This is a genomic window from Dyella monticola (assembly GCF_003363155.1).
Taxonomy (GTDB): domain Bacteria; phylum Pseudomonadota; class Gammaproteobacteria; order Xanthomonadales; family Rhodanobacteraceae; genus Dyella_B; species Dyella_B monticola.
Window position 1 is genome coordinate 111,946 of the sequence record NZ_QRBE01000010.1, and the last position, 57,671, is coordinate 169,616.

Sequence of the window (57,671 nt, forward strand, 5' to 3'; positions counted from 1 at the left end):
GAAGGGTTTGTTCAAGCTGATGCCGGATCGGCTTGCGTTGAAGGTGTCGGCGAAGCAGTCGAAGCGGTATCGGGCACATGAGTGAGTGGCGGTGGCTTCGAGTTGTTGGTCCATCTTTTATGTGTCGCTGTCCAGGGACTTCTCGAACTTTGCGGAAAAGACAGCCACCTTCAACAGCCCCATTGTCCTTCGCCGGAATGACGGTAAGGCAAGATGAACCGCTTCGCGGAGACCACGTCATCGCATGGTGAGACATTACACGTTCATCAGGTACCCGTGATCAGGCCGCACTGATCCAATGCGCAAGCAAGAATGCAGTCGCCGACGCGAGGCCACCAATCAACACCGTCTGCACCGCATTGCGCCACGCACTCACCCCGGTAAAGCGCCCTTTCGCCGCACCGAACAAGGCCAATGCAAGGCCCGTGCAGACCATCGATACCGACAATGCAGGTTGCAGTCGGTCAATCAACATGTAGGGCGCAAGCGGTACCAAACCTCCGACGATGTACGCACCGCCAATGGTGAGCGCACTGCGCAAGGCACGACCCGGCTGAGGCGTTTCCAGCCCCAGTTCGAAGCGCATCATGAAATCCACCCAGGCTTCGTGATCCTTGCGGAAATGTGCAAGGATCGGCTCGCATGCGGTGCGATCCAGGCCGTACCCTTTGAAGATATCCACGATCTCGCGCTCTTCCTCGCGCTGCAGATCGCGGATCTCGCGAAATTCACGGCTGCGTTCGGAATGATAGTGATCGATCTCGCCCCGCGCGGCGAGGTAGCCACCAAGGCCCATGGCGATGGCGCCGGCGGCGATTTCCGCCACGCCCGCCACTACCACGACCCTGCTGGCCACATTGGCTGCGGAAAGGCCGGCGGCGAGCGCGAACGGTACGGTGAGGCCATCGGCCATGCCCAGCACGAGATCGCGAACGGTGTCGGAGGCGGCGAAGTGCCGCTCTTTGTGCGTGTGGCAGTGGGTGACGGACATGTGATGGTTCCCGAATAAACGCAGAGACTTTAGCGGGTGTGCGTTTTCGGCGGAATAATGAGACTTACACGCATTGGCTTTTGCAGTGAAGCCCTCAAACGCGTCCGCTCCGTTGCCTGCAACAACGCCATAGTGCTGCTCCCTGCATGCGTCTGCCTTCGCGCGAGCGCGGAGCGACCCCACCCCGGCCCTCCCCTGCAGGGGAGGGAGTTGTTCTCGTTTAAATCAGCTTGATCTCACGCAAGCGCTGCATGAGGTACTCATGCGAGTTAATGGAGGTGTCGTAACGCCGAGGGTTATCCGGCGTCACACATTCCGGCAGGGGATCGAGCACCACGTCCGGATTGGGATGCAGGAAGTACGGCACCGAATAACGCGGCTTACGCGCGTTTTCGTTCTGCGGATTCACCACGCGATGCGTGGTTGACGGATACACGTGATTGGTCAAGCGCTGCAGCATGTCGCCGATGTTCACCACGATGGCATCGCCTTCGGTGGTGATGGGCAGCCACGCGCCTTCGCGGGTGAGCACTTCCAGGCCTTCGGCGCTCGCGCCCACCAACAGGGTGATGAAGTTGATGTCTTCATGTGCGCCCGCACGCACATTGGGAATGTTTTCCTCGGTGATGGGCGGGTAATGGATTGGGCGCAGGATGGAATTGCCCTGGTCGATCTTGTCCTCGAAGTAGTTCTCGGGGAGATCGATGTGCAGCGCCAGCGCGCGCAGCACGCGGCCACCGAGCAGATCGAGCGACTGGAACAGCTCGTAGGCATATTCGCGAAAACCCGGTACTTCGGCGGGCCAGATGTTCGGCGGCATCAGCTCGGCAAAGCGCGAGTTGCGGTCGATCTCGCGGCCGATATGCCAGAACTCCTTCAGATCCGGATAGCGGCTGTCCTTGGCGGTTTCGATCTTGAAGGGCGTGTAGCCGCGTGCGCCACCGGTGCCGGGCACGTGGTACTTCATCTTCGTCTCGATGGGGAGCGCAAAGAAACGCTCGAACGCATCGTAGGCGCCGTCGATCAGTTGCGAGGTGATACCGTGGCCGCTGATGCAGCAGAAGCCGAATTCGCGATACGCCGCACCAAGCTCCGCTACGAAGGCGGCGCGATCGGTGTCGTAACGGCGGATGTCGAGGGTGGGAACGTGCTTGGTCGACGAACGTGACGATGTGTCCATAAAGGCATCCAGGTTAGGCGTGCGGTCGATTTGTGTTCCGCCACCGCAGGGGCGGTGCACGTCGGGCCTCGGAGCTGTCTGCGTTTGCGCTAGACAGGCTCCACTCCATGGCGACCTGGGTCTGTTCATGGCGCAAGGAATGCGCCACTGGTTCACGAGCGTTCTGTTACGGATTTTACGACGTCCGCGAGGCGTTCGGCCATCTGCCTCACCTCGGCTTCGTCGGCGGCCTCCACCGTCACCCGCACCAGCGGTTCGGTGCCCGAGGCGCGCAGCACCACGCGGCCACGGCCCAGCAAGGCTTGTTCGGTATCGGCCAATGCCTTGCGCACGGCGTCCGTGTTGAGGGCCTCGCGTGCGCCGGCAGCGCGTACGTTGATCATGACCTGGGGCATTTTCTTCAGGCCCTGGCGCGCGGCGGCCAGATCTTGCCCGGCCAGTTTCAGCGCTTCGAGCACGGCCAGCGCCGCGACGATGCCGTCGCCGGTGGTGGCGCGATCCAGGCATAGCAGATGACCGGAGGTTTCGCCGCCCAGCACGCCGCCGTGCTCCTTCAGCTTCTGCAGCACGAAACGGTCGCCGACGTTAGCGCGAATGAGCTCCACGCCCAGCCCGGCGAGCGCCTGCTGCAAGCCGTAGTTGCTCATCAGCGTGCCGACCACGGGGCCTTTGAGCATGCCGCGCGCTTGCCAGCTTTGCGCAAGTACATAGAGCATGTCGTCGCCATCGCCCAGGGCACCATGGCGATCCACCACTTGCACGCGGTCGCCATCACCGTCGAAAGCAAAGCCGATATCGGCGTGGTGCTCTACCACCGCGCGCTGCAATGCGTCCGGATGCATGGAACCGACATCATGGTTGATGTTGAAGCCATCGGGCTTGTCGCCGAGCACGAACAGCTCAGCGCCCAACTCGGCGAACACTTTCGGTGCAACCTGATACGTGGCGCCGTGCGCGCAGTCGAGCACGATCTTCATGCCGGCAAGGCTGAAATCATCCGGCACGGTGGCTTTGCAGAATTCGGCGTAACGCGTCACCGCATCGGTTACACGCACCACTTTGCCGAGGTGCCTTGAATCGACCGTGGTAAATGGCGCTTCGGTTTCGCGCTCGATGGCCGCTTCGATGTCGTCTGACAGCTTTTCGCCATGCGTGGAGAAAAACTTGATGCCGTTGTCGTAATGCGGATTGTGCGAAGCGCTGATCACAATGCCCGCATCCGCACGCAAACTGCGCGTCAGGTAGGCCACCGCCGGCGTGGGCATCGGACCGAACAAGCGCACATCCGCCCCTGCCGCGGAGAGGCCCGCTTCCAGCGCGGATTCGAACATGTAGCCGGATGCGCGTGTGTCTTTGCCGATCAGCACCAGCGGGCGGCTGCGCGAGGTCTTTTCCCGCCCCAGCACGACGCCGAGCGCGCGGCCCAGGCGCAGCATGAAATCGGCGCTGATGGGCCACTCGCCCACACGGCCACGGATGCCGTCGGTACCGAAGTATTTGCGTTCGTTCATGGCGTCGGGTCTTTGGGAAACGTGTACGAGGAAATAGGCAGCATCGCGTCAGCTGGGCGTGAAGGATACGCCCTCGCGTTCCCTTCACTCATCATCCGGCCAGCGTGGCATCGTGGGCGTATCGCGCCGTTCGGGCACATCGCCGGCTTTTACGGCGTGCCACACATTCAGCGCGTCCACTGTGATGGCCACGTCATGCACGCGCACCATGCGCGCACCGCGCTGCACGGCAATCAGGGCGGCGGCGGCGGAACCGGCGGCGCGGTCGGCCGCCTGCTGGCGACCAGTGAGCGTGCCGATCATCGCTTTGCGCGACAGCCCCACATAGACGCCGCTGCCGAGGTCGGCGAAGCGTTCCAGTTTGCGCAGCAATGCGAGGTTGTGTTCCAGCGTTTTGCCGAAGCCGAAACCGGGGTCGACCATCACCTTGCGACGGTCGATACCGGCCATCTCGCACGCGAACAGGCGGTCGGTGAGAAAGCGATGCACTTCACCGACGACATCGTCGTATTGCGGGTCATCCTGCATGCTGCGCGGTTCGCCTTTCATGTGCATCAGGCAGATCGGCACGCGCAATTGGGCCGCGGCATCCAGCGCGCCTTCGCGGCGCAGCGCATAGACATCGTTGATCATGCCGGCGCCGGCGGCGACGGCCGCACGCATTACGTCCGGCTTGGACGTATCCACGGCGATCGGCAGGGAGGTGCGTGCGACCAACTGCTCGATAACGGGGATGACTCGTTTGAGTTCTTCGCCGGCCGATACATCGGCCGCGCCCGGTCGCGTGGATTCCCCGCCCACATCGAGCATGTCCGCGCCCTCTTCGGCCAGACGCACGCCGTGCGCCACGGCATCGTCAAGGCGCTTGAATTGGCCGCCATCGGAAAACGAATCGGGGGTCACGTTGATGATGCCTACCACGCGCGGACGATCCAGCGTCAGCGGGCGTCCATTGCAATCGAGCACGGTGGCGAACATGTCGGTCATCAGGGCCCAAGCTCCAGACCACCCAGCGCTCCCATGAACTGGCGGTAATAACGCAGCTCATCGATGGAATCGCGAATATCCGAAAGCGCGGTGTGCGCCGATTCCTTATTGAAACCGCGACCGATGGCCGGCGACCAGCGTCGCGCCAACTCTTTCAGCGTGGACACATCGAGATTGCGGTAATGGAAGAAGCGCTCAAGCTGAGGCATCTGCCGATGCATGAAACGACGATCCTGGCAGATCGAATTACCGCACATCGGCGATTTACCTGACTGCAACCATTGCCGGAGGAAATCCAGCGTGGCCTGTTCGGCGTCGGCATGCGTGACGGTGGACATCAGCACCTGATCCCATAGCCCGGAGCGACGGTGCTGATTGCGGTTCCACGTGTCCATGGCCTCAAGTCTCGCCACCTCGTGGTGGATGGCGAACACGGGGCCCTCGGCCAGAACGGTCAGTTCCTTGTCCGTGACGATGGTAGCGATTTCGAGGATCGAATCATTGTCGGTATCCAAACCGGTCATTTCCAGGTCGATCCAGATGAGATTGTCTTCGTTCGCTTGGCTCATGAGCCCTCCTGGCCCGGAAGTCTAGCAAAGCAGGGGCCGAAATTAAGGCATCCCTTAAAGACCCATCCCCTCAAAGGCATTCCCACTTCAGGCCAGTGCTTTTCCCCGCCATCTGCGCATGGACCGCGCCCTGCCCTATGCGATGATTGACGCATGCAGACCCTTCTTTGGCACGATTACGAAACCTTCGGCACGGATACGCGGCGGGACCGGCCGGTGCAATTTGCCGGTATCCGCACCAGCCTGGAGCTGGAAATCGTGGACGAGCCGGTCATGTTCTACGGCAAGCCTCCGCGCGACATGCCACCCAGCCCGGAATCATGCCTGATCACCGGCATCGTGCCCCAACACGCCGACCGCGATGGACTGCGGGAAGCCGATTTCGCCGCACGGGTGCACGAGCAACTGGCCGCCCCAGGCACCTGCGGCGTGGGCTACAACTCGTTGCGCTTCGACGATGAATTTACGCGCCAATTGCTCTATCGCAATTTTTTCGAACCCTATGCGCGCGAGTGGGAAAACGGCAATTCGCGCTGGGACCTGATCGACCTGGTACGCATGTGCGCGGCGCTGCGCCCGGAAGGCATTGCGTGGCCCACGCATGAGGACGGCACACCCAGTTTCAAGCTGGAACATCTGGCTGCATCCAACCATCTCAAGCAGGAGCGCGCGCACGATGCGCTTTCGGACGTGCATGCCTTGATCGATCTGGCGCGCCTGATTCGCGTGCGCCAACCGCGACTGTGGGAATGGCATTTCGCACTGCGACGCAAGCAACGCGTGTTCGAACTGCTGGATATCGCCACGATGACGCCGCTGCTGCATGTGTCCTCGCGCTACCCGGCCAGCCGTCGCTGCCTGGCCATCATCGTACCGTTGGCGGTGCACCCCAGTCGCTCCGGGGAAATCATCGTGTACGACCTCGCGCAGGACCCTGCCGATCTGCTCACGCTCGATGCTGAGGATGTAATCGACCGCATGTTCACCGCGCGCGCGGATCTGCCTGAAGGTGTCGAGCGCATTCCATTACGCACTGTGCATGCCAATCGCTCGCCGGCGTTGGCGCCACTATCGGCCTTGAAAGGCGTAGACCCGACACGGTTGCAACTGGATGTGGATCGCTGCCTTGCGCACGCCGACAAGCTGCGCGCCGCCACCGGTTTGAGCGAGAAATTGCAGCGCATTTTCCAGCAATCGGCCGCACTGCCGCCGCCGGAAGATCCGGAGTTGGCGCTGTATGGGGGTTTTCTGCCCGATTCGGACAAGCGCCTTCTGCGCGATGTGCGTTCGACGCCACCCGAGCAACTGGGACAACGCCATTTCAATTTCCGCGACGCGCGCTATCCCGAACTTCTGTTTCGCTATCGCGCCCGCAATTGGCCCCACACGCTGACGCCCGAAGAGCACCAGCGCTGGGATACCTTCCGCGTCCAGCGTCTTACGCGTCCCACGCCATTGACGACGCTTACACTGCCGGACTATTTCTCCAAACTCGCCATGTTGCGTAACGATCCACAGGCGCAGAACAAGCTCGCCCTGCTCGACCAACTGCAAGCCTGGGGCGAACAACTCGCCACCGAGGCTGGTGTGCCGGCCTGACAAGGAACCCCCCATCGATGCCACGCGCTTATTTTTCATCCGCGACATTCCGCTTTCTCAAGGCCCTGGCGCGCAACAACAAGCGCGAGTGGTTCCTCGCGCATAAAGCCGAATACGAACGTGATGTACGCGATCCGTTCGTTGAGCTGATCACCGATATACAGGCACCTCTCGCCAAGATCAGCCCGCATTTCCGCGCCGATCCGCGCAAGAACGGTGGCTCGATGTTTCGCATTTATCGCGACACGCGGTTTTCCAATGACAAGGAACCGTACAAGCCCTGGGCCAGCGCGCGTTTTTTCCATGAGCGCCGGCATGAAATCGCCGCGCCCTCGTTCTACCTACACATCAAGCCGGGTGACTGCTTTATTGGCGGCGGCATGTGGCATCCGGAACCGGATGCGCTCAAGCAGATTCGCGCGTTTCTCGCGGACAATCCAACCGCGTGGAAACGCGCGACGCAAAGCAAGGCATTCAGCGATCACTTTGCATTCTGGGGTGAATCGCTTTCGCGCCCACCGCGCGGATTTGATCCGGCGCATGAGCTGATCGACGACCTTAAACGCAAAAGTTTTGCAGCGGGTGAGCAGTTCGACGAGGCGCTGGCGTGTTCGTCGGAATTGCTGCCGTTTATGGTGGCAGGCTATAAGCGGTTGGCGCCGATGATTGATTATTTGTGTGCGGCGAGGGAGCTGGAGTTTTAGTGGCCGCCACCTTGGTGCCGCTTACCTCTTTGCTGATAATAGTGTAGAGAGGCACTTTTTTTCGCCAATTTTCCACTTTACCTCAAGGTCATTCCGGCGAAAGTGGAATCCATTGTCAATGCGAAGCATGGATTCCGGCCTTCGCCGGAATGACGTCAGGGCAAGTTGAAGTCTTGCGGGTAAAGCTAAGATGGGAGCGAAAGGCTCCTTACGCCTCAGGCCGCATATACGGGAACAACAACACATCGCGGATCGACGATGAGTTGGTGAGCAGCATCACCAACCGATCGATACCGATGCCCAAACCACCGGTGGGCGGCAAACCGACTTCCAGCGCCCTGATGTAATCGGCGTCGAAATGCATCGCTTCATCATCGCCCGACTCCTTCGCATCCACCTGCGCCTGGAAGCGTGCCGCCTGGTCTTCCGAATCGTTCAACTCAGAGAAGCCGTTGGCCAGTTCCTTACCGTTGATGAAGAGCTCGAAGCGATCGGTGATGCCCTTGTCGACGTCGTTCTCGCGCGCCAGCGGTGATACTTCCACCGGATGATCGATGATGAAGGTCGGCTGCACCAGCGTGTGCTCCACCGTCTTCTCGAAGATTTCCAGCAAGAGCTTGCCCCAGCCGTAACCCGGCTTTACCTGCAGGCCCAGGCGCTTGGCGTGCGCAGCCATGGCGTCACGGTTGCGCAGTTCTTCGCGCTTGATCTCGGGGTTGAGTTCCAGCACGGCATCTTCCATGCGCCAGCGCCGGAAGGCAGGACCGACGTCGATGGAAGCGCCTTCCCAACTGAGCTGCGTGGTACCCAGCACGTCTTTGGCGGTGTCGCGAATCACGGCCTCGGTCAGATCCATGATCTCGTGGTACGTGGCGTACGCCTGATACAGCTCCAGCATGGTGAACTCGGGGTTGTGCCGCGTGGACACGCCCTCGTTACGGAAGTTGCGGTTGATCTCGTAGACGCGGTCGAAACCACCCACCACCAGACGCTTGAGATAGAGCTCCGGCGCCACGCGCAGGAACAGATCGATATCCAGCGCGTTGTGATGCGTAATGAACGGACGCGCAGTGGCTCCGCCAGGGATGATGTGCATCATTGGCGTTTCCACTTCCATGAAGCGGCGTGGATCGGCTTCCAGCCACTTGCGCATGTAGCCGATGATCTTCGAGCGCAGCATGAAGGTGCGGCGCGCTTCCTCGGTGACGATCAGGTCGACATAGCGCTGGCGATAACGTTGTTCGACGTCGGCCAGACCGTGCCATTTGTCGGGCAATGGGCGCAGGCTCTTGGTCAACAGGCGCAGCTGATTCACCTTGATCGACAACTCGCCGGTCTTGGTGCGCATGAGCTGGCCCTGCGCGCCGACGATATCGCCCACGTCCCAGCCCTTGAAGGCTTCGTAGGTGCCCTCGCCCACCGTGCCCTGATGCACGAAGAGCTGAATGCGGCCGGTGAAATCCTGCATCTGCACGAAACTGACCTTGCCCTGCACGCGCTTGAGCACGATGCGGCCGGCCACGCTAACGCGACGTGCGGCGGCCTCGATCACTTCGGCGGTGTGCGCATCCTTATCGGCGAATTCCGTCTGCAGATCGCCGGCGAAGGCATCGACCGTGAAGTCGTTCGGAAACGCGATGCCCTGTTCACGCAGCGCCTTCAGTTTTTCGCGGCGCTCGGCGATCAGCTTGTTTTCGTCAATGGGCAGGTTGTCGGTGGATTCAGTCATGAAGATTCCAATGCAGCCGACGCTCGCGCTGGCTGCCAAACGCCTCGTTATGTATCGCTTGATTGTGAAAACAATGCCGGTGGCAATTCTTTAAGAACAGCACCCGTCAATCGCCCTTGTGGAACACCTGTTTGACCGCATGCGTGGTGGCGTGCCAGCCCTCTTTCGCGCCATGCCCGATATCGCGGCCGACATGCGCGGCGCCGTGCCCCACCGTCCTGGCAGCATTGGCCGTGCCATGCCCGACCGTGCGAGCGACATGCGCAGTGCCGTGACCCACGTCGCGAGCGCCGTTGCCAATCGCATGCCCGGCATCCTTGGCATCCTGCTTGACGGTCTGCCCCACGGCCGGAACGCATGCGAACACGCAGCACATTAGCAGGATTACGCAGATCTGCTTTGGGTTCATGGCATGACTCCGTGCTCGCAGGTTAGATCAGCCTCAGATTAGGCATCGACGCGCTTGGCGCCGGCGTCCAGGCCGGCTTTAAGGCTGGCTTCAACGAATTCGTCCAGGTCGCCATCCAGCACTTTCTGCGTGTCGGTGCGCTCGATACTGGTGCGCAGGTCCTTGATGCGGCTCTGGTCCAGCACGTAGTTGCGGATCTGGCTGCCCCAGCCGATGTCGGACTTGGTCGCCTCCAGCGCATCCTTCTCGGCATTGCGCTTCTGTATCTCCAGTTCGTACAGCTTAGCGGCCAGCATCTTCATGGCGCGGTCGCGGTTGGCGTGCTGGCTGCGCTCGGTCTGGCAGGCCACCACCACCCCGGTGGGAACGTGCGTGATACGCACGGCCGATTCGGTTTTATTGACGTGCTGACCGCCAGCACCGGACGAACGGTACACGTCGGTCTTGAGGTCGGCCGGGTTGATCTCGATGTCGATGTCGTCGTCGACTTCCGGCGATACGAACACGGACGTGAAGCTGGTGTGGCGGCGGTTGTCCGAATCGAACGGGCTTTTACGCACCAGGCGATGCACGCCGATTTCGGTTTTCAGCCAGCCGTACGCGTAATCGCCTTCGACGCGGAAGGTGGCCGATTTGATGCCGGCCACGTCGCCCGCGCTCACTTCCATCAGCTCGGTTTTCCAGCCGCGCGATTCGCACCAGCGCAGGTACATGCGCAGCAGCATTTCAGCCCAGTCCTGCGCCTCGGTGCCACCGGCGCCGGCCTGGATGTCCACGAAGGCGTTGGCCGAGTCCATCTTGCCGGAAAACATGCGCTGGAATTCCAGCTTGCTGACATTGGCATCAAGGGCCGCTACGTCGACCTGCACGGATTGCACGGTGGCCTCGTCGCCGTCGGCGGCGGCCATTTCCAGCAGTTCGCCGGCATCGGCCAGGCCTGCGGTAATGCGGTCGATGCCGCTGACGATGGTCTCGAGGCGGGCGCGTTCACGGCCCAGTTCCTGCGCGCGGGGGGGATTGTCCCAGACGTTGGGGCTTTCCAGTTCGCGGCTTACTTCTTCCAGACGCTCACGCTTGGTGGCGTAGTCAAAGATACCCCCTAAGCGATTCGATGCGGCCCTTGAGGTCCGCGATCTGCGCGAGGATCGGATTGGTTTCGATCATGTGATGAAGAACCTGAGTGGGTGCGCCCAATGGACGCGAATCAAACGATTATGGTAGCAAATCCGCTGTATAGGGCCTAGCGGATGGCCGCGCTGGCGTCCCTATCCACAGCGGGGTGCCGCCGGCGGACAGAGCGCCCCGCCACTCGCGATTCGATAGTGATCGGCAGTGATATCAACGCCCCCATGCGTCTGGTGGCATCGCTATCGATCAACGGCGAAAACGATTGCCTTTGATCAGTACCGCTAGCCCTTCACCACACCGGTAGCACGACGCCTGGCTTTTATTCCGCGCAGCGATATTCGCTAGTCATAGCGAGCCAGACGACCGCCCCTCGTCCTACCGCCTCCCCTTTTGGGCGAGGCGGCAAGAAGGGCGGCACGATTACGCCGTCGTTTCCAACGCATGCGCATGCACATCTCGAACGGCACGCCCCGAGGGATCGGCCATCGCCGCGAACGCCGGATCCCACGCCAACGCGGCCGGTGACGAGCAGGCGATGGATTTGCCGCCCGGCACCGTCGCCGCGCAGGCTTCGCCCGGAAAGAATTTCTCGAAGATGCGGCGATACAGATACGCCTCTTTCGTCGCCGGCGTGTTGAACGGATAACGCGAGGCGGCCGCGGCAAATTCGCGATCGCTGACCGCCTGCTCGGCATGCGCCTTCAGACCATCGATCCAGCCATAGCCCACGCCATCGCTGAACTGCTCCTTCTGCCGCCACAAAATGGATTCAGGCAACGCGCCGGCAAAGGCTTCACGCAACACCGCCTTTTCGATGCGGCCCTTGCCGGCCATCTTGTGTGCCGCATCCATGCTCATGGCGGTCTCCATGAATTGAAGATCGAGGAACGGTACGCGTGCTTCCACACCCCAGGCCATCATCGACTTGTTCGCGCGCAGGCAGTCGTAGCTGTGCAGTGCATCGAGCTTGCGCACGGTCTCCTCGTGGAAGGCATCGGCCGAAGGCGCTTTGTGGAAGTACAGATAACCGCCGAAAATTTCATCCGAGCCTTCACCGGACAGCACCATCTTTACACCCATGGCCTTGATGCGGCGCGCCAGCAGATACATCGGTGTCGAAGCGCGGATGGTGGTGACGTCGTAGGTCTCGACATGGCGGATCACTTCAGGCACTGCATCCAACCCTTCGGCAAAGGTGTAGACGAAACCGTGATGCACGGTCCCCAGTGCATCGGCTACCACTTTGGCGGCTGCCAGATCAGGTGAGCCTTCCAGGCCGATGGCGAAGGAATGCAGGCGCGGCCACCAGGCTTCGCTGTGATCGTCATCTTCCACGCGCTCACGCGCAAAACGGGCGGCGCAGGCGGCGACCAGGGACGAATCCAAACCACCTGAGAGCAACACACCGTAAGGCACGTCCGTCATCAACTGGCGATGCACGGCCTGCTCGAACGCCTTGCGCAATTCGCCCGGCGAACGGCCTTGGGTGGCTGCGTAGTCTCGCCATGGGCGCTCGTAGTAACGCTGCAGTGTGCCGGTCTCGCTGTCATACACGTGCCCCGGGGGAAACGGTGCAACATCCGCACACACGCCCGTCAGCGCCTTCATTTCCGAGGCCACGCACAATCGTCCATGGGCGTCATGCCCCCAATACAGCGGGCATACGCCGAAAGGATCACGCGCGATCACATAACGCTTGGCGTCGCCATCCCACAGCGCGAACGCAAAAATGCCGTTGAGCTTGTTGAGGAAATCCGTGCCATGTTCCCGGTAGAGCGCGTTAATCACTTCGCAATCCGAACCGGTCGTGAAATCGTAATGGCTGTGCGCACGCAGCTCGCGATGGTTATAGATCTCGCCGTTCACGGCCAGCGCCAGGTGACCGTCGCGGGAGCGCAGCGGCTGCGCGCCGCTGGCCGGGTCGACAATCGCCAGGCGCTCATGCACCAGGATCGCGCCGGCATCCACGAACACGCCGCTCCAATCCGGTCCTCGATGACGCTGTCGCTGGGACAGTTCCAGGGCCAGCAGTCGCAAGGCGGCGAAATCGTCGCCAGGTTGAAGGTCGAACATTCCCAGGATGGCGCACATGGTGGATTTCCTTTTGCGGTTCGTTATTTGAAGCGTAGAAAAACAAAAGGGCCCGCACGTTGGCGGGCCCTTTTGCGTGTGTTCGCTTTGCTGCTTACATCTACACGCCGGCCCGCCCGCGGTTGCGGTTATTGGTATTGGCGTTGTTATTCAGCGCAGCCACGACAGCGCCGGCCATGAAGGCGGCGACGATGTCCATGTGGTTGGCGACGTGACTATGCATGAACTCGACTAAACCATAACGCGCAACAGGGCGCAACTGTCACAACTGTAACGTTTTCGATTCACCTGTCTTCTAGCGCTTCATTGAGGAATGCGCCTATATCGAACCCGCCCAGCGCACGGCTTCGGCTAGCTCGAGGTTGGAAAACAGCTTGAAGTGTGTCGGCATGGCAAAACCGAATACGCCGGACATGGCGCGGATCCAGCCCACATCGGTCACCAGCGCGGTCCGCTCCCAGCCGCTGATATGGCGGAACCCGAGCTTGACGTCATCCCACATCGCACCGGGCGCGAACCCCAGGAAATCCTCACCGACGTGCACGACCAGGCGCAGTTTAGGGTTCAACGCAAACGCGGCCTCGATGTCGGGCACCATGACGTTCTCGTAATCCTGTGCGGTCACCAGGCCGCTCATGCGAAAGCCCAGGACACCATTCGGAAGACTGGCCAGTTGCTCGATCACGACACGCACCTCCTGCCTGCAGGGACCGTTATATCCAACCTCCATCATCCGTCTATTGCAAGCTATTTATCGCGCTTGAGCCTCCCGCTGGAGGAGCGACTCCATGAAGCGTTTATCGTCGTGTCGCTCCTGCGGTTTCGCTGCTGCTTGGCCGGTCGCCGTTCTTCAGTAGATGCCACCGGAGGCATACTCGACGACGAGGCCGATTGAGCACGTCTGCGCGCGCTGATCGGCAGCTCTCGTTCGCGCTTGCTGCCTGCTGTCGTCGCGGATGGCGACGACGTCAAGTGTGAAGCCGCCGACAACGCGGAGAAGGACACTGCTGCGCTCTTGCGCGCCTCGCCCGCCCCACCGGGTCCACCCGCTTCACGCTCGCGTTTAACGCCCTTCTTCCCTGCAGATCGCGAAAGCTGTGCGGCAGATGTCGGCAACGCCGCAGACGACGACGAACTGGAGGATGAGGAGGAGAGCGGCGAACTGGATGAGGGCGACGATAATTCCGGAAATGCTCCGGTTGTGCGCAGTACCCGCATGTCCGCCGCGCGTTTGAGATGATCCGCGCGCTCATCCTTGCTCAGGAGACTCTCCGGTGTCTTTCTCAGCCACAATGCTCCCGCGCGTGGCGGCGGATACATTTTCCAGACGCGTGAATTTCGTAGAAGGGGGCTTTTTGCCGCTTTCCATGGAACACCTCGCTTATCTATTCGCTTGACGCTCTTCACGATGAAATGAGCGTCCCTCCCCCATACCGTCCACCAACCGCTGCCTACAACCGTTCAAGAGCGCTCTTAAACCACGGAACGCCGCTTATGCGCCGTTGCCTTTGAGGTTCCTTTTTGCCACGTATTCCCGTCGCAATGCCTTGTGCTGCGATGCGTCCAGCTTGGTGAGATCGGTAGTTGTCGCTTTCTTCTCCCACCATGAGCCCAATTTACTCAACGCTTGTTGGCGTTGATCGAGGGGCAAATGCTCATTCCTCGCGATGTCGTGTATCGCACCTAACTTTTGCGCAAATTTGTCTTTGTGCGCCCATTTTCTTTGCGCCTTGTCCGCCTGGGCTGCCAGCCCTGCATCTCTTAATGTCTTATCGACAAACGTGCGTTTTGCCGCCCTGTATGCATCAGGGTCAGACTTGTCCACTCCCTGCGCCTTGAACATGTGCTTGGCGATACCGCGTGGGCCGGGATAATTGACGATGGCGTGCCTATCCATTTTCCTTTGCAGGTATTCGTCGCGAAGATTCAGGCGAACGGAAAGGTTGTCCGGATTCTTCGCCGCTTCCAGTTCACCGGTCTTGCCTTTCCACCATTCGCCCAGTGCACTGGCATCCTTGCCTTCCAACTCTTTGAATTTTGCTTCGAAGCGTGCTTTGGCCTGTTTACGCGCCTGGACATGCGCCGTGGGAATACTTCCGGCCAGACCTACGTGACTGTTGAAAATATTAACGGCCTCCTGCTTTCCTGGCGTATTGTCGACGTCGGACAGACGATCCAATTTTTCCCGCAGTTTGCTTGCGCCATACTTTTCATTATTGGACCACTCGGCTTTACCGAGCTGAGGAAACGATTCGAGCAAGTCTTTGCCGAAATTCGGCTGCGGGTCCACACCTCCGCTTTTCATTTTCCATTTGGCCGCCATGACACTGGCGCGCAGCGCGGAGCCGACGTGATGAATGTTGAGCGCGCGACTGCCGGTGACGTCTTCCAGAAACGAACCGAGGGCCAGGCCGCCCCAATGCTCCGTGTTCTCGCTGGGACTGCCCGCCTTTACCCGCTTTCCTTCCTTGACTGCGTAGGTATCGTCGGCAAGGTACTTGATGGCCTGACTTTCCACCGTGGCACGCCTGAGCGATATAGCGCTGGGAACCAATTTATTGATGTGGGTCTTGGAGTCGCCGTAATACGCCGTGGTATAGGTGGCGCCTGGATTGCCGCTGAAAAGCCCCTGAGTCCATGGAAGACGGCCCTCGGATATCCATTCCCGAGTGGAAAACGTGCCGTATCTTTTTATGCTTGCCGGATCGTCGTTGGATTTCTTGTAAGGAATATCCAGCTTGGTAAACACCGAGGTATTGCTGCCGCCTCTTGCCAGCGCCTCGATACCTCCCGTAAACGCCCTTCCCCGTGTGACCAGAGGCGCCACCGGCAGAGATGGCTGCACTTGCGGCTGAAGCTTTTTGGGTCGCTCGTACTTGCTCGGCGATCCGCTATGGGCGCGTTTCTTATCTTCCATCGCTGCGATCTCCCAGTGCCAAGGTAATCCATACGCGTCGCTGCCTCATGCAAACCGAAGCGCCACCCTGGCGGGTCTTTGGACAATCGTGCCCGACCCCGATTATTCGTTTACCGTCGTTCGTGATTAGCCGAATGGTCATGCGTCAAATCCCCGAGATTGCAAACGTTCAGGCGTTACATTGATCTTCATCATTCACATGCGGGGAGAACGCAATCAGCGCTTGTGATGATCATAAATAGATCCGACTTGGTCTTGATTGGCCTTGTTACCCTGAAGCGTTATGAAGGGGGTCGCACGAATGACAGTCGTGTCTTTTTTCCGGTCATGCACCGCGCCTTCATGCTGACCACCGAAGGGCACACCCGGAGCTCCGCTGACAACGGAATGTTCGCCGATTTTTTCCCCAAACATATCGCCACAATGGAAGCACACCTGGTTGGGAATACTTGCAAATATCCCGACCGTGCCGGTGTCATGCTCCAGCTTGGTACTCCGGTCAAGATTGTGAAATGTCATGGCCATCGGCTCGGAGTGGAAGGCCTGCGCCGGACTGCCACTTTTGCCACGCGCCTTTGCCACCTCGATGCTCGGCCCATATAAGGCCTGCGATGCGCTGCTATGCGTTTTGTCCAACCCCGCGCCGGAGACACCCATGGCGTGGGTTGCTCCAGTAGCTTCGAATTCGCCTTTGGTAGAGTCATAGCGTACTTTCATGAAATCGGAGAGCACGGTATTGACCGATTGCGGCGTACCCCTGGTGTTGACGGCGGGCTGGATAAGCCGCCCTCCACTCTCCTCGTATTTCTCGATAAAGGCTTTTTTGTCGCCTTTGCCCGCCGGCGTAACCGCAAGGGCTTCTGACGTCGGCAGAGAATGCAGGCGCCAGCCGCTTATCGCGCCCTTCATCTCCGAAAGTCCAGCTACCGAGCCACGCCTCGATCGATACATGCGCGTCGCTGCACCTGTTCCCCAGTCCTGAATAGTCTCGATCGGTTCAAGCCCGGTGCTCTTGATGTACTGCACTACTTCAGAGGTCGTTTTGGGCGATATGTTGGAGAATGCGTGGTACTGGAGAGTCGATCCGGAGTCGATCTTCCGCGGCTGGAAACTCTCATGCGAAAACGTCAAGGAGGGCTTCGTTAGCGCCGTCAACCCGGATGCAGGCAAGGGCAACTGAGGCGCTTGCGGGGGAGGTACCGGCAAGGGAGGCGAGTGCAATTGCGGCGCCTGGGCATGGCTCAAACCCGGGGCGGAAACAGCCTGTGGATCGACCTTGGCTTTCTTCTGCGCCGGTTGCTGCTTCTTGATGAAACTTGAATCGGTACTTGGAGCAGGTGTTTTTATACCTTGAGCCGGCGCCGCGGATGTGGTCGCTTGGCCGCGCGGCACGAACAGGGGAACGGCTGCGCCGGTCCTCTTGCCAGTTCTCTTTCCTGCGCCGTTGGCCATATTCCTTCCCGCTTGAAAAGTTGGGATAACACGCGCAACGGTAACGTTACCGCCTGCTCAGAACTGCCGTAGCCATCATGAGGAGCAACCCATCAACGCGATTGAAGAATCGAGCTCAGTCAGTAACGCAGCCAGACGTGATGAAAACGCGGGAATGCTTTTCCCGCGCTGTTCCTCAGGTATGCGCGCGAAGAACACCAGATCCTCGTCAGGTGGCTGCGCATGAACATGCAGGCGCCAAAAGCCGACCGCGGACAACGCATCGATGGAGCGCGCGTTGTCGGCGTAGACGGAAGTAAACAACGACTCGACACCTTGCGCCTGCGCTTGGCGAAACACTAATCGGGCCACACGCTGCCCATAGCCGTGACCCTGATGCTCGTTGCCGATCCAAAAGTAGAAATAGCCGCCGTTACGACCCGCATGCAGGCTTACCACGCCCACGAATCCGTGACTGGCGGACATCACCGCAAAAGTGGATCGACGTGGATCGCCGCTTTGCTCGGCCATCCAGTCGCACACTTCTTCCACCGAGCCCAGTTCCGGCAGGCGCGTGAGCATGGCGATCTGCGGATCGTGGTATTGCCGTAGAAAACTCTCGGCATGCTCATAGCCGAGCGGCTCGATGGAAAGATCGCCATCGCGCGCAAGGTCCGGTCGATACCATGCAAGCGTGCGCCAACGGTTCAGGCGCGTATCCAGTTCTTCACGTAACGCAATAGCCCCCGCATCATCCGGATCAAGCTCATCCAGTTGCTGGCGCGCCAACGTTGCGTAACCACTGCATGCGTTGCAATAGGCGACACAGGCGTTATTCGCATCCGCCTCAAAAATGCGCCTGGCGAGGTCGAAGAATCCCCAGTGCGTGGCGAGCAAACCAAGCGCATGCCGCAATACCCCCTGCGACGAAGTGCGCGGACAATGCACCCATGCACGCTGCAAGGCTTCTCGCCAATTTCCGCGTTCCAACACACCTAGCGATGGCGGCGATTCGCACCATCGGCCCAACACCGCCTCCAGCACCGCCATGTCGTAAGCGCTGGTGTGCAGCAATGCGAGGTATGGCGATGGCTCCGTATCTGCCGGTAACGCGTGCGCGAGTTGCGCACATGTCTGAGCCAACTCCGGATGGGCTGCGTTCAAGACGTCGCGCAGCACGCGCGTCGTTGAGTCGCAAAGGTGCCTATCGCCGTGGCGCCAAATAGCTTGTGTGACGACGCCTCGCTCATTTAGTTGGTGGTGATGCACCCATGCGCCGTGAACGGATGGCTCCCAGGACAAGGCATGAAAGTTCACAGGCTGCGGTTGACCGCCCTCACTCCCCTGATGCGAGGGCGCCAATGCACCCAACCGGATGCGACTTTCGTCCACTACGCCGTGGTCGGCGGCAAGCCACAGGAATCGGTTGCGGCTAAGCGTTGCCACACTCCCAAGCAAGCGCAGCGCCGCCGATGGTACTTGCACGCATGCGCTCTGGATGACCCGCAGGTAACGCCGCCTGAGCGTCTGGGACAAGGATCGATCCTTATCCAGTATCGTCCACCGATATTCGACCGCTTGCGTTTCGTCCTCGGGGCAAACACGCACGCGGCCTTCCATCCACTGTCCGTAGTGGACGCCACGCAAACTGCATGAAAGGCGATGCAGATAATCGTGCGCAAGCACCACAACAGGGTTGGTGGTATCCAGTCCGGCCTGCACCCGCCACGCCTCCCCATCGATTGGATCGAGCGTGACCACGGTCAGATTCTGGGTGACACTCAACCCCGCATCCCCACGCCATGCGTCGACATCGGTGCCGGGCGAAACGCAGGCAACATAGCGCAGGCGATAATCGCGCGCGGATGATGCGTTCCAGATGCGCTCAAGCGCCTGCCACATCAAATGAGAAAAATGGCCATCGTCGCCCACCAAGTCCACGATCACTACGGGGTGATCGGAATCGATGGCGCCCATAGACCGCCATGCGTCGCAACAGCGTGCAATGACGTGCGCCCACCCCGCAGCCAGCAAGGGCGATGCCGACATCGTCGATACGTCACTGAGCCCTTGTTGCGCAAGGAACGTTTCATAGGCGACGCCGCTATCATCATCGGCAGGCAAAGGTACCTTACGCTGCTCCACAACTTGGATATCTGCTACAGCCATGATGCCTACCTCGCAGAGGTTGAATGGGATGACGCGCATGGCTGCGCTCATACCGCTGTCTCGCGCAAAACAGTTACGACGGTGACTTCACGATTACGCTTTTTCCTGCGTCTGCATGCCGAGTAGCTCCAGCACGTCGATTCGCCCTGCGCACTTGTGAAACACCTCGTAATACAGCTCTGCTGCATTGAGCCCGCCCCATTCCACGGCGCGGCGGATCAGATACGGCACGGGGCTATGCGGCTCGATTCGCAGCAGGAATTCGGCGATGTCTGCCAACGCTTGATAGGCCCGATCGCGGTCAGTGAAGGCCGCTTCGTCCTGATGTCCATGCGCATCCTCGGCTGGGCTGACGACATCGGCCTGGTCAATGACCGGCGACGATTCCACAACGGGCTCCATTCCTACGCCGCGTCGCGCCATCTCGCCGCGCAGCAAGGTCTGCATGCATGCAAGCAGTTCCTCAAGCCGACCCAACGATGGGGCCTCGGACGCCAGGCGTGCGCGCAAGCTATGCTCCATCGCTTCGATGGCCTTGCGCGCACAGACGAGCTGTGCGTGGCGTTCGCGCAACCCATCCAGCGAAACCACCTCCAGCAGGCGGTGCAAGTCGTCGAGCGTAGCGGCTTCCTTTGCTTCTTCCGGCAATTTGCCGTGCGCTGAACGCAGGCGTTCGTAATGATGCGCCACTTCCCAGTGCGACCAGCAGGCGGCTTCCTCGTCGTTGGCAATCAGCGGGATCAATGACAACGATCTTGGTAACTTCTCGTTAATCCATCGCACGATATTGATGCGCGCCTCAAAGTCGCCCCCGTCGCCTTGCGGGTGCAGATCGTCCCACCAGCATTCGCATAGCCCCCGCAACAATTCGATGCATGGCGCCAGCGCGGCAAACTCGCGCTGATGGATTTCCGACTCCAGCAACCAGGCCGCCAGCTGCAGATCCTTGGCGCTGCCACTGAGTATGTTGGCGATCAGCGAGGACACCTTGGCCCAGTTCGCCCGTTTGGGTTCGACGGCCCACGAGCCCATGGGCAGCGTGGTGTCATCGCTGCGCCGCGCTTGCTCGACCATGCGATACATCATGGTGCCGCGCACCGCCAGCCCCGCCGGGCATGCGCCTTCCAGCGGCGCCAGCATCTGGTGCAGCGAGACGCCAAGGTGGCGCTCGAAGTAGCCATGATCGGTCAATGGCTTGGATGGCGTTTCGCACGACGGCATCCCTTCGTGCTCGATCGCGGACGCAGGCAGGCTCATCGTAGGAACTCCTTGCGGAAGGGAATCATTTCCACAGCACCGGCGCCTCCTGCGGGAAGGTCGGCATGGTCAGCGGCACGATCGCCTTGGTGGTGGGATCGGGCGCGCTGAACTTCATCGTCAGATAGAACTCGGCGTTTTGCGTGCTGCGTTTATTCGCGCTCGCATCGGCCGCCGCCAACACCGGCAACTGGAAGCGCAGCATCTGCAGGCTTGGGTCGAGTGCATCGCCTGGAGATGGGGACTTGTGTGTGTCGAGCAAATGCAGCAAGGCCCACGATCCGCCTGACTGGAACACGGCGTCGTAGCCGCTCACGTTGAGATCCGACTGCGAGGGATCGGGCACGGGCGTAAAGCGCGAACGATCCGCCCATTGCAGATCCAGTGAAACAGGATCGCCGATGTTCCACGCCACGCCGGCTACGTTGCCGGGCCACTTGGCGGTGTTGCCACCCACATGCAACGTCCAGGCGATCAGCTGATTGCTAAGCGGTGAATTGGCCGGCAACGCGCGGAAGCCGGCATTGACCGTGATGGGCTGGCTCTGCGGCTGAGCCAGCAGATTGCCCGCGAAAAATGCTTGCACGGCGTCCAATTGACCGATGAAGGTCTTCATGCGCTCAGCCTTCGCGCCGGTCGCCGTGGCGAGCCAGGTTTCGAGCTCCGGCTTTTCCTTGGCGTAGTACACGAAGAACGCCTTGACGATGGCAGGCGTCACTTCCTGCGCATCCGGCGGACCAAACGGATAGCGCCCTGCGAGCTGGTTGTTGAACAACATGCCAATGCGCATGAAATGCAGATCGGAGTTATCACCACCGCGACCAGTGCATTTGGCTTGCGCGATTTGGAAAATCGCCTTGCGTTGCTCGGAGAACAGGTCGTTACCCACAGCCGGCGACGCGTAGCCATTGAGCACGCTCGTGCAGTTGGCGTAGGTCAACGTGGCCAATTGCTTGAGGAAGAAATCGTTGAGCTGCGCGACCTGCCCTGCCGGATCGGCAAATTGCACGGCGCGATTGAGCTCGCTGATCGTGTTCCCCCAGTATGTATCGGTATGCGTATTGACGCGTTGACTGTTATTGACGCCAGTAACGCCCTTCAACAACGTGACGAACGGTGCCGCATAGCCCGCAAGCACCTGCACACGCGCGAGCTGTCTGTCCAGATAATCCTGCAGCACCGGCGTGCTGCCGAGGTCAAACAGCGGCGTGCTGTCGTCCGTACCGTCCTGTGCGGGCGGGTTGTACAGTTGACTGGACGAGACCAGCAACGACGCATCGTTCAACATCGTGGAAGCGTAGTTCTGCTCGCACTGACCCACGTCATCGGCCAATGTCTTGAATTTCAGGTTCTGCATTTGGTTGAGCCACTGCGTCATCGGCTGCAGCGTGGCGGACATATCCGTGCTTTGGGATGACAACTGACGATCCAGTTGCGAGGTCGCATCCAGGCCGGTATCTGGCGATTGGCCGGGCTGCCCACGTTGATTGCGCGCCAGGGAGTCCTTGATCACCATGTCCAATTGCTCGCGCGCGAGGACCTCGTAGAGAGGCTCGTCATCCGCCCTCGCATCGGCGTCTGTAGGGGCTTGCACAGGCGCACCCGCGGCGGCGGATGCTTGATCGGCGATCTTTTGTTCGCTCAGGAAAACTTGATATTGGCGCATGTAGGACATGAGTTCGCCGAACACCTCGCCGTCCCAGCCGCCCGTATAGGGGTTGCAACTGTATTGCTGCGAGGATTCCAACTGCATGAAACCAACACTTGCCAAGGCCTTGAGCCCTGCCGCTTCATTGGACATCTCCGGACTCAGACCATTGAGCTGCTGAGCCGCCGCATCGAACTGGAACAACAATCCATGGGATGGCAGCGTTTCCGAACTCAAGCTGTCGATGGCCGGCTGATAGCACTGCGCGGTGCTGAAATCCTGCAACGTACCCTGCAAGCTTGAGCTATAGCGATGATGGTCGATCAGGTTTTTGATACCTGGAGCAATGGCATCGCTGAGCTTGGTGCAGGGATTGTCGCTCGGCGTGGTGAGTAGCCAGTCGCTGCGGATCCAGCCCAACCAAGTGTTGAAAGCGCGCAGCTTCTGCAGAAAAGGAGGTTTTGCATCGTTGAGTACGGCAAGTCTCTGCGTGCCCAGCCGCACCCGTTGCAGCAGATAAATCCTGGCATCGCTGGCCATTTTCTGGAACTGCTCCGCCAGCCGCGTCCGCACATCGGGTGTAATAGACGGTGGATCAGGATACGTCGACTGCACCAATGCATCGGCCAGGTCGCTGTTCTCCTTCATCGTGCCGGGCGGCAACGGGGTTTGATACACGTATTGCCACAGCACGCCAAATTCGAGCAGGAGCTTATGCTTGTCGGTCTGCACGCCTTGCTGGGCGATATCCGCGAAGCGGTCCAGGTTGTCTTCCAGCGCACTCAGGTCGGCCAGTTGCTGTTGCAGTTGAACCTTGTCTCGTTGAAATGCGACGGCAGGGCCGGCTCCCTGCACCGATTTGGACTTGGGATCGGCCAGCGTGGTGTCCGACAAGGCACTGATCTTCTGCTGGAGCTTGCAGGCGAGTGACGGGAACACGACGGTTTCCAGCGCTTTGCGCGAGACACCGGTGATACGGCTATTGATGCGCGAATCCAGCCAGGACAACGGTATGGCGACATAGCGCGTGCGCTGATCCAGCGAGCCGACCTCCATGAGCAGTTTGGATAGCCGTTCTTCATCCAGGCATTCGCTCTGCGTCAGCGCTTTGCTGCTGACTGAAATGTTTATCACCGTCTGGCGCAAGTCATGCACTTGTTTGCTGACCTGCGCCGAACTCCATGGCAGGCCCACCATCAACGCCACCATGGCGGCGAGCAGGCCTACCTGCAACTGGCGGATGATGCGATTGCGCGCCAGCAAACCTTTCTGCGTGCGCTGCGCGAGATTGCGCTCGGCAAAAAACTTGTCGCGCACCAGGCCTTCGATGAACGCCACATCGTCGCGCGCGCCATCGCGGACATTCTGCGGCTTGTCCCCGCCCACCACACCGGTGAAATACACCCCACGGCAGAAGGCGCGCGCTTCGTACACATTGGGTTTGAACACGATCTCCAGGAACTCCCGCACCGGCGTCTGGAGCACGCTCATAAATTGCGGAAAGAGGAAAAAGTCGTCGACGTCCTGGATTTCGTCGCGCGCGGTCGCTGCCTGCAAGACCAACCCACGCAGGCCGACGATCAGCTTGTCGAACACCTTGGCCACCCATTCGGACGGCAAGCCGTTATCGTCGATGGTCGGGCTGGACCATCCGGCAACCTGGCTGCGCAATGCGCTCTTCTGGGCGGACCAGAATGCCGTGAAGCCCTGCACGGTATCGCATTGGCTGATGACGACGTACACCGGCAACGCAAAGCCGAATGCGGCTTGCAAGTCGTTGATGCGCGCAAACGCGTAACGGCCCAGCGCCGCGCGTCCAGCCGCGTCTGCGCCCAGCAGGCGCGATGCGGAAATCACCCATACCACGCCGTCGAGCGCGCGATCCGGTCGCAGGCTGTCGAAATTGGCGAGCATGTCGCGCCACAGCGAATCGTTCGCCTGCCCATTCGTTTTCGAAGCCGGATCACCGAGCACGCCGACCGGATCGATCAGCATGCCTTTTTCAAGGAACAGCCAATCGGAATGGGGAACGGCCTTGCGCAGAAAGTCTTCATGCGACCGATCGCCCTGTCGCGACAGGCGGCGCAGGTCGGCGGGAACCGACGCGGCGATGCTGCTTTTCCCGTCGCCTTGAAAACCCATCAGCAACAGCCACGAGCTGCGGTAACGCCAATCCTTGCGTGCTGCCACGTAGCGCACGGCGCGGTCGATGCTCTGATAGGCGCGACGCAATCGATCGCGCACATCGATCCAGCGCCATGCGCGCGCGGTGGTCGCGGCCTTGGCCGGCGCTGCGGCTACCTTGGATGTGCGCGCACGCCATAGCAGCCAAACGATCAGCACGAAGGCGACCGCGGCCAGCAGCAGGCATGCGACGAACGCGCTCATGGTCTTCGCCGTGCCCCCCGCAACATGGAAAAAATGCGTGCACCATATGCAGGCGCGTCAGCACGGCGTGGACTGCCGATGGGCGCCGATGCCAGCGCGCTCATGCGGCCTCCTTGATCACGTTCAACAACGACCGGGTGAGCGCCCACCACACGACCGACGATACGAGCAGATAGACCAGCGCCCCATACGCCAGCGCGCGCAGCCACGGCGCCAGCGCGATGCGTGTATTGTCGTGATTGGAGACCACGGTGTATTCATAGGCCTGCGGGAACATGTAGGCGTTGCCGCTGCCCTGCGCCTGGGTGGCGATCGGATAGAGCTTGCCGCGCAATGCATGCAGCGCATCGCGCCCGTCCTCGCCACCGCGATACATGCCCTGGAAGCCAAGCTGCATGGACAACAGCAGCACCGCGGCGAAATCGGCATCCAGCGGGGAGCGATCGCGGCTATCGATCAGGCTCTGCACATATGAAAAAAATTGGCGGCCGGCGATACGCGTGCGGTAAAACGTGTATTCCAGCAGATGCTCAGGCCAATGTTCGGCGACCGGCCATTGCAGGTTGAGAATGAAAATCTCATCGGCCAGCGCAACCATGACGTAGCGCGTGTCCTTGTAGGCCTTTTGTTCCGCCGGCGTGGCCGCGGCGACCAGGCGCGTCTGGCTCTCCAGTACGTCGATCAGGTGCTTGGCCACGCGCTCGGCAAGGTCATGCGCGGCCAGCTGTTCATGCGGCGCCTCCGGCTGCAGCAGACGCACCAGTCCACCGCTATGCGCGGCAAGTTTTATCCTGGCCACTTCCTCGTAGAAACCGGCGAAGCAGCTCAGCAGAAAACTGCGCGAAGGATTGGCCATGGGCGCGCCTACCCTGCACTCGTGGAACCGGATCGCGCTGCGCGACGCGGCAAGTACAGGTAGATCGCGGCCGGAACATTGTCGTCCCGCTCGCCCATGATCATCAGTGTGTGCCCTGGGCTGATCAGCGCGCGCGGCACACCATCATCAGGATGAATGTGGCCATTGGTGATTTCGTACACGAAGGCACCCGGTTTCAGGTTCAGCGCGGCCACCGTGGCGTCGCTGGAGGGGCTTACCGTGGCGCCTGGGAAACGACGACGCACCAGCAGAAGAATCAACTCTTCGCTGGCCACGTGAGCGTTGTCGAGCCAGCGTCCGAGTGTCGCCGCATCCTGGCCTGCGCGCGGGCGCAACTCAATCAAAAGGCTGCTGGTGTCGGTGCTGGCAGGCAATGCGCAGCGGAAACCTGACGCACCGACTTTTTCGAATTCCAGGATCTGATAGTCCGCATTCATGCGCGCCAGTTGCGCCCGCACGTAGTCGATCGCGAGCTGGAATTGCGGCATGCAATCGCTGTGATCGTAGCCCTTCATGGATGGCGGCTGCGGCGCGCCTGGCGTGGCCGCGACGAAGCCGACCAGCTCCGACAGCGCGACATAGAGCTCATACGGATGCGACGCATCGCTTTGCAGCATGACATCGAAGCGCGGCAGCCCCATCACCAGATAGCGCGCGGTCAGTATCTGCAGATTGAATTCGCCGTCGTAACGCGGCTCGCCGCGATCGTCGATGCGCACGCCGAGCAATTCGCGGTATTTACGCCAAAGCTCGCCCGACAGCAGCTTGAGCATCTGCCGGAGCGAGGCATCGCCCTGGAAGACGCAGGCGCTCAAGCGCAACATGGGTGGGTGGTACGCGGTCACGCGCAAGCCGCCCGATCCGCCGCTGACTTCCAGCAACGGTAGCGCGCAATAGCAGGCAGCCACCGACTTGCCTTTGATCAAGCTGATTTTCGGGCACATGCGCTCCACAGGGATTTCGTCCGTACCGGTGTTTTCATCCGTTTCCAGACTGCCCGTGACGGTGACGTAGCGCTGCATGTCGCCAATGTCGCTGGCCGCGCCCTTGCCGCGGATGGGGACGCTCAACTGCACGACGGCCTTGCCCTGCGCATCGAAATCGTCTTCATTGATCTGCACTTTCAGTTCCTGCGAACCGAAGTGGCCTGGATATTCGATCACCAGTCCGTCGTGCATGACGCAACGCAGGCTCTCTATCTCCACCGACTTGCGGCCCAGTGCCTCGCGTTTCACGCTCAGTGAAAGCACTCCCCAGTAATAGGGTTGCAGCACCGACATCTGGTGACGCAACAAGGCGTTCCAGTAGATGTCGTTCTGCTGGAAATGTTGCGGCGAAAGCAGCATGCCCTCCGACCATGAAACGGCTTCGGGCAACATGGGCAGGTTCTCGACGGTCGCGCTCATGACGGCCTCTACTGTTCGGTGACGGAAATTTGGGTGGGCGCCAGCCAGATCACTGGATGACGAAATTGCGTGAGATCAATGCGTGCCTGTCCGTCCGGGCTTTGGTAGTTGGCAAAGCCGTACACAGTGAGCGCTTTGCCAGCGCGCTTGGGCAAGCTCACCGTATCGATCACCGTGGCGGGTGGCACCTGCAGCGAAACCACGTCGATCGCTGGGCCTAGCCCGTTTTGCAGCGATGTCTTCTGCGCAAACCAGTCGGGCCCGGTTTTTGGCAGCATGGCGGCGCTGGTCGTGTCATAGACAAACACCAGATCCAGCATGGTCGCGGAGTTGAGATTGGCGCCCGGTGGGGCGGCCACGCGCACACTCGTTACGCTAGTGGTCTTGGTGTGCCAGGGCAGCAGATTGGAGAGCGTGCTGCATGCTGCCAACACCCAGCAGGCGACGGCCAGCACGGCGATCCTCGAGGTGGCAATCCGCGCGCGCATCAGCCGAACACCATCACAGTCACCTGCGCAGGCGTCAGTGAAATGCCGACCGTATTGGGCAACAAACCGTTCTGGCCCACGATACCGAGCATGTGCGTGCATGGAATGCAGCCCATGAAAACCTTGAAGCTGCCCAGCAGCGAACGAAACTGACCCATGATCAGATGCGAGACGACGCCACCCTCCGCACCGGCCTGATCACCATTGCTGATCGCGCCGATCGTTACAAGATTCTCGGCCAGGCCACCGCCGACGATGACCTGGAACTGCGCGGGAATATCCGTGAACGACAAGGCGATGTTTGGAAACGGTATGGGCACCGGCACGCCCAGTACCGGCACGAAACATACGTCCGGAAAAGCCAGATCGAGTACGCCAAGATTGGTGTTGACGAACATTGCCTTCAACCCAGGCTGATGCGTTCGGCGTCGATCTTGGCATCCTGCCGCGCAGTCACCAGCGTCTGCTCGCCATGCAGGCGCAGAAGCTGGCGTGCGTGCAGCAGGAATTGCTCGACCTGCCCTACGTAAGTGCATGCGGTGTGCACGAGCGACTCGGTGGCGCTGGCGAAAATGTTGCGCGCGTTCAGCGACAACGGACCTTGTACCGCCGTCAGTTCCACACTGTCGACTGCACGCAGGGCGATCGTCTGCGAGGCCACGTCGATGTTCTCCTGACGGATCGACAAACGCTCCGCGCCAGGTACGTTCAAGGTGGCGCCGCGGCGATCCTGGCGCGACAGTATGTGCAGCACATAGCGGCTGTCGTCGGCCATGCTCACCAGCAGCACGCGGTCGCCCGGCTCGGGCATCACCACGCACGAGGTGGCTTGACGCGCGGCGCGACCGTCTTCCAGCCGCCAGACGTGGCCATCGAGTGCTTCGTGAATGACCGCCTCGGACAACTGCGGTGTGTTGCGGGTAAAACTGCGTCGGCTGGTGGCGAACATCATCGTGTCTCCAAAGAAAGGGATCGCGCCTCGGCGGTCAGGCGCGCAGGGGAAGTACCGCGCATGCGGGTACGCTTCGCTCCGCGCATGTCCAGGTCGGAAAACTGGGTGTTATGCCAACTGCTGTGGGCCAGGTTGGCCCGACTGAGGTCGATGGGGCCACCGCTGGCGTGGTCGAAGCGCGCGTAGCTGAGATCGGCACCTGCGAGCCTGACGTCGGTCAATTGAGCGTGATCCCACACACTGCCCGTGGCGCGCGCCCGATCCAGACAAACGCGGCGCAGCGTTGCACTTTGCAGGATCGTGCCCTCGCACACCAATGCGGTGGCATCGACGTCCTCGAACACGGTCTGCAACATCAACGCGCCGGAAACATCTGCACCGTGCAAGTGTGTACGCAACAACGTCGCCTGCCGGCAATTGGCCTGGCGCAAATCGACGCCCTCGAGGTTGGCCTCGACGAAACTTGTTTCTTCGAGCATGCAGCGCGACAGCTTGACCGTGCGCAAGTCCATTCCGTCAAAACACGCCTTGCGCAGCACCGACGCCGATGCCCGTAAACCGTCGAGGGTGATGCCGCGAAAATCTACATCGGTAAGCACGCACTGATCCAGCACGACATGCGTGAGGTTCGCCCCCGCCAGCTGCGATTGCGCCACCACCGTACGCTGCCAATTCGATGTGGCAAGCGTGATCGCCTTCAAGTCGCATTGATTGAACGCACTCAACGCCAGCGCGCTGCCTTGCCAGTCACTATGCGACAGATCGCAACCGGTCAGCGCCACCTGCGAGGCGTTCACGCCAGCCCAGCGAGATTGACTCAGGTTGCAGCGGGTGAAACTGCATGCCTGCATCGTCATGCCGCGCAGATCCGCGCCGCGCAGATCGCAATCGACGAAGGTAGCGCCGCTCATATTGCTGTGGCGCAACGCCGCGCCACGCCAGGTGACGCCGCTGAACACCAGGTTCTCGATGCGTTTTGCACTCGCATCCAGCGACCCGAGGTCCACGTTGTGCACGGGACGGCCCAGTTGCTGCAAATGCAGGATGTCGCTCCACTGCATCATCCGCGCAGCCTCCGTCCGGGTTCGATGCGGATACCTTCCAGCCGTGCGTCGTCGAAGCGCGCCTCAGTGCATTCGGCCTGCACGAAATTCGCGCCTTGCAGATCTGCGGCACGAAAATCGGCACGCCGGCACATGGCCTGGAAGAAATCGGCCGACTCGGCGTGACATGCAGTGAGCACGCCCCCCATGAACAACGAGCGATAGAACAACCCGTGTTCGAGCACGGCACCCTGCAGGCGTGTGCCGCTGAAGTCGCATTCGCGAAACTCGCCGTTCATCAGGTTTGCATCGGCAAGCGTTCCATCGCGCCAGCTACTGTGGTCAGCCGCCACGCGCTGCAGATCGGCACGGCTCCAGTCGGCGCCACCGCCAGCCTGCACGCGCGTGAGCGCCGCGCCGGTCCAGCGGCTATCGGCAAGCTTGCATTCCATCAGCACACAGCGGCTCAGGCTTGCGTCGCTCCACTCGCTGTCGCATAAGCTCGAACCCAGCGCCACAGTGCGTTGCCAGGACGTATGCGACCAGCGGCTCGCATCGGCCTTGGCGTGCAGCAACACGCAATCGTTGAGCGTGGTGTGCTCCAGATTGGCGCCGGTGAGCACGACATTGGGGGCAATCCATTGATCGAATCGCGCGCCGGCCAGGTCGGCGCGTTGCCAGTCCGCATCTGACGCCTGCACGCCAGAAAAGCTGGCGCCATGGAATATCGCATCGTGCGCGCGTGTCTTGGCCAGGTTGGCGCCGTCGAAACGTGCCGCGGAACAGTTGGCCTTGTCCAGGGTGGCGCCGGTCAAGGCCACTTCGCTCAGATCGGCGCCATCGAGCTGCGCACCACTGAGATCGGACGCTTCCAACAACGCGCCGCGCAGATCGGCACCCGATAACACTGCACCACGTAGATTCGCACCGGCCAGATCGCAGCCTTGCAACGATGCGCCTTCGCGCACACGCAACAACACCCATTGGCCAATGGCCGCCGCCGCTTCCGGTGTCAAGGGCAAGCCCGATGCGGTGACGGTGGGTGCAGCTAATCGCGCGCGGCGCTGCAGATCCTGCAATGGAGCGATGGATACCGCTGGCAACGACAAGGACACGCTGAATTGGGCAAGCGTGCCAAGCGAACTGCTGGAGCCATCGGCGCGTGCCAGTGCCGCTTCCACGGTTGCGGTGGGCGCCGCCGGCACCTTTGGCAATTGGGCCATTTGCGCGGCGGCTTGCTCGCGCAATACCTGTGCGTGCTCGCTCGCCTGCTTGGCCAACTGCTCGGCGCTGTCGAGCAATGGGCCGAGATCGAAATCGCCACGCAGCATGGCGGCCTTGGAAGGAACGGCCAACGCCGGCCCTGCCGGCGCGGGCGATGGCGGCGGCGCCATGCCGCTGGCTGCTTCGAATTCGGCGGCCAATGTGGCCTCGCGCAGATCGCGCGATGCCTTGCGCTGATCGTGTTCCTGCTGGTCCTCCAGACTGCGCGCTGCACGAAGCACCGCGTCCGGTTCGGGCGTGAGCTGCGACTCGTTGAATACATGCCGCGCGGCGGTGTCACGATTCAAACGCAAAGCCAGCACCTGACCGTAATGCGACAACGCGCGCGGCACATCGGCCGCGTGCTCGTAGGCAACCATCACCGCTTCGACGTCCAAGGCCAGGCTGTCGTCCACGTCGATCTCGCCGCGATGAATGGCGACACCCAGCTCCGCATCCGGGAAAAACCACACGGTGTCGAAAGCCAGTTGCAGTTCGTCCAGCGCATCAGACGGCGCGCCTTTGCGATGCACGAACGCGCGCGGACGAAATTCCGGCAACCAGCCTTCGATCACCGGTAACTGCGGATGCAGCCCTTCCAGTCGATAGGCCTCGCCGCCCTGAAAATGTCCGGCCATGCGCTGGTCCAGCGGCGCGGTGTTGAAGAACTCCGTGTGTGTGTCATCGGCCAGGCCTGGAAACGCTTCGGCCTGCCAGCGTCGACCGTAGGTGCCGATCCAGCGCCGGCGCGGCAACCAGCCCACGTCGATAGCGCCGAAACCCACCGGCGCATAACGCCGATGGGGATAGCGCACCGGTTGTTGGGGATCTTCCACATTCGGCATGCGCCCTTCGTTGCGGCCAACAAACGCCGCGAAGGGGTTGGTCAGATAACCACAACCTTCCGGATTGGCCGGATGGCGCGCACCCCCGAACGCGCGATTCCACGCCAGCGGCATGCTGGTAAAGGGCACCGGCGGTGTGATTTGCAGCAGCGGCAGCAGCCCGTATTTCCATTCGCGATCGCCCACCACGCGCAGGCGCTTGTCGATCGTGCCTACCTGCAAGCGCACTGTTTGCTCAGTAGTGGCAAGACCACGCGCTGCATAGGCGCTACCGGCCATCAGCACTTCGCCGCGCGCCTTGGGCATCAGTTCGTCCAGCGGCCGGCCGGGCGGCAGCGCAGCCATCACCTTGCGCCATTGCAGGTTGTCGCGCAGCAAGGTGTCGGCACGCCCTCCGAGCGAGAAGAATCCCAACGTCGCCACCAGCAGCCGATGACGTCCCTGCCAGAGGTAAGGGCGATGCATCAGCCCCAGCGTCATGGGTTTGATGATCTTCATGCGCGCCTCATACGTAAATGTAGATGGTTGGAATCGACAAGCTCACACCCACGATTTCCAGCGTCGCCCGCGCACCGGCGATCGTGACCGACGCACCAGAGCCGGTGATGTCCACCGTAGTGGATTGGCCATGCACGCCGACGCGGGTTTCGCTGCCGGTGACGCTGATCTCGGTCGAATCGCCGGTGACGGAAATGCCGGTACTGGTGCCGGTCACGTTCAGCCGCGTGCTGCTGCCGACGATGCCGGTATCCACACTGGCACCGGTGATGTTGGTTTGTATCGAGCTGCCGGTGAGCGATGTGCCGAGGTTGGAACCGGTGAGATTGGTCTGCTCGTTGCTGCCGGTGACCGACATGACCGTGCTGCTGCCGGTGGCGGAGATCGCCTGCGTGATGCCGGTGACCGACGTGCTGGTCGAGGCGCCAGTCACGGAGGTGTCAGCACGCACACCCGTCATGCCGATCTGGGAGGCCAGCCCGATCATCGACACGCCACTGCTCAGGCCGATGAACGATGTTGTATCAGTCGTGCCGATGGTGTCGGTGGACGTGCTCGATGTAATCGTGCTGGTGCTCTGGACAATGTTCTGCGTGGACAGGCGCGTACTGGTGCCGCTTACCGTATCTTCGCTATAGGTATTGCCGGTGACGGTGGAGTAGCTGGTGCTGCTGCCCAGCGTGCTCTTGCTCCACACTTCCTTGCCTTCATGCGTGCTGTACGTACAGCCAAATGAATCCGATGAACTGAGCAACCCCTCGGCGCCGTTCTCCGAGGTGGCATAGCTGTAACTGGCACCTTGCGAAAAGCTGGTGTCGCGGTATTGCCCGGTGGCGTACTTGGACGACACGATCTGGATCGCCTGATCCAGGTTGTAAGCCGATTTGCTGCCGTAGCGGATGCTTTGGCCATCGCCGTAGCTAGTGGAATAACTGCTGCCGACGTGCGTGTTCGCGGTCCAGCCCGAAGGCGTGACCACCAGGCTGCCATTGGCTTGCACGATGCTCTGGATTTCCGGTAGCTCCGATTCATCGTTCGCGCGCGCCACCTGTACGGTCACGCCAATTTCCGGCACGGTTTGCATGTGCGCGGCGAGCTTCACCCACACCGGCGTAGTGGGTGAACCAGGGCTGGAAAACTGCACGTAGACGCCCTTGGCCATCAAATCCTGTGGCGAGGCATCGCTGTCGCGCAGGCGGCTCGACTCCGGGTCGAAATTGTTGGGCTCGTAGTAACGCCAGTCTTTGGGCCCCTGCCCGGATTTGTCGACCACCTTGGCGAGGATCGCGCCTTGCTGCGTGTCCTGCACCGAGAACGGAGTAAGCATGCCGTCCGCACCGGTGGCTTCGAAAGTGTTGGTATAGCCGCCGTCGGCGCTCGCCTTGTGCTGCACTTTATTCAGTACGAACGGCTTGCCTTCCAGCGAAGGCCGCACCGGCGAGGGATGCGTGCCCTGGGCCATGTCGCCGCTGAGCGTGAACTGATAGCCCACGCGAAAATCCGTGCAGGTGCTGCTGCCTGACAATTGTTGTGCCGATGCCGCCATGCATGACGCCGTGCGCTTGACATACTGGCGCACCGAACCGCTGCTCGATCCGTATTGATACGTGCGGTACTGGTTGAACGGCAACCGGCCCGAATCGGTGGGCATCGTGGAAGCAAACGTCTGATAGGTCGCCACCGGATCCTGCTGCGATGCACTTTCCTCGTGCACGAACACGCCGTTGATGCCGGTGCTGGTCAACGATTGCTGATAGCTGTACTGGAACACCACATCGTTCTGCTGCATGCCCAGCTCGTCCAGCATGGTGTGGGTGTAGCGCAGCGCGCGACCACCGAATGCTTTGGGGTACGCAGGCCGGTTGGCGAATACCACCGTGTGGCTGTTCCCGTTGTGCTTGAAGTAGTAGTAAATGTGCGCCTTGGCCATCATGCGGCGCAGGAATTCATAATCGCTCTCGCCAGCCTGCAGCCAGTCCTGCACACGATCGATAGCGATGTTGCCGCCGCCGGAGACCGCGTCCAGCGAATAATCGACATAGTGCTTGCGCATCAGCGTGGCGATCACGTCACGCACGCTCATCTGCGCATGCACGCAGTAGCCGTTGGTCAGCGTGAGCTTCCAAAGCGCAGGCTTCATGCCGAGCCGATAGACGCCCGGCTCATCCATCGCGAAGGATGTAACCAGGCCGTTGTAGAGCGTGAGATCCTTGCCCGTCCCCGAACTCAACGCCTGCGCGAAACGTGCTGTCGCATCGGGACGATCGCTGAGCGTGGGATCGCTGATACCAACCGTCACCGGCCGCCCGATGACAGCGTCGAAACTGAGCGGACGCCCATGCCTGGGCGATGTATTGCCGCGCAATTGCAACTGATAGTCGAACGGCTCGGACACGCTCTCCTGCCCTTCAAAGGAAAGCAGGCGGAAGGTTTCATCCCCCAGCCACTGGCGGCCGGCCAATTCGATGCCGCAATGCAGGAACAGCAGCGGCGAATCGGCACCGCCAAGCGAGCCGATCGGCTTGATCGCGGTACGCCCCGCGGTATCGCTCGGGATGGCGCTCAAGCGGCCTCCTGCACGGCATCGCGTCGAATGGTGAATCGCACGGCGCGCGGTTTATCCGGCTTTCCGTTCAACCAGGCCGTCTGCCCGAGCCGTAGGCCATGGCTGCTGCCGAATCCGGCGATGCGCTGCGGGCGCCACAACAAAGACCGCGGAATGCTGGACGCTTCGACCATGACGGTAATGACGACATCCACGTGGCGGTCGAGCAGAAAATGCACCATGGCGGCGAGGCCGGTGTAGCCCCCGCCGAACGCTTTGTCCTGATCACCGTCCTCTCCCTGCACACAGTCGCGCAACAGCGCGCAAAGCCGCTTGTACGCGATGGGCCCGACGGTCAAACCGACCGCTGCCTGATTGACCCACACGCGCCTTCCCAGCGGCGCCGTATCGGCGATCCGGCGGTGCCCAAGACGCGTTTGGTCGCGCGTCTCGATCGCGCGCCAGGCGCCGAGCAATTCGTCCACATGCACCGGCGCTTGCAGATAGACCCCCATCACGACACCAAACCCCGCCGCGCTTTTGCGTCCATTGCCAACCAATCCGCACAAAGCGAGCAACGCGCGCTTGGGAATAGGCACGCGTCGCTTCAAGATCTCCGCGCCCTCGCCTTCGAATGCAGACAGGCCCATCAAGGCACCGACCATGTCCGCGTAATGGGTGTTCTCCGGTCGGCACGCATCGAACGCGGCCACGCTGGCAGCCTTCAATTCATAGCGGATCGCGCTGATGCGGTGATTGAAAATATCGAGAAATTCCGCCATCACCGGGTCGCGTTCGGCCAGGCGCTGACGGATCCAATCGGCAAAACTATCCGGCAGCGGCCCCAATACGCCGGAAAGAACAAAATTGGTGACGAACAATTCCACCCGTCGCTCGTCGATCTTGTTGCGCACGACACGGCGCTGGCGGCCCGCGGAAATCTCGCTGCCAGGAAACGCCGACGACATTTCGGCGCGAAAGCGCAGATGTGTATTGACCTGCCGCGCACCGCGTTCGATGACCGCAGGCGAAGCATCACGCAACGGCCACGAGTTCAGCCGTATCCACTGAAAAAAATCAAAACTCGCCGGCCGTCCACGCAAGCGGCTGGCTAGAGATTCACCTGTGCGCCAGTCAGCGGCTCCCATGTCTTCAGCTCTCCCACGCGATCGGACGGTTCAAGAATCAGTTCGACGACGGTATTGACCTCTGCATACAAGGACAGAAAACGGTGCAGCACGCTGCCGAACAGCACCGCGCTGCCGCCTTCGAAATGTCCGGTATCGACTTTGACGCGCACCTGCAGGCAATCGACGAAACCCCGCCAAGCCTCACGACGCGGCACACGCTTCTGGATGCGGCGAGTCGTAAGCTCGCGCAAGCCATCGATCTGCCGGGCGCCGGTAAGACTGGCCGGCCCCACATGCAGGCGCAGCATGTTCTTCAGAATCGGTGGCCCCTGTTGCCCATCGACCAGCGACAAATGGTTGAGGCAAAGCTGCGACACCAGCGCCCATGGTTTATCGCCCAGCATCTGCGGCGGTGTGTGCGGCGTGGGCTTGCTGCACACCCTGAGCTTGGTCACCGGCCCCGCGCCCTCCAGATACAGCACACTGCCGACCAGCAACTGCGAAGGCAGGCGGCGATTGGTGCATAACGCCATGCCGCCGATCATTTCTTCCGGCGGCAAGGTGACGTCAAAATCCGGATCGAGGAAAGACACATAGGTTTCGGTGCCGTGCACGGCGCCGGTCTGATTGACTTCGCGCCGCGTCGCGTAGAAATAATCGAGCTTGTCCATCTCCTGGAAATCATCCAGCGAAAAATACGGCGCAATCGGCCGCGGACTGCGGTCCGGCCGGATCGAGACGAGTTCCTGCAGGCGGTAGATTTCGCAGAAGCGGTGAAGTTGTTCGTCACCGATGATGCGGTATTCATAGTGATGCTGGTCGAGCACGAACGGCTCAATGCGCTGCGGATAGAGGTTGATCATCGGCAGGCAGTTGAGCCGCAGCAGTTCGCTATCCGGGGTGTTGTGCTTGGACGGCGGGATGTCCAGCAGAAAAAGCAGTTCGAATTCCTTGTCGATGCCGGTCAGGTCCATGCCCGCCACTTCGAAAAACAGGAATTTCTGCGGGAACGCAAAATACTCCTGCAACAGGCGGTAACCCGGATGCGTAAGTTTGTTGAAGCCCAGCAGCGACTCCTCCGGCTTGAAACCGCACCAGGTGAGCTTGTCCGGATCCAGGTAACGCAGCGGCCCATTGCCCGGCATGCGTACCGCGATACGCACCAGATGCGTGGCCAGTGCGTCGTACAGCGCGTACGCCTGCTTGTGCTCGGCATTGATGCAAAAGCGCAAGAATGGCATGTTCAGCGCGTGGATCGGGTCCTTGCCAAGGCATTGCACGGTCGCGCGCACGATCGAAAGCGTGCGCGTGTCGCCGGCATCCAGCGCATAGGCGTTGGCCGCCACCGTCGCAAGGTCCTTGATCTTCAACGGCCACAATGGCGTCGAGTAGCACGTACGAAAACGGCAGCGCACTTTCTGCCCGACGTCGTCGGTCGCCACGGCATACACATAGCGGCCGCGATCGAGCGTGGAGCCGTGCATGAAATTGGCGCCATCGGGCCGCACTTCCACTTCGCCAATCAGCATCGATGGCAGCGGTGCTTCCAGATGCGGATAAAGCAGCCCAAGCAAGGCATTGGGCAGCACGGCCTGATCGGTTTCCAGCTGATAGCGCAGGCGCCCGGCCATCCAGGCGAACGACTGCATGAGCATTTCCACATGCGGATCGCCGCTGCGCCCGGCGCTGAGCTCCAGCGTCTTGGCAATGGCCGGGAACGAGGCGCCAAATTCCGCGGCCTCGTCGCGCAGGGAGGCGAGCTCCTGCTCGAACCACATTTTCAGGCGTGGCGCGCTGTCATTCATCGCACGTCGTCCGGACAAGGCATTTCGAAGCGAAACACGCTCGGCTCATCGTCCACCTGCAACTGGCCATGCACGATCAGCGCATACGGACGCAATGGGCGCCCCTTGGACAGCCATTCCAATCGAACCGCGCGCAAGCGTGGCTCGTAGCGCGCAATCGCTTCGGCCAGCCGCGCGCCATAGCGTTCGTGATCGTGGATGCCGATACTGAAGTCCACGATGGTCGGCATGCCAAAATCGCACACATGCATGTCGCGGCCACCTGCGAACGGGCGGCATTCCACAATGCGCTGGATCTGCGCGGCGACAGCCCCTGCCAAATCGAATGGCGGCGCCTGCCCCATGCCGGGATCAGTGCGATTGACCAGGCGCTCCATCAGGAATTGCACGCAAAACCTCCTTCCATCCGGAGCTGCCCATCATCACGAAGTGAACTGGCCGATCGGCCGGTTGCGCGCAATACTCCAGCCCGCCGCCATGTTGCCGGCCGTGACCATGTCCGCCTGCTGCACGGTGTACGTCCACAGCACTTCGGTGAAATTGAGCTTGAATTGCTCGGTCGGCATGTCGTCCGGATTGGACTGGAACTGGATCTCGCTGATGATCGCGTCACGCAGTTCGATGGTGAGAATGTTGGCGGTTTTGTCGCCGGAGTTGCGCGCGATATAGATCTTGGTCGGCTTGTCCGTGCCCACACCCAGGGGCTGCGCACGCAGGCAATATTCGTAGAACTTCACCGAGGTCTTGTCGACGTATTTGACGCAGGTGAACTCGGTGATGATCGGGCGACCGGACGTACGCGCGGAATTGCTCACGTCGGTGGTGATCTGTTGCTTCATACCCTGATGCACGGACACCAGTTCCAGACACTGCCCAAGCTTGAGCACCTCATCGCGCCACGTATCGTCGATCAGGCTGCCGCCGCCTTTCCAGCCGTTCGCGCCGCCAAAGACCGCTGGGTCGCCGGGCTGCAAGAGAATGAGATCCATGGTCGCTCCTGATATGAGATGCGGAATCTGCGCGCGTGATGCGCTCAGCCCTTGGGTAGATCCGCCACCAGGCGAATCGAAGTGGTGAGCTCTTCGAGCTGGAAATGCGGCTTGATGAACACCGTGGCCTTATACGAACCGGGCGAACCGGGCACGTCGGTCACGTTGATCAGCGCAGCGCGCAGCGGATAGCTTGCTTTCACTTCCTGCGCCGCGTTGTCGTCCAGCAGCACGTACTGAGCGATCCACGTATTGAGATAAGCCTCGACGTTGCCGCGCGTGAGGAAGGCGCCGATCTTCTTGCGCATGATCACTTTGATGTAATGCGCAAAGCGTGACGCCGCCAGGATGTAGGGCAGCATGCCGGACAGCTTGGCGTTTGCATTGGCCTCGTCGCTGATGTACTGGCGCGGCAGGTTGGCGGTCTGTCCGCCGAAGAAGGCCGCCTGCCCCGTGCCCTTGCAGTTGCACAGCGCGATGAAACCCAGATCATTGAGTTCCTTTTCGCGTCGATCGGTGATCGCCACCTCGGTGGGGCAAATCATGTTCACCAGGTCGGCGTCGTCGCGATAGGTATAGATCGGCAAGCCATCCACGAGCCCACCGCCTTCCACGCCACGGATCGCCGCGGTCCAGCGATAGAGTGCGAAGGCGTTGGTGATGCGCTCGGCCAGCGCGTAGGCGGCATTGCCCCACAGGAAGGCATCGTGATTCGGACCGTTGTCGCCGGCGACCGTTTCCTCGTACTTCACGCCGTCTGCGGGGCGCGAATCCTTGCCGTAAGGAAGACGCAGCAGCACATGCGGCAGTGCCAACGCCACGTAGCGCGAGTCCTCGCTGTTGCGAAATTCCGTCCATTGCGCCGTCTCGGGCGATTCGAACAGTTGGGCGAGGTCCCTGGGCTTGGCCAGCTTGTCGAAACCATCCAGTCCGAACAGACCCGGCGCCGCGGCCGCGATGAAAGGCGCATGCGAGGAAGCGGCCACCTTGGTGATGTTGGTGAGCAGCGACATATCGTTGGGCGAGTGGTCGAATTCGTAACCACCCAGCAGCAAGCTGTAAGGCAGGCCACCATAGGTGCCGAATTCGGCCTCATAGATCATCTTGAAGATGCAGCTCTGATCGAAATCGGCCGCCTTTTCCAGTTCCTTGCGCAAGTCGTCCTTGGTGACGTTGAACACGCGCAACTTGAGCATCGTGCCGGTCTCTGCGCGCGATACCACGTAGAAAAGGCCGCGCCAGGTGGCTTCCAACTCCTGAAAATTCGGCGCATGCATCACCGCATCGAGTTGCACGCCGATCTGCGTATCGATGCCGCCGACCTGCTCGTCGATCAATCCGTTGGCACCCAGCGCAACCTGGGTAAGCGCCTGGTGGTTGAGCGGCACGATGATTTCATTGGCGAAACGGCCAACCAGGCGGCGCGCCTTGGATAGTGGATCGATGTCGAGAAACGCAGTCTGCAGGTCCGCGGCGGTCTTTGTGGCCGACGTTAACTTTTGCTGAGCCGCGCCCGCTTGCGCCTGCGCGAGCAACAAACCGTTGTTGGCGTCATCCAGCTGTTGCTTTGCAGTGATTGACGCCTTGGCCGCAGCGGCTGTCGAGTCGGCATCCTTGGCAGCTTTCACTGCTGTCGCCGCATCGGCGACGGCTTTGGTTGCTGTCGTGACGGCGTCTTGCGCGGTCTTCAGCGCAGCGTTCGCGGTATCGCTGTCGGTCTTGGCATTGGTCGCAGCGGTCTGCGCTGCGGTCGCGGCGTTTTGTGCTGCCGTGGCCGCGTCGGCATTGGCAGCCATCTGCCCAGCAAGCATGGTGACCAGCACCTGCGGAATGGCCGTTCCGTCAGGGGTGGCTGGCATGCTGCTCAAAGGCGCATAAGGGACAAGAGTGGATGTCACCCAGGTGGATGGATCGGTGCCTGAAAAAGCGCCTGTCAACGCCGTCATCGCCTGGCCGCTTTCGAGTGCGCCATCGAGCGTGGCGGCCAGCGCGTCGTTGCACTCGGCCATCGCCTGCAGTGCGCGCAGGTCGCCGCGCGCATCGAAACGACTCTTGAGCGTTGGAATGTTGTTGACCACCGCCAACGGCTCGAAGTCCGCCAGACAGCCAAAGGTCAAGGTGTTCAGCAGCTTCTTGCCGCCACCGGTAATGGTGTCCGGGATGCTGTTTAGCGTGATCGTCGGGGAACACTCGGCGAGAATCTTGTCGAACGATTCGCTGTCGATGTCGCGCATGCGGCGATCTTTCAGCGCCGGGAGCTGGCTGCTATCAAGCTCGCCCGACAGATTGGCAAACATGCCGACGATGAAAGGAAGCTCCACCTTCTCGCTGGAGCCACCCGTTTCGACATCGTAGGTGATGCGCACGCGTGGCGGCCGCACACGCAATAGCTTTTGTTGAATGCTCTCGACGGTCATGTACGGGCCTCGTTGATGTGGGCGGATGCAGACGCGCTGCCGCATGCGTTTCCTCGCATCCACACCAAACAAAAGTCGTGCCAAGCGCGTAACGCGCTGAATTGCCTGCCATTGCGTCGCATCCGGGAAATTTGCGCGAGAAAAATGGGGGATTTTTTACACACCCGTGCACGCCGTTGCAGTGATCAAGCCGGTTGCACATGTCGCCGCAACATGCTGATGCGCATCGGTGTCTGCGTCGGCATTTGAGCGAGAGATTTATTTTTTCCCACCGTGTGGAAATGTTCTCGCTGAGTGAAAACGCACACGGTTACCAAGACAGCCGTGCACGCTCCCATGTGCGCACGGAAGGTTTTGAAAAAAAATTATTGCGCCGCATTGCGAATCGGCGTTGGGAAAATTCAGTCTTTTGCGCGACGCAAACGCCACAATTTGCGCGGTCCGATGAGGCGATGCTCGATCACCCGCTCCACTTCCAACAGCTCCAGCGCGCGCGCGATCACCTCGCGCGGCGGCGTGATGCCACGCGGATTGAGCCACCATAGCTCGACACCCTCGATGGTGTCGGCGCAAGCGGGATGCTCAGCAAGAAAACACGCAATCGCATCGGCAACAGCACGCACAGAGTAGCCGGTCACGACAGCCTCGCAGTCAATGGTCCGCGGAATCTTGCTCCTGCTCGGGCTCCGAAGCGAGCCGGTACTTATGCACCAGTTTGCTGAAGGCGCTGCGATCCTGGCCGGCCAGCCGCGCGGCACGCGAGATATTGCCGCGCGCACGGGTCATCAGCGAAGCGACGTAACTGCGCTCGAAGTCGGCAATCACCCGCGCCTTGGCCTGTTTGAAGACCGTGTTGTAACGCTCTTCCCCGTCCGGCGGGGCCGACCTGTCCTGAGGCAGTTCGGCGTTCAATACCGCGCCTTCGCACATCAGGTATTCGCGCTGGATGAAGTGTTCCAGCTCACGGATATTGCCCGGCCAGCTATAGCGTTTGAGCGCGGCCAGCAAGTCGGGATGAAATTGCTTGACTGGCGTGTGGCCTTGGTAATCGCGGTTGAGGCGTTCGAGAAAAATCTGCGCAAGCTGGATCACGTCGCCGCCACGCTCGCGCAGAGGCGGCATCACCAGCGGCATCACCTTCAGACGATAAAGCAGATCGCGGCGGAAGTGCCTGGTCTTGACCAGCTCTTCCAGATTGGCGTTGCTTGCGGCAATGAGTCGCACATTGGTGTGGCGCGTTTGCGTGCCACCCACGCGCCGATAGGTTCGATCCTGCAGAAAGCGCAGCAGCGCCGCCTGCGCTTTCAATGACAAGGTATCGACCTCGTCCAGGAACAAGGTGCCGCCTTCGGCTTCGCTGATCAGACCGGGCGCGGCATGCCGCGCATCGGTGAACGCGCCACGCTCATGACCGAACAATTCGCTTTCTACCAGCGAATCGGCCAGGGCGCCGCAATTGACGGGAACGAAGGGCTGCGCCGCGCGCGCGCTCAGATAATGCACGGCACGCGCACCGAGCTCCTTGCCTGTACCGGTTTCCCCCCCGATCAGAACGGTGACATCGAACTTCGCAATACGCCGTATCTGTGCAAGGACGTGTGCGAACTGTGGGGAGGAGCCAAGTAAACTCGACTCCAGAACATCGACCATGAGTAACCCCGCTGAGTACGGGGGACGAGTCACGCCGTGAAGTTACATCGCATGACTTTATTGATGGAATTGCCGCATACCTACGACATCATCCACTCCCCCTGTCCCCCGAATGTAGCCCTCTTCACGCAACGCTCGCAATATGCCAAGTGCATGTACGATCTTGCGGGCAGGCAGCCGATGCATAGGCAAGTGAAATCATCCGTTATGTCTACATGGCGTGCACATTTACTGTGCTAAGGGGCGCAAAACATGCTGACCAAATTCGGATTCGTTGTGCTGATCGTGTTGTTCGGCGCGTTCGCGTTTGCAGGCGGCATGATGGCGCCCGCCACATGGCGCCAATCGGCGCAGAACGTCGGCGAACGGCTGTCCCATGCGCTCTCGTCCCTGGTTGCGACGGCACGCAGCGATAGCGCGATCGCCAGCGCAACGAAGGCCAGTGCCACCCTCGCGTTGCCAGCGCCGGCATCGCCGGCGGCGTCAGCATCTTCGAAGGCATCGCCGCCCAGTTTGAGCGACTTGCTGGTGAAAACGACCGTTGAAGCGCCGGCGCCCGCCACGGGACAACCCGCGTATGCCCTGAAATTGGGACAGTTCGTGACAGAAGACGAAGCCATCGCCGCACAACAGCGATGGCAGCCCGCAGCGGACGGGTTGAACCTGCCTTTGACGACATTGTCGGTGGTCGATTCGCAGCAGCAACCGTGGACGCTGGTAGCGATCGGTCAGTTCATCAGCGCCGCCGCCGCGCAGCAGATGGCGGCGCGCGTGCAACTGGCATTCAAAATCCAAAGTACGCCGGTGATCCAGATGCCGCCTTCAGCCAAACCCGCGTCGTGAAGCGAAGCATCCTTTTTTTGCGCGCGACGGATCTCGCCAGCCCGCCTCGCCGTAGCTATCCACGAAACAAACCAGCAACTCGGCCATGCCGATGCTGCAGAAATAAACCCAGCACGTCGCATCGTTACGATCGCGTGTAATGAACCAACGCGCATCGCCTTGGGCAAGCCCCCAACTGCCGACGCGGTGCACCCATAGGTCGGCCTGTCCACGATCACCGACCAGCGCAACCCGTACGTCGGCCTCCCCCATGGTTTGCACTTGATAAATTCGCGCCATGCGGATCACCATCTCCAGGAAGCACGTTACGGTCGCGTTACAGACTAGGGAGCTACGCGCATGAGCGATACGAACAAGCCGTCCGGACGCCGTCCCTACGAGCGCATCAGCGTACTAAAAATGCCCGGCCAGGGGCGCCCCGTGCTCGGCCAGTCCGAACCCATCGAGGATGATCGACGCGCACGCGCCGCGGCGCAATCGGGCGCAGGTCATCCCGCTCCGCGTCAACAACCCCAGGCCACGATCGATACGCCACTGCCGGCGCGGGTGCAGACGGTGCTGTCCTATCGCGTCGATCCTGCACTCAGCACGGAACTGCAAGGCGGCCCCAGCCCACCGCCAGCGTCCAGGCGAGCGGCCGAACAGGTGGTGCAGGCGACGATCGTCATCGATGTAGGGCTGCCCGACTGGCCGCCGCATGATGCGCGGAAAAAATAACACGCCGCGTTACGCGGGTTCGATGTATCTCAGCAATAACCGCGGCGATTCTCTGCCTTGCCAGTCGTTGATGGTGAGTTCGTAAGCGGCCCGCAACATGGGGGGCGGTGGCGTGCCATCGTAGGCGTTGAACATGACGGCGTCGTAGAGCGCATCGTCGCGCGGATCGCGCAGACTCAAACGCAGATGCCGCTCGCCCATCGGTCGCCAACTGAAGCACTCGAAGCGATTGTCGAAGACCGGCTCGGGAAACCCCTGTCCCCACGGACCGGCAAAACGCAGCATGCGCGCCATCTCCAAGGTGAACAGGCCGGCAGGCATTTCGCCATCCGTGTAGAGCACGGATTGCAGGTGTTCTTCGTTCAAGTATTCGCGCGCCACCGCATCGAATGCTTCGGCGAAACGCGGATAGTGCTGTGTGCGCAAACTCAGGCCCGCGGCCATGGCGTGACCGCCGAAGCGTTCGATCAAGCCCGGATGGCGCGCATCGATCACCGCCAGCGCATCGCGAATATGAAAGCCTGCGATGGAACGGGCCGAGCCGCGTAGATGATCAGGGTCATCCTCGCCCGCCGGGGCGAAAGCGATTACCGGGCGATGCAGGCGTTCTTTCAGCTTGGACGCCACCAGCCCCACAACGCCTGCGTGCCAGCTTGGCTCGAACAGTGTGACGCCGACGGTCTGCGCATCGACATGCGCAGCGCTGGAGACCATCACTTCCGCTTCGGCCACCATGGCCGCTTGCAGATCGCGGCGCTCCTGATTGATGGAGCTCAAGTGTTCGGCATACCGGCGCGCCTGCGGTAGATCGTCGGTAAGCAGGCATTCCACCCCAAGGCGCATGTCTTCGAGCCGGCCGGCGGCATTCAAGCGCGGACCCACTGCATAGGCGAGATCGCTGGTGCATAGCGCGTAGATGCTGCGCTGACTGGCCTCCACCAACGCGAGGATGCCTGCGCAACCACGGCCACTACGCAGGCGTTTCATGCCCGCTTCCACCAGTACGCGGTTGTTGAAATCCAGCGGCACCAGATCGGCCACGGTACCGAGCGCAACCAGATCCAGCAATACGGAAAGATCCGGCTCCGGCGTGGTCGCGAACCCACCGTGCTCGCGCAGATGCGCGCGCAACGCTAGCAGTACGTAAAACATTACGCCCACGCCGGCCAGCGCCTTGCTGGGAAAATCATCGCCATGCACATTGGGATTGACGATGGCATCCGCCTCCGGCAAATGATCGCCGGGCAGATGATGATCAGTGACGATGACACGCATGCCGCGTGCACGCGCGGCGGCGACACCGCTCACGCTGGCGATGCCGTTGTCGACCGTGACGATGAGTTGCGCATGCGACGGCAATGCTGCGACAAGCGCCGGCGTGAGCCCATAGCCGTGCACAAAGCGATTCGGTACCACGTAATCCACGCGTTGTGCGCCAAGCATGCGTAAACCGCGCACGGCTACCGCTGTGCCGGTGGCGCCGTCGCAATCGTAGTCGCCGGCAATGACGATCGACATGCCGGTGCGGACGGCCTCGGCAAGCAAGGTGACGGCTTGCTGCATGCCGCTCAATTGCTGGGGTGCCAACAGTCGATTCAAGCGGTGCTCGGCATGTTCCGGGCTTAGCACACCGCGTGAGGCGTAGATGCGCTGCACGATATCAGGAACGCCAGCACCCCATCCTGCCGGCTCACCCAGCAACGGACGCCGCTTCAGCAATTGCCGCGTCATCGCGCGCGCTGCCGCCAGAAGCGCAAGCGATGCAAGGGTCGATGCAGCCAGCGTTCGCCGCTGTCGAAGGCGAGCAACAACGGCTGGCGTCGACTCAGTGATTGCAGGCGCGACCACCATTCGGAAGCAATGGTCTCGGCAGGCTGATCTTGCAGGTCGATCAACCAGCCTGCTTGCGCCGCACCGATCGACGCTCCGTCGCGTTGTTGTATGGAAATACCGGCACGCTGTGCCAAGGCACGCAGCAACATGTCTTCGCCAATGACGCCTCGCAACGTGGTATCGATGCGCAACGGGCGCACACCGCCGCCCCAAAACCACAGACTGTTGATGGGCGGAACGTTACGCTCGCGCCGTTGCGCATTCAGCGGGTGCTGATGCAACAAAACTTGCACTTCATTAAACAGTACACGCCAGCGGCGACCTTCCGCACCCTGCGGCAGATGCTCGTAAAGATCTCCACCAAGCGCCTGTTCTGGTGCGGCAAAGTCAGGCAACGGCGTTTGTATCGGTACGCGCAGGTGCCAGTGCTGCGGCGAAGAAACCTCGAGCGCCATGCCCGCTTCGTCGAATACCGGCTGCAACGGCTCAGCCAGAGCCTGCGCCTCGTCCATGCTCAACGGCAATTGTCCGCAGGCGAGCAGCCGCGCGCCGCTCATGTCCGGTTGCACCCAGGCAGGGTCGGCGCTCAGCCAGCATGCATCGCCCGCATCGCCGCACAAGTAGTCGCGGATGAGCGCGGCGGCCGGCAGCGGTTCATGACAATGAAAATAGCTTGCCAGACCACCGAGATAGCCGGCGCTGCCATGCGGAAGCGAGTCGGCACTCTGCAGCAGCATGCGCAGCGGGTGCGATGCATCGAAGCGCTGTAACGCCGGCAGCCAACATTCCAAAGGTCGAGATTCGGTGCTCGCCATCGATCAGGCTTCGAGCAATTCGTACAGCGCAAGCCATTCGGCTTCAAGCGCTTCTTTCTCTTTGCGCAGCTCCGACTGGCGCTGGCCGAGCTTCATCAGTTCCGCCGTCGAGCCGTTGTAGGTCTCCGGATCGGCGAGTTTCTGGTCCAGCTTGACCAACTCCTCGTCGAGGGCCGCCACGCGCGTTTCGATTTTCTTCACGCGCTGGCGCGAGGCTTTTTCGCTTTCACGCTGCGCGGCAGCGGCGCGGCGACGATCGGCTGCCGATTCCGTCGCCTTGGCTTCGACCTCGGCTTTCTTGGGCGCCGAGCTACGTGCGCGCAGCCAGCGTGCGTAATCGTCCAGATCGCCGTCAAAGGGTTCGACCTTGTGATCGGCGACGCGCCAGAAGCTGTCGCACACCATGCCGAGCAGATGGCGATCGTGCGATACGAGCACCAGTGCACCATCGAAATCGGCCAGCGCGTCGGCCAAGGCTTCGCGCATGTCCAGATCGAGATGGTTGGTCGGTTCGTCCAGCAGCAACAGGTTGGGTTTGTCCCATGCGATCAACGCGAGCGCAAGGCGTGCGCGTTCGCCGCCGGAAAAGCCGTCGACGGATTCAAACGCGCGATCGCCCGCGAAATTCCAGTTGCCCAGAAAATCACGCAGCGCTTGCGCGGCGATGCCGGGTGCTTTGTCCTGCAGGTGATCGAACGGGCTGGCGCCTTCGCGCAGGCTTTCCACGGTGTGCTGGGCAAAGTAGCCGATCTTCAGATCCTTGTGCGCCTTGCGTTCGCCATGCAGCGGGGCCAGTTCGCCGACCAGCGTTTTTACCAGCGTGGATTTACCGGCACCGTTCGGCCCGAGCAGGCCCACGCGTTCGCCTGCTTCGAGCCGGAAGCACACATCGCGAAGAATGACCGCTGCTGGTTGCCCTGCCTCAGCAGCATAACCGGCCTCCACATCTTCCAATTGCAGCATCGAGTCGGGCACACGCTCGGGCACGGCGAATTGAAAGTGGAACGCCCGCTCCGCACGTACCGCTTCGGTACCGGCCATCTTTTCCAGGCGCTTCATGCGCGATTGCGCTTGCTTGGCTTTGCTGGCCTTGGCCTTGAAGCGGTCGATGAACGATTGCAGATGCGCGCGTTCGGCCTGCTCGCGCTCGTGCGCAATCTGCTGCAGGCGCAATTGTTCGGAACGTTGCCGCTCGAACGCGCTGTAATTGCCTGCGTAGAGCTTGGCCCTGCCTTCGTTGAGATGGAGGGTGTGGGTGATGACGCCGTCGAGAAATTCGCGGTCGTGCGAAATCACCAGCAACGTACCCTGGTAACGGCGCAGCCACTCTTCCAGCCATAGCACGGCGTCCAGGTCCAGATGGTTGGTGGGCTCGTCCAGCAGCAGCAAGTCCGAAGGCGCCATCAGCGCGCGCGCAAGGTTCAGACGCACGCGCCAGCCGCCTGAAAATTCCTGCACGGCGCGCTCATGCGTATCGGCGCTGAAACCCAGCCCGTGCAGCAGGCGCCCAGCGCGCGCGCGCGCATCGTAGCCGTGAAGCTCCTCAATGCGGTGATGGGCGCGCGCCATTGCTTCGGTGTCACCGCGCGCCTGTGCATCCAGTTCATCGCGTAGCGCCGTGGCGAGCTCCACATCGCCGCCCATGACGTACTCGATGGCTGGGTCCGGCAGGGCTGGTGTTTCCTGGGCGACCGAGGCAAGCCGCAACTTGGTCGGTATGTCCAGTTCGCCTGCATCGGCCTCCAGTTGCCCCTGTAGCGCGGCGAACAGGCTGGATTTGCCACAGCCATTGCGGCCCACGACGCCAAGGCGCCAGCCACTCTGGATGACCAGGTCGATATCGGAAAGCAGCAGGCGGCTGCCGCGGCGCAGGGAGAAATGGCGGAACGCAATCATGTGAAATCGTAGGATCGAGACCAGGCGGGGACGCCCGAAGCCGCCCATGATAACTGGACATTCTGGATCAATCTGCGCAGGTGGCGCGGCCTCTGTCTGTTCGCAGGTCACAGGGCCATCGACGCACGCGGGGAGCGGCCATGGATGGCCGCTGCTTTGAGGAGCGAGGAGGGCAGACTGGCCGTCTGTCAAGACAATCGAACGAAAAGATGCGGACAGACGGAGGCCGTGACGCCTGTGCAGATTGATCCGGAATATCCCTGGATCACATCTTCCGTTCTTGCTCGTAGCGCACCCCAGGCAGTTCTGCTACAACGGCGCAGCAGCGCTTTATGCGGAGAGGGGAATCATGTTCAAGCACCGTCATACCCTGCCCTTGCTGGCAGTCTTGGCCCTTGGCGCCGGGCTGGCCTCGGCGCAGGCCGCTTACGCCCAGGAAACGCTGACCCAGCGTGTGCAGGACGAAAAAAGCATGAACCTGCCGGCGCGTGGACTGACCATGGCGCAGGTGGAAAAGCGGTACGGCGCTCCCTTGCACAAGCTTTCCCCGCGCGGCGGCGACTCGGCCCACCATCCGACGATCAATCGTTGGGAATACCCTAGCTTCATCGTGTATTTCGAAAAAAGCCGGGTGATCCACTCGGTGTTGAATACGCCGGCAGGGAACAATCGGAACCCCGGCGCGGTGAACTGATTTTTCGGCCCCCTGTGCTGACAGAGGGCACGAACGAGGCGCGATATCACGCGCATGATCCGGGCCTTCGCCGGGATGACGCCCGGGCAAGATCGGGCATCACCGTACATTGACCGCCTCGCGCAACCGCCGACAGTCGTCGTAAACTCCCGCACTTCCATGCCCGGCCAACGTCCGGGCATTCCCCTGCGCGAGTGTCGTCCCCATGACCGATTCCAGCTTGCGCCTGCCGGCCGAATGGGAGCCGCAGGCCGCCGTGTTGATTGCGTGGCCGCACGCCGGCACCGATTGGGCCGACCGGCTCGAACAGGTTCAATCCACCTATGCAGCGCTCGCCGCTGCGGTGACGCATTTTCAGCCACTGATCATTGTGGTGGCCGATGCGTCGCTGCGCGCGCACGTCGAGACAACACTGCAAGGCACGAATGCCGACCTATCGCGCATCCGCTTCGTGGAACTGCCGTATGACGACACCTGGCTGCGCGATTCGGGCCCCATCACGCTGCGCGGCGAAGACCATCGTTTCCAGCTCACCGATTTTCATTTCACTGGCTGGGGTGGCAAGTTCGGCGCGGAGCAAGACGATGCGCTGATCGCCGGCCTGGTGCAGGCCGGCGTTTTCGGTTCGGCGCAACACAAGCGCATCGATTGGGCGCTGGAGGGCGGCGGCATCGAAAGCGATGGCGCAGGCACCGTGCTCACGACATGGCGCTGCCTGGTGCAGCGTCATCCGGAGCAATCGCGCGAAGAGATGAGCACGATCCTGCGCGACAGCCTGCATGCGCAGCGTGTGCTCTGGCTCGATTACGGTTATCTGGAAGGCGATGACACCGATGCGCACATCGACACCCTGGCGCGCTTCGCGCCGGGCGATCGCATCGTGTATCAGGCCTGCGCCGACACCCGCGACGTGCACCACGCCGAGCTGCAACGTATGAGCGAAGAGCTGGCCGCACTGCGCACGCCAAGCGGAAAGCCTTACGCGCTTTATCCGCTGCCCTGGGCCAAGCCGGTCATCGACGAAGGCCGACGGCTCGCGGCGTCGTATGCAAATTATCTGATCGTCAATGACGCCGTGCTGGTGCCCGCTTATGGCGATGTCGCCGACGACGAAGCCGCGCGGATCATCGGTGAAGCCCATCCTGGTCGCACCGTGGTGCAGGTGCCCTGCCGTCCGCTGATCTGGCAGAACGGCAGCCTGCATTGCATCACCATGCAATTGCCCGCCGGCCTGCTGGGTTGAGGCCGCCGCCGTCGCCCCGCGCAAAGCCCAGCGGACGCTGACTTACCGTGCTGGCATTCGACCGATCCCAGGCCGGGTGCCGCTACACTATGTAGCCCACCTCGCCACTCTGGCGGACAGGATCCGGCATGACCCGCAAGACACTCAAGGTCGCGCTGCTGCAGGAAACTCACCGCGGCAGTCGCGACGCCAACCTCGATGCCATCGAAGCCGGCCTGCGCGAAGCCGCCGCGGTGGGCGCCGAGCTCGTGCTGCTGCAGGAGCTGCACAATGGCCCGTATTTCTGTCAACAGGAGTCGGTGAACGAGTTCGACACGGCTGAGACGATCCCGGGTCACAGCACCGCGCGCATTGGCAAACTGGCTGAAGAACTCAAACTGGTGGTGGTGGCCTCGCTATTTGAAAAACGCGCCGCGGGGCTGTATCACAACACCGCCGTGGTGTTCGACCGTTCTGCCACGATCGCCGGCAAATACCGCAAGATGCACATCCCGGACGATCCAGCGTTTTACGAAAAGTTTTACTTCACACCCGGCGACCTGGGCTTCGAGCCGATCGACACCTCAGTAGGCCGCCTGGGCGTGCTGGTGTGCTGGGATCAGTGGTACCCCGAAGCGGCGCGCCTGATGGCGCTGGCCGGTGCGGAACTGCTGCTTTACCCCACCGCCATCGGTTGGGACCCGAATGACGCGCAGCCGGAGAAGGATCGCCAGCGCGAAGCCTGGATCACCGTGCAGCGTGGTCACGCCGTGGCCAACGGCCTGCCCTTGCTGGCGTGCAACCGCACCGGTTTCGAGGCCGACCCGGCGAATGTCGGCGCGGGCATTCAGTTTTGGGGCAGCAGTTTCGTTGCCGGGCCCCAGGGTGAATTCCTGGTCCAGGCAGGTGACGACAAGCGCCAATTGCTTGTGGCCGAGATCGACATGGCACGCAGCGAACACGTACGCCGCATCTGGCCGTTCCTACGCGATCGCCGGATCGACGCCTACGGCGATTTGCTGCGGCGTTTCCGCGACTGACGCGTCTTGCTCTCTCACCGAGAGAGCAAGACACACACCCCGGCTTGCACTACTGACCGCGAGTCTCCATGCTGGGCGTTCCCCTCCCTAACTGCACCTCTACTGCATGAGCGTTTCCGGTACCGATCTTCACGCTACGCCTGACCTACGCGGCCAGCCGATCGAGCGCGTACATCGCGACGGCGTGGAATACGTGATTCTGGGCACCGCGCATGTATCGCGCAGCAGCGTGGAAGCGGTGCAGACGCTGCTGGCAAACGAATCCTTCGACGCCATTGCCGTAGAGCTGTGCGAAAGCCGCGCGCAGGGCATGCGCGATCCGGAAGCATTCAAGCAGATGGATCTGTTCCGCGTGATTCGCGAAGGCAAAGCCGGCATGGTGGCGGCCAGTCTGGTGCTATCCACCTTTCAGAAACGACTGGCCGATCAATACGGCATCCAGCCCGGCGCGGAAATGAAGGCAGCGATGGATGGTGCCGCGGAGCTGAACGTGCCGCTGTGGCTGGTCGATCGCGAAGTGGGCACCACGCTCAAGCGCGCCTGGCATAGCGTGAGTTTCTGGCAGCGTTTCAGCCTGCTCGGCGGTTTGCTGGCGAGCGTGTTCGAACGCCAGACCATCGACGAGAAGGAAATCGAAAAACTCAAGCAAGGCGACATGCTCGAAAGCGCCTTCAGCGAATTCGCCAGCGAGTCGGCACCCCTGTATCGCAGCCTGATCGCCGAGCGCGATGCCTACATGGCGGCGCGCTTGCGTGAAGAAGCAGGCCGCTCCGTCACCGCGAACCCGTGCAAGGTGTTGGTGGTGATTGGTGCAGGACATCTCAAAGGTTTGTGCGAGCATTTGCGCATCCAGCAGGCCGATCCGGGTGCCACGGTTGCCGAGTTGGCCCAGTCGCCGCCAAAGGCGCGGTGGCCCAAATGGGTGGCGGTCGGCTTGGTGCTATTGGTGTTCGCGGCGATTGGGTACGCGTTTCATCGCAATACGGCGCTCGGCGCAGAGGCTTTGCGCGACTGGGTGTTGTTCACGGGTGGTTTTGCCGCGCTCGGCGCATTGGTGGCGCGCGCGCATCCCTTGAGCGTCCTCGCCGCTTTCATCGCCGCCCCCATCAAGCCATTTCGACCCGGCATTCCCGCCGGCGGCATCAGCGCCATGGTCGAGGTATGGGTGCGCCGCCCACGCGTGGCGGATTTCGAAAGCCTGCGCGACGACATCGTGCACTGGAGCGGCTGGTGGACCAACCGGGTGGCGCGCACGCTGCTCAATTTCTTTCTGGTTTGCCTTGGCACCATCATCGGCGAGTACGCCGCCGGCATCCACATTCTCAAGAGCCTGTTCTGACCCGTCGCAGGAATTGGCAGCGCGGCTTTTTGTCACTCCCCCATGCCGCGCCCTCCCATTGTGACGCCTCAGGGGCAACCTCTATACTCGAGTGAGGATGCACAGTTCATGTCGGGGAAGACATGCGTGGGAGCATCCTTCATGTTGCACGCATCCGCTGGAACCTAAGGGGATCCTCTTGATGTTTCGATTGCAATTGTTTGGCTTGGCCGCTGCTGCTACCGCGATCCTCATCTGCTCCAACCCTGTGCACGCCACGGGTGATAAAGCCAACGGCCGTATCCTCGTCTACACCTGCAATGGCTGCCACGGCATTCCCGGCACCAACAATTCCTACCCGCAGTATCCGGTTCCCAAGATCGCCGGACAGAACGAGCAATACATCATCAGTGCTCTGCATGAGTACAAAACAGGCGATCGCACGCATCCGACCATGATGGCGCAGGCCCAGAGCCTGTCCGATCAGGAGATCGAAGACATCGCCGCGTATCTGTCCAGCATCAAACCGAAGTAATCAGCCGAGGATCCCACCTGCATGAAACGTGCGCTTACGTTGCTCTCGTTCGGTATGGCTCTTGCGCTGGCCTCGGCGCCGCTGCTGGCCTCCGGCAACGCCGATAACGGCAAGACCAAGGCAGCCGCCTGCTTTGCGTGCCACGGCGCCGACGGTAATGGCGTGGACCCGCAATATCCGCGCCTGGCCGGGCAGTACAACGAATACATCCAGGAAGTGCTGCACGAATACAAGGATGGACGCCGCAACAATCCCATCATGAAAGGGTTTGCGGCGACGCTTTCCGATCAGGATATCGAGGACATCGCAGCGTATTACTCCGCGCTGCCTACCAAGCTCGATTCGTTGAAGGGACATGTGCAAGGCGATTGATGCCTGCTGCTAAAACACACATGACAGCCAAAAGCCCGCATATCGTTGCGGGCTTTTGCGTTTTTGGGCAACTATCGCGGCACGTGTTTTCAGGAGTAACCGTTGTGGGTTGTCTGCCGCTTCCCTTGTTGTTTCTGCTCGGTGCGCTTATTGGCCACCTCTTCGGTGGGGATATCGGGATGCTGTGGGGCTCGGGAATTGGATTCGTGCTGGGGCTGGTATCGGCCGCTGTGTTTATCTGGCTGGTGCGCGGCAGGCGGTAATGACTGCGAACACCTCAGAGTGCCTTGGCGGCATTCCGACGAAGGCCGGAATGACGCTGAGGAAAAAGGGAGCCGCCGACAAAATTTTCCAAAAGAGCGGACATGACGGTGGCAAAGGGCAACGGTTCAGCCCATCGCAGACTGCCCTTCCTTCTTGCTGTAATACGGATTGCTGCCACCCTTGTGATCGGTCGCATCACGCACCGCGGTAATTTCCGGCACGCGTTCGCGCAGCGTCTTCTCGACGCCGTGCTTGAGGGTGACATCGACCATCCCGCAACCGTGGCAACCACCGCCGAATTGCAGCACCACCACGCCATCGGCGTCCACTTCCAGCAGACTGATACGACCGCCATGCGCGGCGATGCGCGGATTGACTTCGGCCTCCAGCACATAACGCACACGCTCAACCAGGCCTGCCTCCGCACCCGGCAGCTCGCCCTTGATCTTTGGCGCACGGATATTCAACTGCCCACCCGTCTGATTGGGTTCGAAATCGACCGTGGCGCCTTCCAGCCAGGTTGCGCTTTCACCGTCGATGTAGAAGTTGAAGCCGCTGCACTCCACCGTCCATTCACCGCCGGTGAGTTCCTGGGGTTCGCAGAACTCCAGTTCGCAATCGGCGGCCGGCGTACCCGGCGAGGTGACGCGCACGCGAATGCCCAGCCCCTCGATACCTTGCTGTGACAGAAGATGCAGAAAATGCTGTTGCGCGCGCTCGGAAATCTCGATCATGCCTGCTCCGGAACCATCATTCGTGCCCGGCTGCACCGGGCTTTTATACCGCACCATTTTAGTCCTGTTTCGCCATGAATGTTCGAAACCGGGTTTTTCGCGTACAGTTTCGGCGCTTCAGCGACAATGATGGAGATTTCCATGACTGCCCTTCCGCTTTCCGCTCAGCATTGCCAGCCCCGCAAAGGCAAGGAGCATGCGCTGGACGAGGCAGCCATCGCCGCGTTGCTGCCGCTGGTGCCCGGCTGGAAACTCGCCGCACAAGGGGATGCCCTGGTGAAGGATTTTCGCTTCGAAAACTTTCATCACACGCTGGCCTTTATCAATGCGGTGGGCTTCATGGCCAACCATGAGGACCATCACCCGGACATCGAGGCCGGATACGGGCATTGCAAGCTGCGCTGGTCCACGCATGACGTGGGCGGATTGTCATTGAACGATTTCATCTGCGCCGCGCGCGTAGACGCTCTGCTCGAGCATTGAACCCGGCCAGCCGCCTCCGCACAGCCTGCGCCTTCGCCGGCTACGTGCTGGTGGCGGTGGTTGTGTGTCTGCTGTTAAGCCGTCTGGCATCGCGCATCACCGCAGCGCACCTGCTGGACCAAGCGCAACAGCAACTTGCGCGCGTGCAGGCACACGAGCCATTGTGGGCGTGGCACCTGCACAAACCGCACGATCTGGTTGCCGGCCACGCGTTCGGCCATGCACAGCTCGCGCGAGAAGACGATGCATTGCGCATCACCAGCAGCGATGGCGAGCCGTTCGAACTGGGCCTGCCGGTTGCCTGGTCACTCGACCTGCACCATTGGCCGATCCTCGAAATAGCACTGCGCAGCAGCGCTCCCGGCACGCTGGGCGTGGTATGGCAGAGCGGCAATCCGCCTGGCTGCCTGTCGAAAACACCTGATCGCCTCACTCCGGATACGCGCAGCCTACGCATCGATTTGCGCGATATGGCGTGGCAAGGCAGCGACATCGGAGATTGCTCCACACTCGGCAGCGCACAAATGTTGCGCCTGCGCATCCAGATTCCCGCGCAAGCGAGCGTAACGCTTGCGTCGGTGCAGCTGCTTACCACCGAACCGATGCAACGCCAGGAAGCCGTGATCGACCTGCCCGGCGACAGCATGAAACTCGACCTCGCAGCGCTCGCCACACGCGTGCAAAACGAACCCATGCCACTGTTTCGCCTGCCCGGTGACAGCAGCGCCGAAACGATGCTGGCACTGCGCGACCAACTGCGCGCGCGCTGGCCAGCGGCCTTGATCGCGCCCGCCGACACCACGCCGCATGCCGAGCCACCCGCGATCAATCATCCGGCCGTAGCCTGGGCGGCCTGCATCATCTATCTGCTTGTGCTCGCCTGCCTGGTTTGGCGACCGGTAGGTGGCTCGCTTGGTCCGTGGGTCGAGTTGATCGGCTGCTTGCTCGGTCCCTTATGGCTAATTGCGGGACTTCACTGGGGTTTGCGCCCAACGGCGCTTGGCCTGGCGGCCTTCGGCGGCGGACTCGTCTACGCCCTGGCGATCGAACGCAGGCATGTGCCCCGCCTATGGCGGTGGCCAGCGAGCGGACGGGACTGGATGTGGCCGCTGGCGACAGCCCTCGTCACTATTGCGTTGATCCTGGCATGCGGACATGCGCTCCATCCGTTGCCGCTGTCGCACGTGTTCGTCTACTTTGGGTGGGCCTGGTTGCAGCAGTGGCTGATGCTGGTCGTGCTGCTGCATCGGTTCGAACGGATCGTGCATCGGGCGAACTGGGCCATCGTTGCCGTGGCGGTGGTGTTCGCCTTGCTGCATACGCCTAACGGCATGCTGATGCAGCTGTGCTTCGTCGGCGAACTAGGGTGGGCGTGGTGCTTCCTGCGCGGGCGTAGCGTGCTGCCGATTGCGCTGGCGCACGCGATCTGTGCACTGCTGGTGGAGTCGGGCCTCGCGGGTGGGACGCTGCTGCGTTCGCTTGAGGTCAGCGCGCGCTTTTTCTTTTAGCAGCAAGGGTATCCAGGAAATTTTTCAAGTCGTCAGGCAATGGCGCGGAAAACCCGTAAGAGCGCCCGTCCAGCTCGAAACCCATGTGCGCGGCATGTAGGAACAGCCGGTCCAGCCCCAGTGCGCGAAAGCGCTTGTTCGCATCCTTGTCGCCGTACTTGGCATCTCCGGCCAGCGGGTGGCCAATATGCGCCGCATGCACGCGAATCTGATGCGTGCGACCGGTGCCAAGAGTGGCCTGCATCAGGCGCGCCCCGGAGTACTGCTCCATCTCACGAAAGAAGGTGAGCGAGGGTTTGCCATCGTCCGCTACCCGTACCATCCGTTCGCCGCCCTGCAGAATGGACTTTTTCAGTGGCACGTTCACATCGAACTTGGCCTTTTGCGGATGGCCGACCATCAGACACAGATATTGCTTGGTGACCTCACCGGCCCGGATCGCCGCCTGCAGTCCGGTCAACCCGGCGCGGGTACGGGCGAACACCAGCACGCCGCTGGTATCGCGGTCGAGGCGATGCACGAGCTCCAGGTGCTCCTTGGGCCGGGCCTGCCGCAACAGTTCGACGGCGCCGAAGCTCACCCCGCTGCCCCCATGACTGGCCATGCCCGATGGCTTGTCGATGACCAGGAAGTGCTTGTCCTCGAAGATGACGGCTTCGGCCGCCGCCGCAATCGCCGCCTGGGACGCACCCTCTTCTTTCGATCGCTCGGCGACCCGCACAGGTGGAATGCGCAGGGTATCGCCCTGGGTGAGACGGGTATCGGGCTTGGCGCGCTTGCC

53 protein-coding genes and 1 pseudogene (2 of these 54 only partly in view) are annotated in these 57,671 nt (G+C 61.4%); 15 read left to right on the top strand and 39 right to left on the bottom strand.

Translation table 11 applies throughout. From position 1 onward, the window contains the following. A protein-coding gene (locus tag DWU98_RS15870) for an SDR family NAD(P)-dependent oxidoreductase (RefSeq protein ID WP_115496536.1) crosses the window boundary here: on the top strand, positions 1-85 show its 3' end. It extends 722 nt beyond the left edge of the window; the window shows 85 of its 807 coding nt (coding positions 723-807); its start codon lies off the left edge, out of view; the stop codon is at positions 83-85. Between the two features lie 195 nt (positions 86-280). On the opposite strand, the gene DWU98_RS15875 is transcribed toward DWU98_RS15870, so the two are convergent. From DWU98_RS15875 to orn, 5 genes are all read right to left on the bottom strand, one after another. Continuing rightward, positions 281-991: a VIT1/CCC1 transporter family protein gene (locus DWU98_RS15875; protein ID WP_115496537.1), complete on the bottom strand. Its 711-nt coding sequence runs from the start codon at positions 989-991 to the stop codon at positions 281-283. Positions 992-1,211: 220 nt separating this feature from the next. Further along, complete coding sequence (locus DWU98_RS15880) at positions 1,212-2,171, bottom strand: isopenicillin N synthase family dioxygenase (protein WP_115496538.1); 960 nt, start codon at positions 2,169-2,171, stop codon at positions 1,212-1,214. 152 nt (positions 2,172-2,323) lie between these two features. Further along, on the bottom strand, positions 2,324-3,682 hold the full coding sequence (gene glmM / locus DWU98_RS15885) for a phosphoglucosamine mutase (protein WP_115496539.1): 1,359 nt from the start codon (positions 3,680-3,682) through the stop codon (positions 2,324-2,326). Positions 3,683-3,766: 84 nt separating this feature from the next. Beyond that, positions 3,767-4,669: a dihydropteroate synthase gene (gene folP / locus DWU98_RS15890; RefSeq protein ID WP_425480235.1), complete on the bottom strand. Its 903-nt coding sequence runs from the start codon at positions 4,667-4,669 to the stop codon at positions 3,767-3,769. Then, positions 4,669-5,238: an oligoribonuclease gene (gene orn / locus DWU98_RS15895; RefSeq protein ID WP_115496540.1), complete on the bottom strand. Its 570-nt coding sequence runs from the start codon at positions 5,236-5,238 to the stop codon at positions 4,669-4,671. Before orn ends, folP begins: the two co-directional genes overlap by 1 nt. Positions 5,239-5,391: 153 nt before the next feature. Here orn and sbcB point away from each other — a divergent pair, with 153 nt between their 5' ends. Together sbcB and DWU98_RS15905 are read left to right on the top strand one after the other, a co-directional pair. Next, positions 5,392-6,837 (top strand): exodeoxyribonuclease I, encoded by a 1,446-nt coding sequence (gene sbcB, locus DWU98_RS15900; protein ID WP_115496541.1) that lies wholly within the window; start codon positions 5,392-5,394, stop codon positions 6,835-6,837. Positions 6,838-6,854: 17 nt separating this feature from the next. Beyond that, positions 6,855-7,541: a DUF2461 domain-containing protein gene (locus DWU98_RS15905; RefSeq protein ID WP_115496542.1), complete on the top strand. Its 687-nt coding sequence runs from the start codon at positions 6,855-6,857 to the stop codon at positions 7,539-7,541. Positions 7,542-7,749: 208 nt separating this feature from the next. On the opposite strand, the gene lysS is transcribed toward DWU98_RS15905, so the two are convergent. The 6 genes from lysS to DWU98_RS15930 form a co-directional block, all read right to left on the bottom strand. Beyond that, on the bottom strand, positions 7,750-9,270 hold the full coding sequence (lysS, locus tag DWU98_RS15910; RefSeq protein ID WP_115496543.1) for a lysine--tRNA ligase: 1,521 nt from the start codon (positions 9,268-9,270) through the stop codon (positions 7,750-7,752). Between the two features lie 106 nt (positions 9,271-9,376). Further along, positions 9,377-9,679, bottom strand: a complete 303-nt coding sequence (locus DWU98_RS15915; protein ID WP_115496544.1) for a hypothetical protein — start codon at positions 9,677-9,679, stop codon at positions 9,377-9,379. A gap of 38 nt (positions 9,680-9,717) precedes the next feature. After that, a protein-coding gene (gene prfB / locus DWU98_RS15920; protein ID WP_115496545.1) for a peptide chain release factor 2 occupies positions 9,718-10,843 on the bottom strand; the annotation gives its coding sequence in 2 pieces (ribosomal slippage) (positions 9,718-10,767 and positions 10,769-10,843; 1,125 coding nt in all). 384 nt (positions 10,844-11,227) lie between these two features. Then, entirely contained in the window at positions 11,228-12,898 is a 1,671-nt protein-coding gene (gene asnB / locus DWU98_RS15925) for an asparagine synthase B (protein ID WP_115496546.1), read from the bottom strand. A 100-nt stretch (positions 12,899-12,998) separates the two neighbouring features. Continuing rightward, entirely contained in the window at positions 12,999-13,121 is a 123-nt protein-coding gene (locus DWU98_RS22435; protein ID WP_268990244.1) for a hypothetical protein, read from the bottom strand. Between the two features lie 96 nt (positions 13,122-13,217). Continuing rightward, on the bottom strand, positions 13,218-13,583 hold the full coding sequence (locus DWU98_RS15930; protein ID WP_230474874.1) for a SpoIIAA family protein: 366 nt from the start codon (positions 13,581-13,583) through the stop codon (positions 13,218-13,220). A 249-nt stretch (positions 13,584-13,832) separates the two neighbouring features. On the opposite strand from DWU98_RS15930, the gene DWU98_RS15935 reads away from it, so the two are divergent. After that, a complete protein-coding gene (locus DWU98_RS15935; RefSeq protein ID WP_115496547.1) occupies positions 13,833-14,138 on the top strand; it encodes a hypothetical protein in 306 nt (101 codons plus the stop codon). Positions 14,139-14,390: 252 nt separating this feature from the next. Here DWU98_RS15935 and DWU98_RS15940 read toward each other — a convergent pair whose 3' ends face one another. From DWU98_RS15940 to DWU98_RS16035, 21 genes and pseudogenes are all read right to left on the bottom strand, one after another. Beyond that, positions 14,391-15,815 (bottom strand): hypothetical protein, encoded by a 1,425-nt coding sequence (locus DWU98_RS15940; protein ID WP_115496548.1) that lies wholly within the window; start codon positions 15,813-15,815, stop codon positions 14,391-14,393. Between the two features lie 216 nt (positions 15,816-16,031). Then, positions 16,032-17,267, bottom strand: a complete 1,236-nt coding sequence (locus tag DWU98_RS15945) for a hypothetical protein (RefSeq protein ID WP_115496549.1) — start codon at positions 17,265-17,267, stop codon at positions 16,032-16,034. A gap of 75 nt (positions 17,268-17,342) precedes the next feature. Beyond that, positions 17,343-19,415 (bottom strand): GNAT family N-acetyltransferase, encoded by a 2,073-nt coding sequence (locus DWU98_RS15950; RefSeq protein WP_158545082.1) that lies wholly within the window; start codon positions 19,413-19,415, stop codon positions 17,343-17,345. Positions 19,416-19,508: 93 nt separating this feature from the next. Next, entirely contained in the window at positions 19,509-20,672 is a 1,164-nt protein-coding gene (tssA, locus tag DWU98_RS15955; protein WP_115496551.1) for a type VI secretion system protein TssA, read from the bottom strand. 25 nt (positions 20,673-20,697) lie between these two features. After that, positions 20,698-24,708 (bottom strand): type VI secretion protein IcmF/TssM N-terminal domain-containing protein, encoded by a 4,011-nt coding sequence (locus DWU98_RS15960; protein ID WP_115496552.1) that lies wholly within the window; start codon positions 24,706-24,708, stop codon positions 20,698-20,700. Between the two features lie 100 nt (positions 24,709-24,808). After that, positions 24,809-25,564, bottom strand: coding sequence for a DotU family type IV/VI secretion system protein (locus DWU98_RS15965; protein WP_115496553.1), 756 nt, complete (start codon positions 25,562-25,564; stop codon positions 24,809-24,811). An 8-nt stretch (positions 25,565-25,572) separates the two neighbouring features. After that, entirely contained in the window at positions 25,573-26,991 is a 1,419-nt protein-coding gene (tssK, locus tag DWU98_RS15970) for a type VI secretion system baseplate subunit TssK (protein ID WP_115496554.1), read from the bottom strand. A gap of 8 nt (positions 26,992-26,999) precedes the next feature. Then, positions 27,000-27,479, bottom strand: a complete 480-nt coding sequence (locus DWU98_RS15975) for a hypothetical protein (RefSeq protein WP_115496555.1) — start codon at positions 27,477-27,479, stop codon at positions 27,000-27,002. After that, positions 27,479-27,877: a DUF4150 domain-containing protein gene (locus DWU98_RS15980; RefSeq protein WP_115496556.1), complete on the bottom strand. Its 399-nt coding sequence runs from the start codon at positions 27,875-27,877 to the stop codon at positions 27,479-27,481. The genes DWU98_RS15975 and DWU98_RS15980 overlap by 1 nt, the downstream gene beginning before the upstream one ends. A 5-nt stretch (positions 27,878-27,882) precedes the next feature. Further along, complete coding sequence (locus DWU98_RS15985; RefSeq protein WP_115496557.1) at positions 27,883-28,431, bottom strand: DUF3540 domain-containing protein; 549 nt, start codon at positions 28,429-28,431, stop codon at positions 27,883-27,885. Next, entirely contained in the window at positions 28,428-29,495 is a 1,068-nt protein-coding gene (locus DWU98_RS15990; RefSeq protein ID WP_115496558.1) for a pentapeptide repeat-containing protein, read from the bottom strand. The genes DWU98_RS15985 and DWU98_RS15990 overlap by 4 nt, the downstream gene beginning before the upstream one ends. Next, positions 29,492-29,926, bottom strand: a complete 435-nt coding sequence (locus tag DWU98_RS22570; RefSeq protein ID WP_425480238.1) for a pentapeptide repeat-containing protein — start codon at positions 29,924-29,926, stop codon at positions 29,492-29,494. Before DWU98_RS22570 ends, DWU98_RS15990 begins: the two co-directional genes overlap by 4 nt. 231 nt (positions 29,927-30,157) lie before the next feature. Continuing rightward, positions 30,158-32,080 (bottom strand): annotated as a pseudogene (locus DWU98_RS15995) (DUF2169 family type VI secretion system accessory protein); the annotation flags it as partial. Between the two features lie 7 nt (positions 32,081-32,087). Beyond that, positions 32,088-34,646 carry a contractile injection system protein, VgrG/Pvc8 family gene (locus tag DWU98_RS16000; RefSeq protein ID WP_158545083.1) on the bottom strand — a complete coding sequence of 853 codons (2,559 nt, stop codon included), beginning with the start codon at positions 34,644-34,646 and terminating at the stop codon, positions 32,088-32,090. Next, complete coding sequence (tssG, locus tag DWU98_RS16005) at positions 34,643-35,773, bottom strand: type VI secretion system baseplate subunit TssG (RefSeq protein WP_115496561.1); 1,131 nt, start codon at positions 35,771-35,773, stop codon at positions 34,643-34,645. Before tssG ends, DWU98_RS16000 begins: the two co-directional genes overlap by 4 nt. Beyond that, positions 35,737-37,560, bottom strand: coding sequence for a type VI secretion system baseplate subunit TssF (gene tssF, locus DWU98_RS16010; RefSeq protein WP_115496562.1), 1,824 nt, complete (start codon positions 37,558-37,560; stop codon positions 35,737-35,739). The genes tssG and tssF overlap by 37 nt, the downstream gene beginning before the upstream one ends. Then, on the bottom strand, positions 37,557-37,949 hold the full coding sequence (locus DWU98_RS16015) for a GPW/gp25 family protein (protein WP_147293343.1): 393 nt from the start codon (positions 37,947-37,949) through the stop codon (positions 37,557-37,559). Before DWU98_RS16015 ends, tssF begins: the two co-directional genes overlap by 4 nt. 33 nt (positions 37,950-37,982) lie before the next feature. Then, positions 37,983-38,549 (bottom strand): Hcp family type VI secretion system effector, encoded by a 567-nt coding sequence (locus DWU98_RS16020; protein ID WP_115496564.1) that lies wholly within the window; start codon positions 38,547-38,549, stop codon positions 37,983-37,985. 44 nt (positions 38,550-38,593) lie between these two features. Next, positions 38,594-40,966 (bottom strand): type VI secretion system contractile sheath large subunit, encoded by a 2,373-nt coding sequence (gene tssC, locus DWU98_RS16025; RefSeq protein ID WP_115496565.1) that lies wholly within the window; start codon positions 40,964-40,966, stop codon positions 38,594-38,596. A gap of 401 nt (positions 40,967-41,367) precedes the next feature. Continuing rightward, the gene (locus tag DWU98_RS16030) at positions 41,368-41,604 is read right to left on the bottom strand and encodes a hypothetical protein (protein WP_115496566.1); all 237 of its coding nucleotides are present in this window, start codon (positions 41,602-41,604) and stop codon (positions 41,368-41,370) included. Positions 41,605-41,617: 13 nt separating this feature from the next. Then, complete coding sequence (locus DWU98_RS16035; protein WP_115496567.1) at positions 41,618-42,616, bottom strand: sigma-54 interaction domain-containing protein; 999 nt, start codon at positions 42,614-42,616, stop codon at positions 41,618-41,620. Between the two features lie 252 nt (positions 42,617-42,868). Between DWU98_RS16035 and DWU98_RS16040 the strand changes: the two genes are divergently transcribed. Next, positions 42,869-43,459, top strand: a complete 591-nt coding sequence (locus DWU98_RS16040) for an SPOR domain-containing protein (RefSeq protein WP_115496568.1) — start codon at positions 42,869-42,871, stop codon at positions 43,457-43,459. Here DWU98_RS16040 and DWU98_RS16045 read toward each other — a convergent pair. Beyond that, positions 43,439-43,738, bottom strand: a complete 300-nt coding sequence (locus DWU98_RS16045; RefSeq protein WP_115496609.1) for a 7(1) septoil knot domain-containing protein — start codon at positions 43,736-43,738, stop codon at positions 43,439-43,441. The genes DWU98_RS16040 and DWU98_RS16045 overlap by 21 nt on opposite strands. A 60-nt stretch (positions 43,739-43,798) precedes the next feature. Here DWU98_RS16045 and DWU98_RS16050 point away from each other — a divergent pair, with 60 nt between their 5' ends. Then, entirely contained in the window at positions 43,799-44,176 is a 378-nt protein-coding gene (locus DWU98_RS16050) for a hypothetical protein (RefSeq protein WP_147293344.1), read from the top strand. 9 nt (positions 44,177-44,185) lie between these two features. Here DWU98_RS16050 and recJ read toward each other — a convergent pair whose 3' ends face one another. From recJ to DWU98_RS16065, 3 genes are read right to left on the bottom strand one after another with little or no spacing between them, the layout of a single operon-like run. Next, entirely contained in the window at positions 44,186-45,907 is a 1,722-nt protein-coding gene (gene recJ, locus DWU98_RS16055; RefSeq protein WP_115496570.1) for a single-stranded-DNA-specific exonuclease RecJ, read from the bottom strand. Next, the gene (locus DWU98_RS16060) at positions 45,904-46,824 is read right to left on the bottom strand and encodes a phosphoglycerate mutase (protein ID WP_115496571.1); all 921 of its coding nucleotides are present in this window, start codon (positions 46,822-46,824) and stop codon (positions 45,904-45,906) included. Before DWU98_RS16060 ends, recJ begins: the two co-directional genes overlap by 4 nt. 3 nt (positions 46,825-46,827) lie before the next feature. After that, positions 46,828-48,720 (bottom strand): ABC-F family ATP-binding cassette domain-containing protein, encoded by a 1,893-nt coding sequence (locus DWU98_RS16065; RefSeq protein ID WP_115496572.1) that lies wholly within the window; start codon positions 48,718-48,720, stop codon positions 46,828-46,830. 349 nt (positions 48,721-49,069) lie between these two features. Between DWU98_RS16065 and DWU98_RS16070 the strand changes: the two genes are divergently transcribed. From DWU98_RS16070 to DWU98_RS16100, 7 genes are all read left to right on the top strand, one after another. Further along, positions 49,070-49,414, top strand: a complete 345-nt coding sequence (locus DWU98_RS16070; protein ID WP_115496573.1) for a hypothetical protein — start codon at positions 49,070-49,072, stop codon at positions 49,412-49,414. Between the two features lie 205 nt (positions 49,415-49,619). After that, complete coding sequence (locus DWU98_RS16075; RefSeq protein WP_115496574.1) at positions 49,620-50,657, top strand: agmatine deiminase family protein; 1,038 nt, start codon at positions 49,620-49,622, stop codon at positions 50,655-50,657. A gap of 128 nt (positions 50,658-50,785) precedes the next feature. After that, positions 50,786-51,676: a carbon-nitrogen hydrolase gene (locus DWU98_RS16080; protein ID WP_115496575.1), complete on the top strand. Its 891-nt coding sequence runs from the start codon at positions 50,786-50,788 to the stop codon at positions 51,674-51,676. Positions 51,677-51,782: 106 nt separating this feature from the next. Beyond that, complete coding sequence (locus tag DWU98_RS16085) at positions 51,783-53,015, top strand: TraB/GumN family protein (protein WP_115496576.1); 1,233 nt, start codon at positions 51,783-51,785, stop codon at positions 53,013-53,015. 181 nt (positions 53,016-53,196) lie between these two features. Next, on the top strand, positions 53,197-53,529 hold the full coding sequence (locus tag DWU98_RS16090; protein ID WP_115496577.1) for a c-type cytochrome: 333 nt from the start codon (positions 53,197-53,199) through the stop codon (positions 53,527-53,529). 21 nt (positions 53,530-53,550) lie between these two features. After that, complete coding sequence (locus DWU98_RS16095) at positions 53,551-53,901, top strand: c-type cytochrome (protein ID WP_115496578.1); 351 nt, start codon at positions 53,551-53,553, stop codon at positions 53,899-53,901. After that, a complete protein-coding gene (locus tag DWU98_RS16100; RefSeq protein ID WP_147293345.1) occupies positions 53,901-54,164 on the top strand; it encodes a hypothetical protein in 264 nt (87 codons plus the stop codon). The genes DWU98_RS16095 and DWU98_RS16100 overlap by 1 nt, the downstream gene beginning before the upstream one ends. Before the next feature lie 126 nt (positions 54,165-54,290). Here DWU98_RS16100 and DWU98_RS16105 read toward each other — a convergent pair whose 3' ends face one another. Beyond that, positions 54,291-54,899 carry an NfuA family Fe-S biogenesis protein gene (locus tag DWU98_RS16105; protein ID WP_115496610.1) on the bottom strand — a complete coding sequence of 203 codons (609 nt, stop codon included), beginning with the start codon at positions 54,897-54,899 and terminating at the stop codon, positions 54,291-54,293. Further along, a complete protein-coding gene (locus DWU98_RS21995) occupies positions 54,896-55,042 on the bottom strand; it encodes a hypothetical protein (protein WP_158545084.1) in 147 nt (48 codons plus the stop codon). Before DWU98_RS21995 ends, DWU98_RS16105 begins: the two co-directional genes overlap by 4 nt. Here DWU98_RS21995 and DWU98_RS16110 point away from each other — a divergent pair. Together DWU98_RS16110 and DWU98_RS16115 are read left to right on the top strand one after the other, a co-directional pair. Further along, entirely contained in the window at positions 55,041-55,382 is a 342-nt protein-coding gene (locus DWU98_RS16110) for a 4a-hydroxytetrahydrobiopterin dehydratase (protein ID WP_115496611.1), read from the top strand. The genes DWU98_RS21995 and DWU98_RS16110 overlap by 2 nt on opposite strands. Continuing rightward, positions 55,379-56,890, top strand: coding sequence for a CPBP family glutamic-type intramembrane protease (locus DWU98_RS16115; RefSeq protein ID WP_115496580.1), 1,512 nt, complete (start codon positions 55,379-55,381; stop codon positions 56,888-56,890). The genes DWU98_RS16110 and DWU98_RS16115 overlap by 4 nt, the downstream gene beginning before the upstream one ends. Here the strand turns inward: DWU98_RS16115 and DWU98_RS16120 are convergent. Next, positions 56,868-57,671 carry the 3' portion of an RluA family pseudouridine synthase gene (locus tag DWU98_RS16120; protein ID WP_115496581.1) on the bottom strand. The gene runs 165 nt beyond the window's last position, so the window shows 804 of its 969 coding nt (coding positions 166-969); its start codon lies beyond the right edge, outside the window — the gene reads right to left on this strand; its stop codon occupies positions 56,868-56,870. The two genes, DWU98_RS16115 and DWU98_RS16120, sit on opposite strands and share 23 nt — an antisense overlap.

Bases quoted from the DNA above. Each gene is read 5' to 3' on its own strand.
- tssC (WP_115496565.1), bottom strand. From the start codon at position 40,966: ATGACCGTCGAGAGCATTCAACAAAAGCTATTGCGTGTGCGGCCGCCA.
- DWU98_RS15875 (WP_115496537.1), bottom strand. From the start codon at position 991: ATGTCCGTCACCCACTGCCACACGCACAAAGAGCGGCACTTCGCCGCC.
- DWU98_RS15980 (WP_115496556.1), bottom strand. From the start codon at position 27,877: ATGTTCGTCAACACCAATCTTGGCGTACTCGATCTGGCTTTTCCGGAC.
- DWU98_RS16095 (WP_115496578.1), top strand. From the start codon at position 53,551: ATGAAACGTGCGCTTACGTTGCTCTCGTTCGGTATGGCTCTTGCGCTG.
- DWU98_RS16050 (WP_147293344.1), top strand. From the start codon at position 43,799: ATGAGCGATACGAACAAGCCGTCCGGACGCCGTCCCTACGAGCGCATC.
- DWU98_RS15965 (WP_115496553.1), bottom strand. From the start codon at position 25,564: ATGGCCAATCCTTCGCGCAGTTTTCTGCTGAGCTGCTTCGCCGGTTTC.
- tssK (WP_115496554.1), bottom strand. From the start codon at position 26,991: ATGAGCGCGACCGTCGAGAACCTGCCCATGTTGCCCGAAGCCGTTTCA.
- DWU98_RS16105 (WP_115496610.1), bottom strand. From the start codon at position 54,899: ATGATCGAGATTTCCGAGCGCGCGCAACAGCATTTTCTGCATCTTCTG.
- DWU98_RS16065 (WP_115496572.1), bottom strand. From the start codon at position 48,720: ATGATTGCGTTCCGCCATTTCTCCCTGCGCCGCGGCAGCCGCCTGCTG.
- DWU98_RS22435 (WP_268990244.1), bottom strand. From the start codon at position 13,121: ATGCATAGTCACGTCGCCAACCACATGGACATCGTCGCCGCCTTCATG.
- tssG (WP_115496561.1), bottom strand. From the start codon at position 35,773: ATGGGAGCCGCTGACTGGCGCACAGGTGAATCTCTAGCCAGCCGCTTG.
- tssF (WP_115496562.1), bottom strand. From the start codon at position 37,560: ATGAATGACAGCGCGCCACGCCTGAAAATGTGGTTCGAGCAGGAGCTC.
- DWU98_RS15990 (WP_115496558.1), bottom strand. From the start codon at position 29,495: ATGATGCAGTGGAGCGACATCCTGCATTTGCAGCAACTGGGCCGTCCC.
- DWU98_RS15905 (WP_115496542.1), top strand. From the start codon at position 6,855: ATGCCACGCGCTTATTTTTCATCCGCGACATTCCGCTTTCTCAAGGCC.
- DWU98_RS15985 (WP_115496557.1), bottom strand. From the start codon at position 28,431: ATGATGTTCGCCACCAGCCGACGCAGTTTTACCCGCAACACACCGCAG.
- DWU98_RS16080 (WP_115496575.1), top strand. From the start codon at position 50,786: ATGACCCGCAAGACACTCAAGGTCGCGCTGCTGCAGGAAACTCACCGC.
- recJ (WP_115496570.1), bottom strand. From the start codon at position 45,907: ATGACGCGGCAATTGCTGAAGCGGCGTCCGTTGCTGGGTGAGCCGGCA.
- folP (WP_425480235.1), bottom strand. From the start codon at position 4,669: ATGACCGACATGTTCGCCACCGTGCTCGATTGCAATGGACGCCCGCTG.
- DWU98_RS21995 (WP_158545084.1), bottom strand. From the start codon at position 55,042: ATGGAAATCTCCATCATTGTCGCTGAAGCGCCGAAACTGTACGCGAAA.
- sbcB (WP_115496541.1), top strand. From the start codon at position 5,392: ATGCAGACCCTTCTTTGGCACGATTACGAAACCTTCGGCACGGATACG.
- DWU98_RS16110 (WP_115496611.1), top strand. From the start codon at position 55,041: ATGACTGCCCTTCCGCTTTCCGCTCAGCATTGCCAGCCCCGCAAAGGC.
- DWU98_RS16085 (WP_115496576.1), top strand. From the start codon at position 51,783: ATGAGCGTTTCCGGTACCGATCTTCACGCTACGCCTGACCTACGCGGC.
- DWU98_RS16020 (WP_115496564.1), bottom strand. From the start codon at position 38,549: ATGGATCTCATTCTCTTGCAGCCCGGCGACCCAGCGGTCTTTGGCGGC.
- DWU98_RS16060 (WP_115496571.1), bottom strand. From the start codon at position 46,824: ATGGCGAGCACCGAATCTCGACCTTTGGAATGTTGGCTGCCGGCGTTA.
- DWU98_RS16100 (WP_147293345.1), top strand. From the start codon at position 53,901: ATGCCTGCTGCTAAAACACACATGACAGCCAAAAGCCCGCATATCGTT.
- DWU98_RS16090 (WP_115496577.1), top strand. From the start codon at position 53,197: ATGTTTCGATTGCAATTGTTTGGCTTGGCCGCTGCTGCTACCGCGATC.
- DWU98_RS16045 (WP_115496609.1), bottom strand. From the start codon at position 43,738: ATGGCGCGAATTTATCAAGTGCAAACCATGGGGGAGGCCGACGTACGG.
- DWU98_RS15880 (WP_115496538.1), bottom strand. From the start codon at position 2,171: ATGGACACATCGTCACGTTCGTCGACCAAGCACGTTCCCACCCTCGAC.
- DWU98_RS15975 (WP_115496555.1), bottom strand. From the start codon at position 27,479: ATGCGCGCGCGGATTGCCACCTCGAGGATCGCCGTGCTGGCCGTCGCC.
- DWU98_RS16040 (WP_115496568.1), top strand. From the start codon at position 42,869: ATGCTGACCAAATTCGGATTCGTTGTGCTGATCGTGTTGTTCGGCGCG.
- DWU98_RS15940 (WP_115496548.1), bottom strand. From the start codon at position 15,815: ATGGAAGATAAGAAACGCGCCCATAGCGGATCGCCGAGCAAGTACGAG.
- orn (WP_115496540.1), bottom strand. From the start codon at position 5,238: ATGAGCCAAGCGAACGAAGACAATCTCATCTGGATCGACCTGGAAATG.
- DWU98_RS15960 (WP_115496552.1), bottom strand. From the start codon at position 24,708: ATGAGCGCGTTCGTCGCATGCCTGCTGCTGGCCGCGGTCGCCTTCGTG.
- asnB (WP_115496546.1), bottom strand. From the start codon at position 12,898: ATGTGCGCCATCCTGGGAATGTTCGACCTTCAACCTGGCGACGATTTC.
- tssA (WP_115496551.1), bottom strand. From the start codon at position 20,672: ATGAGCCTGCCTGCGTCCGCGATCGAGCACGAAGGGATGCCGTCGTGC.
- lysS (WP_115496543.1), bottom strand. From the start codon at position 9,270: ATGACTGAATCCACCGACAACCTGCCCATTGACGAAAACAAGCTGATC.
- DWU98_RS15915 (WP_115496544.1), bottom strand. From the start codon at position 9,679: ATGAACCCAAAGCAGATCTGCGTAATCCTGCTAATGTGCTGCGTGTTC.
- DWU98_RS16075 (WP_115496574.1), top strand. From the start codon at position 49,620: ATGACCGATTCCAGCTTGCGCCTGCCGGCCGAATGGGAGCCGCAGGCC.
- glmM (WP_115496539.1), bottom strand. From the start codon at position 3,682: ATGAACGAACGCAAATACTTCGGTACCGACGGCATCCGTGGCCGTGTG.
- DWU98_RS15945 (WP_115496549.1), bottom strand. From the start codon at position 17,267: ATGGCCAACGGCGCAGGAAAGAGAACTGGCAAGAGGACCGGCGCAGCC.
- DWU98_RS16035 (WP_115496567.1), bottom strand. From the start codon at position 42,616: ATGGTCGATGTTCTGGAGTCGAGTTTACTTGGCTCCTCCCCACAGTTC.
- DWU98_RS15950 (WP_158545082.1), bottom strand. From the start codon at position 19,415: ATGGCTGTAGCAGATATCCAAGTTGTGGAGCAGCGTAAGGTACCTTTG.
- DWU98_RS22570 (WP_425480238.1), bottom strand. From the start codon at position 29,926: ATGGAATGCAAGCTTGCCGATAGCCGCTGGACCGGCGCGGCGCTCACG.
- DWU98_RS16070 (WP_115496573.1), top strand. From the start codon at position 49,070: ATGTTCAAGCACCGTCATACCCTGCCCTTGCTGGCAGTCTTGGCCCTT.